The organism is Laspinema olomoucense D3b (genome assembly GCF_025370785.1).
GTDB classification, from domain to species: Bacteria; Cyanobacteriota; Cyanobacteriia; order Cyanobacteriales; family Laspinemataceae; genus Laspinema; species Laspinema olomoucense.
The window spans coordinates 57,672-115,342 of the sequence record NZ_JAMXFA010000009.1; the positions used below are offsets into that span (position 1 = coordinate 57,672).

Here is a 57,671-nt window from a genome sequence, read left to right on the forward strand (position 1 = left end):
TAGCCCGTTCTGTCATTTTCACTCGGGCAGCACCATCTCCATCAATTTTATATTCGATGAATTTGACCCCCTTCCACATCAGGAGAACTTTAGCCCGAATGCAGTAGGGACAGGTTTGCCAAGTGTAGATTTCCACATGGGCTTTGATGTTTTCCGGGTGACGCCCTAACAGGCGATTCAGGAAGTTTAGCATTGTTCGCAGGGTTTACAGATGGAAGTGGAACGGTTACAAGTTTAAAGGTATTACATATTATATCATGATTTTTACCCCCTAGGCGAATTTTTATTTTAAATCAGTAAATTTTGGTGATAATTTTTACCTCGGAATCTTGAATAATGCAGATTGTATTGGTGAATAAATAAGAATTGGGGATTAAGATAGTTTTGCCTTCTCCTTGCAGGGTCGTATAACGTAAATCAATATCGATAACGGTTCCTTCAAAGTTGCCCACGGAGATGCGATCGCGACGACGGAAGGGACGATAAATTAAAATCAAAGCCCCAGACACTAGATTAGAGAGGATATCCTTTAGGGCTAATCCCACGGCAAATCCAGTGAGACCCAACCCAGCAATTAACGCCGAAACATCAATACCCAGGGTTCCCAGGGCAGTAACAATACCCACAATCCAAACCGTACTAATAAAGGTTTGTTCCAGCAATTTTAGCGCATCCAGGCTCAACTTACTGGTGGTAGTGAGGCGGTGAATTAGCTTTCGCAACAAGGCAGCGGCAATCCAAAAACTGATGATAATCACCAGACTGCCAGCGACGCGGGGTGCGCCGATAATAATCACGGTTAATAACTGGTTTAGCATCCTTGTGAGTTCCACTCGGGAGAGTCTTGGCATTTGGAGGGGTGAGTTCGGGGGTGCCAACCTGCCCTTAACTATTGACCTGTTTAACCGAGTCAACCCTCCTGTAGGACGTCGGTACAGTCGGGTTGGTAAACCCGGTTATTCACCCAAATTTCTGATTATGAGCAACCTATTTGGAATAAAAACTGGGTTGGTTGTCCTCTTGATTTAATACTCTACCTACCCTTTAGTTTACAGCCAATTGCCCACTAAAACATAAGCTGCCCAATAAATAGGATGTTGATAATCGGGATTCTTCAACAGGTTGATTTGAGCTTGGCGCAAAGCTTCTGATTTAGTGAGATTACCTTCGTTTAAGGATTTGTAAAAGTCTATCATCACGGGGACCGTTGCGGCATCATCAATGTACCATAGAGTTGCCAGGGTACTGCGTGCACCGGCGCGAACAGCCATTCCTGCCAATCCCAAGGCGGCGCGATTGTCCCCCGTTGCAGTTTGACAGGCACTCAGAACCAGTAGTTCTAGGGCTTCGTTATTGTTACTGCGATTTCTCACGCGGAGTAAACTATCTAGTTCATTAACATTAATGCGATCGTCCCAAGCGAGAATAAATGTATCTTCTGCACTAGAACTAAATTGACCGTGAGTGGCAATATGAACCACGGGAAAGGGAGTTTCTAAAAGCTGTTGTTGTAAAGTCTCACGGGTAAATCCATTATCCATGAGGACGATGCCGGAAAGGGCAGCATTGATTTGTTCAACTTCCAGCGCCACATTCGGCAGTTGTGCGAAGCCAAATCGTTCTTCACTTAAACCGGCAGTTAAGGCTTTTAGCGCTTGTCGCTTCAGGGGTTGAAGGGCGGTGAGTTTGAGTCCGGGACTAACGGCAACGCTGTATTTTTCTAACAAAAATTGTTCCCCGTCATACAAGGCAGCCATTGGAATATTTCTAAACAGTCCATCGGGAACAAAGACTAACGTTTTAATCCCACTGGCGGCTAAAGTGTCTTGAATGGGGGTAATTAACCAGTTGTAAACGGTGTTGGCATGAACCCGATATTGTCGAGAAGTGCGAGTTACCAGGGTTCTTCTTAGGCTGATGAGAGTTTGTTCGATTTCTTCTTTGGGTAAGGGGGTGGAATAATGCTTTAACGGTTGATTGGGGAGAGAAACAATGACTTCTAAGCGATCGCCTAAGACGATGGGATAGATAATCGCCGCTGTGAGGTCAACCTGTTGTTTATCCAGTTCTACAGCATTGCTATCCACACAAGCATCGCGAAAAAAGTTATCCAGTTCGGCTAATTTCAGAGATTCGATCGCCTGTAATGCTTTTTGTAGATTTTCCTGGGAAATGCCCTGACTGGATGTGCGATTAGCAGGAGTTGAGGGGGCGTCTAACAGTAACGCCACTAACTCTCGGTAAACAGGTTCGACACTATCCCGAAAAGAAAACTGCACTTCCCGATTGGTAGTGACTAAATCTAGGCGCAACGACTCCAGAGAGTTAACCGCTTGAGAATAGGCTATCACAGCCCCCGGGCGATCGCCGATCGCGAGGAGTAACCGCCCCAGTTGCCATTGCCAGCGATAAGCAATATCCACCGCATTGATATATTCCGCCAACTCTAGCGCCTGTTGCGTGAGACTTTGGGCTTGCTGCCACTGGCGATTGCGTTCGTATAATTCCCCCAAATTCCCTAACGCATAAGATTCAGCGCGGCGATCGCCTATACTTTTGGCCTGTTGGACCGCTGTTCCTAAGAGTTTAGCCGCCTCCGGCAGGACCGAGTTCAGGGATGACTTCCCTTCATGCCACTGTAACCAACTTTGTGCGAACTTAATTCGCGCATACACTGCCATCCGACTCGGAGGCAATGCCTCGATTTGGGCTTGGATTTGCGGAATCCAGCTTTGGATGAGGGATTCAGAGGGCGAATTACTCAGAATTAGGGGATTTTCAACTAACAGAGAGAGGGCATTGAGACGGGCTTGGACCTGGGTATCGGCTGATTCTGCGTTAGCGGCGGCTTGTTGATACAACGCCAAAGCTGAGTCTCCATCTTGACGGGCGCGAACCGTATTCCCTAACGCGATCGCACTTTCACTCATGGCCGATGGGGACTGTAATCGCTGGGCGGTCTGTAAACTATCCCATAAGACCTCCTCAGACTGTTCTAAATCCCCCACCAGGCGTAAGGCATTTCCCAAGGCGAGTAAAGCCGTTACTTTGGTATCAGGATCAGTTTCCTCACCTAACCGGGCTTGGAGTTGTTCTAAGCGAGTCACCGATCGCCGGTATAATCCTAATGCCTGTAAAGCCCGGGCTTGATTAATCATCGCCCGATATTCCCCGGACTTTTCCCCCGCTTGGCGGTAGGCATCTGCCGCCTGTTCCCAAGTGGTTACTGCCGCTTCAGTTTGTCCCAGGGTAAATTCCAATCCGCCACGGGTATTCAGGGCTTGGGCGAGGACCCGAACGGATGAGGGAGAGTCCGTCTCACGTTCAACCAAAGCTAGACTTTCAGCGATCGCCGCTTTTGCCCTCTCCCACTCTCCCAATTCCTGCAACGCTGCGGACAGATTACTCAAGGCAACCGCTTGTTGCAATCGATTCCCTTCCCCATCACTGCGACTGGCAGCCGTTTCCCAAATCGCCACCGCTGCGGAAAATTCCCCAGATTGGTAAAGTTGACGCCCTTGTTCAACTAATTCCTCAGTGGTTTGGGCGATCGCACCCAGGGGTAAAGCTAACCAAAACAGACCAACAGATAACAGCAATCCCTGTTTAACGTGAGATAAAGGCTTATGTTGAGGGTGTCGCATTTTCATAAATAAATCTGGAGAACTGGACCGTGAAAAGTTCTGTGAAATCATTAATTAGGGGCCTTCAACTATCCAGTTCGTCTGTGTATGACTTGATGCCTGAATGACTCTTTGGCGTGAAGGAATTTTGTCAAACGTAAGCTGGGTGGACTTCGCAACTCAAATAAAAGGGTCAGCATACTCTGATAAGCGTCACAGAAGAGGGATAGCTTTCAACCCGGGCTAGAGGGGGAACAACGATCAGGGAACAACTGATAGCGGTTTGTCGGTGTAGCGGTTAACACCAGATTGCCGCGCTCGTCGATCGCCCATCCGGTTGTTTCCACCAGTGGTGGAGCCTCCATTGCCACCGGCGACTGCTGGGCGGGCTGGCGGCTGTGCGATTCTCCATTGAGGGCGACCGGACGCAAATCGTGCAAAACCGACCATCCCATCAAGGGTTGATTCGGATTTTCTGGCAAACCCCCTCGTCCCGTAATCACAAAGCGATTTCCTTTTTGTGCGCGACAGCCGCTGACGATGCGATCTCTGGGATCGGTAGGATTATCTTCTAACTCTACCAATCCTGAAGCTGGATCGAGAGCCGGTTCTTGGACGTTGATCGTGCCATCCAGACCCAACTGAGAACTAGCGGTAATCTGACTGTCAGGAGAGAGAAATAAACCTTGGGTGACAATATTGATGTTCCCCCCATTGCCACTGACGGCATTAGCGCGAACTAAACTATTTTCCAGGGCTACAATCGTACTGGCCGCGATCGCCAAGTTCCCGCCATCGCCCCGATCACCCAGTGCTTCTACACTAATGCCACCGTTATTGCTTAAAATCAAACCATTCTGGACGTTCAACTCCACATTTCCCCCCCGTCCAGAGGCCGTAGTTGCCGCAATCGAACCCTGGCGATCGACAGAGATGGATGAGGCATTAATTTGTAACGTTCCGGCATTTCCCGTACCTGCATGAGTTACGGTAATCGTGCCGCCATCGCTGAGTCTGATGCGATCGGCATTGATCGTCACTGCTCCCGTATTTCCCGTAGGAACCGGCGGGCTAAAAAATGCTTGCTGCAACTCTAGTGGTGCTTGGAAAGCACTCGCCCCCATTTGAGATTCAAAAAACCCGCCACTGGAAACCCCAACGATTTCAATTTCCGAAGCACTCACCGTAATCCGACCAGCATTTCCCGTCCCACTGGTAAATGCACCCATCGCCCCCCCATCTTTGAGGATAATCCTAGGGCTCGTCACCTGTAGTTCTCCCACATTTCCCGATCCAAAGGTTTGCAACCCCACCAAACTCGGCGATCCGATAAATGGATTTGCCCCCACCACCTTGATTTCTTCGCTCGCCTGAATCGTCAGATTGCCCCCATTCCCGGTTCCCGAACCGGGAATTGGTTCTCCCAATACCGACAGGGAAGGAAGCAGGGAGGAAAAGAGGGTCGCACCTGCTTCCACCTGTAATCTGCGCGTCGAAATTGACACATCCCCGGCATTTCCCGCTCCAAAGGTAATACTTCCCATCTGGGTGAGATTTTCTGGATTTAACGGCGTTACGCCACTCACGAGAATAGTATCGGCATTGACTCTGACATCTCCTCCATTTCCCTGTCCCGCATTGGGCAAAGGCTCTCCGAGAAGCTTGGTCAAGACCAGAGAACTCAAACCTGCTCCTTCTGTGAGGGTTAAACGCGGCGTGGAAACGCTCATGTTACCTCCTTCTCCTGTCTGGCTCGTCGAGACAAATAGTCCAGAGGCCAACACCGGGACGCGGGGATTCACTTTTTGCAGCAAAATCGACTCTGAGGCAGTAACGCTGAGATCTCCCCCACGTCCCGTTCCTTCATTCGAGCTTCCCATCTGTGCGCCATTGGTCATCGTGACTTCCACCGCAGAAATATTGACATTGCCGCCTTGGCCTGCACCCACTAAGTAACTAGAAATACCACTAAAGAGTAAGGGATTATAGGCAACGGCATTATCTCCCGTGATAGAATTTGCAGTCACGGTCATATTTGCACCCTTTCCTGTCGAGGTGGAACCGGCAAGGCTATTAATTTGTGCGCCATCGGTTAAGTTGATTTCTGTGGCATTGACGGTAATTTCTCCACCGGATCCGCTGGCAAAATTTTCACTGGTTACGCGACTGTTGAGATTGCGGTCTAATAGAGTGGGGCGGTCAATTTCGCTGATATCTGGAATGCCCGTAGGAGGAATGGCAAACCCCGCGATCGCCAGTTTTTCTGCATTGACGGTGACGTTTCCAGCGTTCCCCGCCCCTAAACTTACGGTTTGAATCCGAGAACCGTCGGTGAGGGTCGTTACTGGGGCATTCACAATTACTTCGCCACTATTTCCGGTAGCGGTTTGCAGCACTTGGTTGACAATCCAGGAACTAAAAGGAAAAATTAAATCAACGCCGGATAAGCTGAGAGATTCGCTGGCATTTATGGCAATATTGCCGCTGTTAAAAGTTCCGGGAGTCACTGCCACAATTTGCGATCGCTCTAAGCCAATATTTTTCCCGACCACTTGAATTCCGGCAATCGGATTGTCTACTACGGCTGGATTGAATAAGGAACTGCGATCGCTCAATTGAATGTTGCCAAATTCCGCCACGCGATCGTATCCCAACACGATGCCTCCGGGAGTGGGTATCACATCCACTCCCCCATTCGTCACGCTACCGATTTCAATCCGTCCCGACGGAACCGTTACCACTGCGCCATTGAGAGAAATATTTCCCCCTACCAAGGCAAATGTCTGTCCGGGGGCTACCCCCATTCCTTGAGGATTACTCGGAACAATATCGGGATTTCCAGTGCCTTGAACTTGGATATTACCGCCATTAGAATTAAATTGCAATCCCACTGGAACGCTCATGGTTAATAAAGGGGGTGCGTTGGGTTCACTGGCACTAAACGTGCTGCCATCGGGAAATTGCAAGCTGTTGGCGGTACTGCCAATAAATGAACCCCCAATATTGATCCTCGCATTGGGACCGAAGGCAATGCCATTAGGATTGAGTACAAATAAATTTGCCAACCCATTGGCGCGAATTAATCCATCGATTTCGGAAAGATTGCTGCCGGTAATCCGAGTAAAAATATTTTGAATGGTGGGGGAATTGTTAAAAAAGGCTTCGGTGTTGGTGGGGACTGAAAATTCTGAAAAACTGTGAAATAAATTGACGCCGCTTTCGGTCCCGCCTTCAATGGTGATGCTGTTGTCATTGGGAAGCAACACAGAATTGTTCGGTAAGGTGCTGTCGGGGAGAATTTGGGCAGTAGCAGGCGAAAGGCGGGCAAAACACCCCATTGACAGTGCTGTAAAACACCAAAGTGCGATCGCTTTAACAGAATGCTGCGATCGCGATCGGGATTGAAGTCGCCCCGGCATAGTTTTTTCCTCCAACGCAAGATAAATTAATCGGCTTATAACCTTGTCCCTGGTTCTTCACTGAGTCTGACGGCATTCAAATAACGGGTGATGGCGGGGGCCCGGTTGCATAACAGGATGCCCTAGACCTTTTTTTGAGGCCCCCATGAGTGACACAGGAGGGGTTATACAGAACTTTTCACTGTCCCGTTTGGAGAAGTAAAACAAGGGAAATCCCTTCATCCTGTTTCCAGCCAGCCACACCCTCCTCGGCTGTGAGTTTTTCTGATTAAAACGGGGTCGAGACAATGGAAAAATAAAAGCCATTTTCTTGCCAGGTGCGATCGCCAGACGGGCTATCTATCAAAGGATACCCCCAATCTAAGCGGGCTCGTAGGCGATCGCCGAAATCTAGCTGTAAACCCAGTCCTGCCGAAGCTAGGGTATTAGGGTCTGGATTGTCTCCATCTCCACTATTCCAAGCGGTTCCCACATCCACAAAGGGGATGACTTGTACCCCAAACCAATTTTGGCGATACACTGGGATGCGAAGTTCGGCAGATGCGATCGCCCCATTATCCGTCAAAAGCGCATCTTGGCGATAGCCCCGCACACTTTCTAAACCCCCTAACCCAAACTGTTCCAGAGGTAGCAACGAACCCGATGACAATTGGATATCCCCCCGGACTAACAGCGTCGGGGACCGTTGGGGGTCGCTGGTTTCCGAACCCAGAACCCGCAACCACTGTCCCTGTCCCCGCCAACTCAAAAAGCGACTATCCGGGGCGGAAGAATTTACTGTAGCATCAAACCAACCCACCCCGACATTAAACTGCGATCGCGCCGCTAAGACTTCCCGAGAACTGCGCGCCGTCCATTCTTGAAAGAACCGGAAAGCAGAAATCCGCGTTTCCCCATCGTCATTCGCCCCCGGAGAAAGGGGAAAATTTACCCCTAAAATGGAGGTTTCGCTAGAACGACGGGCGAAAGTCAATCCCATCGCGAATTCTCGGGTGGGACTTTGGATTAAGGGTTGCCGTAAGGTGAATTCAGTATTGCGCGATTTCGCTTCAATATCTACCCGATCGAAGGGCGGTTCGATAATTTCGCTTTCAGTGCGACCGTGAGACACACTAAAGGTACCATTGCGGGCATTAATCGGGAGGGTGTAACCCACATCCCACTGATTACTCCCTTCGGTGTTGGTGTAAGAGAGATTCAGGGTATCCCCAAACCCGAATAAGTTGCGATGGTAAACACTTGCTTTCTGGCGGAAGCTGCCAACACTGGGCGATCGCCCATTATCTAAGACGAACTCGCTGCCAAATGCCGATGCTTCCGTAATCCGCACATCTAGGACATTTTGGCCGGGACGAGACCCTGCCGCGAGTTCTGCGGAGATATTTTCAATTCGGGGGTCCAGTTGTAACAGGCGCAAGGCATCGAGGAGTTTATCAATATTGACGGGTTTTTCCGTGGCGATCGCCAATCGAGAACTAACATAATCGGGACTCAAGCGCTCATTCCCCGTCACATTAATTTCTTCTAATCCCCCTTCCACCACCTGAATCCTCACCACCCCATCTTCTAGGGTTTGGGGGGGAATTAACGCCCCAGAGGTAATATATCCCGCCTCGGTGTACCATTGAGTCACCGCCGTTCGCGCTTGCAACAGTTCCGCAAAGGACAGGGGGCGGTCCGTAAATGGGGCTAAAATCTCCGCCCAGATTTCGTTACTGAAAACGGTACTATCGAACACCTCAAACCGTTGTACCTCAATAGCCCCAGGAATTTCTCCCGTGGGGTCTACTTGCAATGGAGGGGCAGCCGGATCCGTAGTCGGGGGTTGCAGGAGTTCTTCCGGTGGGGGTAGCAAGGGAGGGCGTTCCGGTAGCTGGGGGCTACTCGGTGGCAGAGGATTGGGAATGCGCGAGGGATCCGTGAGCGTTCCCGGATTGGTTGTCTGTGCCAAAACTGCGCCCCCATTCCCCCCGAGGAGTAATAACCAGGTTAGGGTTAACTGAATTAAGGGGGTAGTTTTGCGGGACTCATAAGTCCTTTCCCCGGGTTCCCGGGCAAACCCAGATCCGGTGAAAGACGAGGGAGTGTTCTGACTTTGGTCGGATCGCGGATGTTGAGGCAGGTTAATGGTTGGCATCGCTAATGAGCTGATGAAATCCAGGTGGATCGAGTTGAGCTTAATGTATCGCAAGATCCGCGTTTGTACTTGATGACATAAGCAGGCGGATCGAAAAGAGGGGTTTTCAGTGATGACAACTCGGACAAATACCCTATCAGTTTCGAGAAAAGGCTGACCGGATGAGTCATGGCGAATCAGGAGAATCGTCAAAGCTAGGATGGAAATTGTTCCAGTTTTAGCATGGCGTTTGTGCTTATGAGATTCTCCCCGCTTTCCGATGCACCCGCCTTTTACTCTAACTGCTCTGAGGTCTTCTGCCAAGGGATTGGCTCTTCGATCCAGACTAATTATTGTGTTTTCTGATCTGATTACTGCTATTTCTATTCCATTTAAGCAAATCTGCTATCTGCTACCCGAGCGATCGCCGAGACAGGGATAACTTTCTCAATACCCCTTATTCTCAATTTCCCCTAAAAATTTATCCCTAAAAACAGTAAGGGCCTAGTCACAAGACTAGACCCTATTTACGGAATGACTGATTCTTCAAAATATATAGCAAAAAAGACGAAAGGTTTTAGACGATTGACAATTGCTTACTAGGGTTTACAATTTCCGCAGCTTCACCCTTGTGGGCCTCGCCGCACATCGGTTCTCAAGACAGGAGACACGCGGTCAGGTGAACCAAGGAATCTTTAAATCTTTCTTCTCCTTAACTTCTTTCTTTTCCGTGTCTAGTATTAAAGTAACATAGCCTTTTAAAATTTCCAAGTAGATTTTACAAAAGTTTACAAAAAAGGACTTGATCGCGGATCAAAGCTTTGACAACTGTGTAAAAATCTCTGGGGAATCTGCCACTGTCCCCCCCAATGAAGATGAATGTAAGAGGCATGAACAGTAGGAGTGGTAGACAAAGGAGAAGATCCCCATCCTTCCGGGGTGATTCCCGAGTGGCGATGGAATGCCTGGAGTTGGTAGAGGGGGGAAGAGGGTTCAGCAGTCAAATGCGATCGGTGGAACTCATGACCCCATACCCGGTCCCCAGTTTGGAATAAGGGGGTATCTTGCACAGTGGTGGCAAGGCGATATCCCAAACTGAGGCGGGAACCCATAACTGCATTCGCGGGTAAAATTCCCACCATTGCCCAAGATTTGCTGTCAAAATCAACTAAGTGCTGACATAAATACATCAAACCGCCACATTCGGCATAGGTTGGCATCCCCGAGGTGACTGCCTGATAAACCGATCGCAATGCAGGGGTGTTTGCCCCTAGGGTTTCAGCAAAGATTTCTGGGAAACCTCCGCCTAAATATAATCCTTGCACTCCCTCGGGTAAAACTGCATCCTTGAGAGGACTCCAGGGGACCAATTCTGCACCAAGGGATTCGAGACTGTCGAGATTATCTGGATAATAGAAATTAAAGGCAGCATCTTGGGCGATCGCCACTGGAATTTTTGATTTAACTCCTTGGCAATTGGGGATGTCTAGGGATTTGACAGCAGTTGCCGGAGTGGATTTCAGCAGGGGGAATAGCTGTTCCCAATCAAAGCAAGTTTCAGCCAAATGTGCAAGGCGATCGATTAAGGCATCCAGTTGGGGGAGTTCCGCCGTGGGAATTAAGCCCAGATGGCGATCGGGAATGGTAATGTTATCCTGTCGCCGCCAAACGCCTAAAATTGGAAATTGAATGGTTTCTAAGGCATCTTGTAGCAGTTCTAAATGGCGATCGCTGCCCACTCGGTTGAGAATAGCCCCAGCAATGTTTACCCTCGGATCCAGTGTTCGATATCCTTGGGCGATCGCAGCGATCGAACTCGATAACCGACTGCAATCCAAAACTAATATCACCGGCAATTGTAACAATCGGGCAATATGAGCGCTACTGGCAAAATCCCCCAGAGAAAATCCCGGAGATTCCTCCATCAGCAAAGGGGCTGGTTGCACCCCATCAAACAATCCCATCACCCCTTCAATTAGAGCAAATTCCACCGATTGCCAGTGGCGATTAAAACAATCTTGAACATAGTCCGGGGAAGTTAGAACCGGATCTAAATTGCGACAAGGGCGACCCGTGACATAGTGATGAAACATGGGGTCAATATAATCGGGTCCAACCTTAAAAGATTGAACTTTCAGACCTTGGCGTTGTAGATAGGCTAAAATTGCTAAAGTTATCGTTGTTTTGCCAACGCCGCTTCTTTCTCCGGCAATTATTGGGGTCATTTGTCATTGGTCGTTTGTCATTGGTCATTTGTCATTGGTCATTGGATAAAATTTACTTTAGGCTCCTTTGCGCTTAATGCTGAGGCGATTTGTCCTTGGTCATTTGTCCTTAGTCATTGGTCCTTGGATAAAATTTACTATAGCCTACTTTGCGCTTAACGCTACAATAAATTTAGCAATTCAGTGGAGTAGAGTGCCATGTCTGCCGAGGCGATCGCAGAAACCATAAACCCCGTCCCAGAGGCAGTTGAGTGGGAACCCCCCATGCCTCCTACGGACCTAATTTTTGATGACGGAGAACCCTTGGAAAGTAATCGACACCGCATAGCAATGAATGCCCTGATTGACTCAGTGCCTGCCCTATTCCCGGACCGCCATGATTATTTTATGGGCGGGAATATGTTTATTTATTACAGCAGTAAACAAGCGAAAAATCGAGATTTCAGAGGACCGGATTTCTTTGCGGTTTTGGATGTAGAACCGGGCGATCGCCTCGGATGGGTCGTTTGGGAGGAAGAGGGGCGTTACCCCGATGTGATTGTAGAATTGACCTCCCCCAGTACCCGAAAAATTGACCTGGGACCGAAAAAAGACCTCTATGAACGGGTATTCCGAACTCGGGATTATTTCGTTTATGACCCCTATAATCCCAATTCTTTGCAAGGTTGGCACTTGGACGCCAATCACAAGTATCAACCCCTTGAACCCGATGAACGGGGATGGTTGTGGTGCGAAACTCTCGGGGCATGGCTGGGAAATTGGGAGGGAACTCTAACGCAAGTTTCTATCACTTGGTTACGCTTTTATCATCCCGATGGAACTCTAGCTTTGTTACCCCACGAAGCAGCACAACAGCAAGCTGAATTGGCAAAACAAGAAGCTGAATCGGCTCAACAGCAAGCTGAATTGGCTCAACAGCAAGCTGAATTGGCTCAATCTAAGGCCGATCGCCTTGCTGCAAAATTACGAGAAATGGGAGTTGATCCCGATCAGTTGTAGGGGAAAAATAGAGGGGCGATCGCCTTCTTACAAACTGGCGATCGCCCCACAACATCCGATTACTGGCGTAACTTGAGAATCTCGGTCGTCACCGCCAGACTTTCTTCATAAAGCATATCGCGACCCCAGCGCTGAAGTTGTTGCCCCAGGAGGTATTCAGCCTTTTGGTCTGTTAACGGGGTCACCTGTTCGGTGCGGCAGTTTTGAGCGCTACCGCCGGACTCCATCCGCATACAGCCGGTGGTTTCCGAACAGAGAATCGTGCAGCAATTGGCCTCACTATTGGTAGAAGTGAGACGCAAGCCCACCATATCCCCCGTAATCTCACCCCAATCTGCTGTAGGAATGGCGGCTAACTCCGCTTCTACGGTGCGATCGCCTGGACCTTTGAAGGAGACCCGGCGAATATCATAATCGCCGCCCTCGTCCTCGTAAGACAACGGTTGCCAATTGAGGCGAGAAGCGAGCCAACCCAGGAACATCAGCGCTTGAGAGGCATTTCCCTTTTCATAGTCAATCGTCACGCGATCAAGTTCCACCAAGGAAGCGCGACGTTCCGGGGGGTCAAAAGCCGCAGCAGCCAACTCTTGCCAGGAGGTGAGGCGATGCCAATTCAAGTCCGCCATATAGGTTTCGGCATCGATGAGCTTTTGCATCTTCAGAAACTCGGACTCGGGGTCACTAAAGTAAGACGAGTCCATAATCATGCAATTGCAGGATTCCGAGAGCTTTTGGAACAACTCCTGTTCGGGATTAGGGGTTGCCTTCCACCAGACAAATTTCGGCAAGGACGGAATCATCAGAGACACCACCAAGTCCCCGACTCGTTGCAGTGCTTGCTTCGTACCGCGTAAGGTGATGTACTCACAGCAAATTAACCGGCTGGAGTTGCTTTTTTGCAGGGGACAATAGGCGGAAACCTGAGCGGTGACCCCTTCATCTTCACCGAGGACGGGACAGAGGGTGATAATGCGGCAGGGATTTTGAGCGGCGATCGCCTCGCTGATGCTGAACCCTCGGGCATTGGGATTGGTGACTTTCTGGAGCTCGGGCGGCATCTTATCATACTCTTCCCGCAGCCTGATCAAGGTTTCTGGGTCAATGCGCCCTGTAACTCTGATTCCGTAAGCGATTTGAGCTTCCTGAACCGCTTCCTTGGTCAGTGCTCCGTAAATGCCATCAATTGGCCCTTCGTAAAAGCCTAAAGCCCCCAGCAATTGCTGGAATTCTTCGGGCTCATACACCACCATACTAAAGGTTGCGGCGCGGGTGGCAATACTAGCAGCCCTGCCGCCATTTTCCGAGAGCCAGATTCGACCCAGTTCTGACTCAATCTCATCGAGGGAAATATCTTTCGGTTGTTGGAGCGCAACAATTGGAGTAGCCATATTAATTTAATTGTTGAGTGTTGAGTAGTGATTGTGGATGAGAAGGATGAAGGATGAGGGTTTTGAGTCCTGTGTTTTCTGATCTGTTCCGGGCTCCCTCTTGCTGATTCGCCCTCATCCTTGCATCCTTCAAACGTTACAACCTGCGCCAGCGGTGATTGTGACGATTGAGTAGCATCTCTGCTTCCACAGGACCCCAAGTCCCGGCTTCATAAAGGGCGATCGCCTTGGGATCCGAAGGAGCATCCCAAACTTGCAGCAAGGGAGTTAGGACACGCCAAGACTCCTCCACTTCATCCCCTCGGGTAAACAGAGTTTGGTCCCCTAACATACAGTCTATCAATAACCGACTGTAGGCATCCGTGTTGGCCTGACCGAAGGTGGTATCGTAGCGAAAATCCATATCCACCGATCGCGTCCGCAAAGAGTTCCCCGGCGTTTTTACCTCAAAACGCATCGAAATCCCCTCATTCGGTTGAATCCGCATCGCCAACACATTGGGATTCGCCTGTTTTGCAGCAGACTGGAACATCAAAAATGGCACTTCCCGGAACTGAATCGCAATTTCGGTCACCTTTTTCGGCATCCGTTTGCCGGTTCTCATGTAGAATGGCACGCCTTTCCAGCGCCAGTTATCGATATAAAGCTTGAGCCCGGCATAAGTCGGCGTCGTCGAGTTCTCGTTAACCCCTTCCTCTTCGCGATAGCCTGGAACCTGCTTCCCTTTCATCCATCCGGAAGTGTACTGACCCCGAGTGGCAGACAGGTTCAAATTTTCAATATCCGCCAGGTGAGTCGCTTGTAGGACTTTTACCTTTTCATTACGGATACTATCGGCATCCAGGGAGTTTGGCGCTTCCATTGCGGTCAGGGTAAACAGTTGCATCAGGTGGTTTTGCACCATATCCCGCAGCGCGCCTGATGATTCATAATACCCAGCCCGTCCTTCTAAACCGACGGTTTCGGCGACGGTGATTTGAACACAATCGACAAACTGCCGATTCCACAGGGGTTCAAAAATGGCATTGGCAAAGCGAAACACGAGCAGATTCTGGACCGTTTCCTTGCCTAAGTAGTGGTCAATCCGGTAAACCTGCTTTTCTGAGCAGACTTTTTGGACCACTTGGTTGAGGATCTGTGCCGTACCCAGATCGTGACCAAAGGGCTTTTCAATGACTAGGCGTTGTTTGTCGCGATCGCCTAGCATTCCCGCACCCCCAAGTTGCTCGATCGCTTCAGCGAAAAAGCGCGGTGCCACACTCAGGTAAAACACGCGGTTCCCCCGAGTGCCGCGTTTTTCATCGAGTTCACCCAGAAAGGCTTTGAGTTTCTGGTAACTTTCTGATTTATCGATGTCGCCTGGACAATAGAACAGTCCATTGGCAAAGTCGTCCCAGAGCGCTTCAGAACCAATCCCGTTGCCAAATTCTTCAACTCCTTGGCGGCAATGATCTCGGAAAAACTCATGACTCCATTGACTGCGGGAGACCCCGACAATCGTTAGTTGCGAAGGGAGTTTACGTTCCAGTTTCATTTGATAGATTGCCGGAACGAGCTTTCTCTGGGTCAGGTCCCCGGAGGCACCGAAGATAATCAAAATCTGTGGTTCGGGAATCCGATCTTGTTGGAGTCCCACGCGCAGGGGGTTTTCTAATAGCGTTACCATCTGGTTTGATGCATAGGTTAGAGGTTAGTACAGAGAAATTAAGAACGATCGCAATATGGACATATCCATCTTTGATCTCTTGCTCTGGGTCGAAAAAGGAGCTGGAGGGGCAGAAAAATGGGTAACGGAGTGATGCCGTACCCATTTTCCCCTCCTGACTAGGCGGGAGCCAGTTGTTTGACTTTGCTTTCCAGGGAACTCATCAGAGACTCGAAGGGTTGAATGAATTTATCAATGCCTTCGTCTAACAGTTCTGCCATGATTTGATCCAAGTCGATGCCCAACTCAGCCAAGTTTTCGATCAGGTGGTAGGCTTGATCAACATCGGTTTCGATGCGGCTGGCGACATCGCAATGATCGGCACAGGCTTCAATGGTTGCTGGGGGTAGGGTGTTGACCGTATCGGGTCCAATCAGTTCATCAACGTAGATGACGTCACTGTAGTTGGGATTTTTGCTGCTGGTGGAGGCCCAGAGTAACCGTTGGGGGTTGGCTCCTTTGGCGGCGAGGGCTTGCCAGCGATCGCTGTTGATGATTTCTTTGTATTTTTGATAGGCAATCTTGGCATTGGCGATCGCCACCTTCCCTTTGATTTGCTCCAGTCGGGCCTTTTCTTGCAGCTCCGTTATGTGCTTGAGTTTTTCATCAATTGCCTCATCAATTTTCACATCAATTCGGCTGATAAAGAAACTGGCAACTGAAGAAATCTTGCTCACATCTTCACCCGCCTGCACTCGTGCTTCTAGCCCGCGAATGTAAGCCCAGGCCGTCTCTACATAACTGTCTACGGAAAATAGCAACGTCACATTAACGTTGATCCCTTCAGCAATGACTTTTTCAACCGCCTCTAACCCCTGGGAAGTCCCGGGAATCTTCACCATCACATTTTCCCGTTCAATTTCCTTGTAGTAGCGCTTGGCTTCTGCAAGAGTTTTTTCAGCATCCAAAGCGAGGTTCGGCGGCACTTCAATACTGACATAGCCATCTAACCCCTCAGTTTCATCATAAATCGCCCGAAAATGATCGCAGGCATTGCGAATATCTTCAAACACTAAAGATTCATAAATTTTCTCCACCGATTGGTTAGCTTTGATGCCAGCTTCGATATCTGAATCGTAAATTGCATTTCCGACAATGGCTTTTTCAAAAATTGACGGATTAGAGGTCAGTCCCCGCAATCCTCGGGTTTCAATCAGGGTTTTCAGTTCCCCGGACTTGATGAGATCACGGTTCAAATTATCCATCCAGATACTTTGACCATATTCTTGTTCAATTTTTTGGAGTAAGGGATTAATTGCCATAAGTTTTATCTCGTTGGGTTTAGACTAGACTACAGGGTATCATTGTGAATGTTTTTAAAGCGGATGATGACTATCCGTGGTATGAAAGTCCCTCATTTCACGCTTAGGTTTTAGCTTATCTTTGAATTGGGGTAAAAGGTAAGGGTTGATCGCCGAACTGTGTCATCAAATCATCATGAATGAGTAGCGATCGCGGGGTTCTTCTCATGCTTGCGATCGTCAATGAAGGATTTGACGAGTGCCACATCATCTTTACTGCCAATAATCACCGGGGTACGGGTATGAAGTTGATCCGGCACCACATCTAAGATATCCTGAGTTCCGGTACTGGCTTGTCCCCCAGCTTGCTCTATCAAAAAAGCTAGGGGTGCGGTTTCATAAAGCAGGCGCAATTTACCCTCGGGTTTTTTAATGGTTCCAGGATACATGAACACGCCCCCTTCATGCAGGATCCGGTGAAAGTCCCCCACTAAAGCCCCACTATAACGAGCGGTATAGCCTTCGTGCCGATGAACATAGCGGATATAGTCGCGGATCGATTCATCCCACTGCCAGAAGTTGCCTTCATTCACACTGTAAACCGCACCATGCTCAGGGACCTGAATATTTTGATTCGACAGGATAAACTCTCCCAGACTGGGATCCAGAGTGAAGGAATGAACCCCCGTCCCAATGGAATATACCAGCATGGTACTGGGTCCATAGAGGATATAGCCTGCAGCGAGTTGCTTGCGTCCACTTTGCAGCAAATCTAGGGCTTCCCCATTTTCATCATTTCCTTCTTGTTGGCGAATCGAGAAGATAGACCCGATATTCAGGTTGCTATCGATATTGGAGGAGCCGTCAATCGGGTCATAAAGCAGGGTATAACGCCCAATGGGGCAGTTTTCCGGGATGTAGTAGGGTTTCTCCATTTCCTCCGATGCCAAGCGACAAACTAAGCCACTTTGCTTGAAAACGGAGATAAACACCTCATTGGCATAGACATCCATGCGTTTGACGCTTTCTCCCTGAACATTAATGTCGCCACTAAACCCCAGAACCCCTTCCACTAACCCAGCGCGACTCAACCGGCGGGAAATTAGCTTTGCTGCTAGAGCGATCCGGCTCATCAACGCGCTGAGGTCCTGAGCATCGGCAGAAAAGCTCTGCAGTTGCTGCAAAACGTGCCTGGATAGGGTTGTACAGTCGCGATCGAGCAATTGAGTCGGCTCAAGCGGATTTTTTGTTATTTCATCCTTCATCGTTGTTGTCTACCTTTGAAGTGGTTTTACTGGAACGACTGGATCGGTTAGCGGGTTGGTTTTGCCCAGTCGCCCTTTCCTTTCCATCTTAAAGAAGCATTTTCAGCAACGCAGGTTAACTGTAGGGGAACTATAGAAAACGCAACATTTTCTTAAGCATTTGTACTGTTTTCCCCGGAAAAGTCGGAATCCAGCATAAAATTGACTCTAAGTCAGTTAACCCAGCTACAAACTCAATTAAAATTTTAGCTGGGGTCATGATTGGGTCATTACCCATCCCAGGTACAAGCCTCAAAACTGTCATTCCCCTGTCGATAACCAATTTAGCGACAAAAATATAGAATTTTCTTCACTATAAAAAGGGAGCGAGACTCCCATTTTTTCGGATAATTCTAATAGTTATAAAATTAATATAATCCAGCTTTTCAAATTAATTAATGTTCTTTAAAACTTCAAAAAAATCTAAATCAAGGGAAACATTTTTAATAAAAAAAAGGGACTGCTCAAAGCTGATGCAGTCCCAGACCAACAAAATCGGCTAGTCAATGGAAATAGATTGAGGACGATTGTTGTAACCGCCACTGCCATTATTATTCCCGGTAGAAGAACCTGTGGGGGAGGCTCCTTGTTGTTCCAGCCAGCTTTTCACCGGGTCATCGGAGAGATTGAGTTGGAACACCCCGGAGAAAAACCCGCCTAAAAAGGCAACAGGATGTTCGGTTATTTCTTTAAAAATTGGACTCAGTTCATCTAAAAACATGGATGTCTCCTTTGGCGGCCAATGCAGTCAGAGGTAGGATCCCCCCAGGATTGCACTATCCTGGGGAGATTGCCTACTGCTGGTATCCTAGCGCGTTTGACACTGGAGTAGGCGTCGGCATCCCGAACCCCGGGATTAACCTGGGGGACCAGAAAGGGGGTTTCTAACGGAGAGTTTACGCTAGTTGCGCTTGTTTTCAGCTAGAAACCCCGTTTCTAATCGTTACCGACTCCGAGGGCCTAGGAGGGATTTTTTTCCGGTAATAGGCACTTATCGGAATCGCAACCGGCAGGTCCAGCTTCTGCTAATTCACCGAGGTCATAGCGCTGGAGTGCGTTTTTGAAATCATCGGTTTTGCGACGAACTAAGACCTCTGCACTGAGGCGATCGTACTCAGCTTTATCAATGGGTTCAAAGGGGAGACGGGGGAATGATTGGCGATCGTCAAATCGAGCGAGTAGGGCGGCAGAAATGTAGCCTTCATCGTTTTGAATGGCCTCATAAATCCGCGTACCTAATAGCTCAATTTCTGATTCTCGAACTTCCACTGTTGCCGAGGTGTTATGGGTAACATAGTGGCTTTGAACGTTCATGTAGAAGTCCATTTGAGCTAAGGCACTAAATTGACTAATATCAATTTCATCGGCACCGGGTAAATCGGCCCAACTGACAGCGATGGGAATTTCCACCAACCATTCTGAACAACGCGGGTCAAAGGGATCATTGAGTAGATTCCCGTTTTCATCCTTGTCCGATTGTCCGGGAATTACACTGTAACCGTAGTCGATACAAGCCAAGGCTACGGGGTCGTTTTTTCCGAAGGTAATTCGGCGAATAAACCGCTGGGCTTTGGGGGGATGCCAACCGGGAGATGCGCCGGTTAGTAAAGATTTTGTCCCGGAAGGTTGCACGGTGGTGCAACGATTGGGACGGCGCAATCCGTGGCGATCGCAATAATCCCACACCTGAGCATGAACAATATCACGCCAGCGCGTCAAATAGGCTTCTTCTTGACGCTTAAATTCGATTCCTTCTGGAGTTGCCGGACGACCTTGTTCCCACCAGCGCAACCAATCCACACCAAAGGCATGAACGAAGAAATCAAACAATCCGGTAAAGGAAACGCCGACAATGGGGTCGATTTCCCGGCTGTATTGATAGCGGGGTTCGAGGAATTTATGATTCAACAAGGTGGCCACGGATAAAGCACCAGCGGCAAAAGCATCTGCTTGCTCGCGATCGTTTTGGGGGTCAATTTGATTGAGATGGACCTCAGAAAGGTTACAGTGAAAGTCTGCACCAATAATTTCCAGGGTTGTTATCCTAAAGGCTTTTTATCCTTTAGTTCTTATCCTTGAATTCGGATAAGCTCGGCGTACATTTTCAGCAGTGAACTCTAGTGGAACTGCTGTCAGGCACTCTTGGGATGATTATAGTCTCTTAGGCGAGTTTCACATCCTACGCTCTACGGTGGCAGATGCTTTTAAACTATCTGCTTACCTCGGTATTCCCTTCTCAGGGTTTACCGATTTTGCCCGATTTTTAACGTGAGGCAAAATTACTTACCACACGGGTTTAATCCAACGCGGGATAACCGATGTTCTAACTCTGGTTGAGAGATTTCGGGATAGCGATCGCCTATCCATTGCTTCCCTTTGCCTTGGTTATAGGCTTTCAGAAAATCCCGTTTACTCTCGCGATCGAGCATTAAATCGCAACTGGCTCGGGCAACAGCTTCACCGGCCCATTGAATAGCTCCTTCCCCAGAATAATATTGTTGACGCACCGCCTCAATACATTCCTTGACGGTGGGTTTATGATGAAAAACCCTGGTGTGATTTGCCATTCTTAAAGCATCTCTTTCTGGGTCGATTCGCCAGTTTCCGGCCTCATCTTGTTGCCATAAATTCATCTTGGCATTGGCAAACAATTCATCATCGCTGGCGCTTTGGCGCATCCCGGCACTGTTAGAAACCAGAATGCCCTCACAGACAAACTCATGAACTGTCGCTACCTCAATGTCATAAGTAGGACAACAGCGAACATCAAAATCAACCTGTTCAACTTTGATAGGAACGAGGTCGGTTGCTTCTGGAATGTAACGTTTTAACGTTAGCGGAACCATTTGCTTTTGATTCCCGCCCCAATGATACTGGTAAGTATTGACCAATGGGCGAACCATGTTAACGGGGAAGCCGTGTTCCTTAAATGACTTCGGACGGTTCTTTTTCTGGGTAGCAAATTGAATTGAATAATTAGAGAAGGTAGATTGAACAGCGCTAAACGCTTTTTCTCCTACCGTGACTAATTCACCTTCCCATTTTCCGGTTCGTTTGCGAATGGCACTACACATCCGAACAGTAATGCCTAGAGAGGCATAAAGGGCCTGGACCTGCTGTAGAAATTTCTGCTGGGAGGAAGCGACGAGCACCCCTTGGCTATGACAACCATCCGCATCGGCGAGTCCTGCTAAAAAGGAAGCGCGAATATCAATAGTTCCTAAGAGAATGCAGTCCGGAATAACCAAGGGTTGGAAAGGTTGCTTAAACTGCTTGAGATACAGGTTTAAGGCAGAGGAGTTAAATTGCAGTTCATACGCCTTGATCTGGCATTGCTCAGGGGTTCGGAGAGTGTAGGTATCTAAGCCAAACTCCCGAGCAACAGCAGTTAATCGGTCCAAGATAGCCGGACTATCTTCGTGAACTCGGAACCGGACTCGTGAACCATCCGAAGCAACAGAACCATCCCCCTGTAAATATCCCAAAAAGTAGGCTACATCAGTAGTCAAAGCTGGGATTTGGATGGGCTTTGCTGCTTTGTGAATTTGCCCTCGAAACTCGGGGAGTTCGGTTGCAGTACCCGGAATAGCTTGAGGTACAAAGATGAGGCGATCGCCTTCTTTCAAATCCTTAGCCTTGACCATCTTGTAATTGCCGTAGATATCAGTCAGTACGGCTACTTTATGGTCAGGGGTACAGTCTAAGATGCCATCCTGGGTCCGAATGCGGCAGAGGGATTGCTCTCCTTGTACAAAAAAGTTGGTGACTGGGTAAAACCCTTTACTGGTTAAAACGCGATCGCCAATCCGCACTTTAGCAATCGGAACTAAGCCTGATTCTGTATGTACTAAAGCATCTTCAGGCAAACATCGGCGGATATTTCCTGCCACAATCGTAGACGCCGCTTCATCAATCAATAAGCAGCATTCGACTGAATTTAATTGACGTCCAATTGCTTTATTTAAAATTAAAGCAACTCGCTTATAAAGGTCAGTTAATTTAACTGGATTAGCAACGCCTCCAAACCCTTTGAGCGGTTCTCCGGCTGGACGAATATCGCACAGATCCACGATGACTTCAACGGTTGAATCAAAGCGCTCATCGGTGGAGAGTTCTAGGAGGGTTTGATAAGATTGGACCCAACCAATCCGGGAGTCTCCGACATTCAGGAGGACCCGATCGCCATCGTAAGTTACCTCCGTTTCTTGGCGACGGCGATCGCGCGGGGTCGTGCCAATTTCACCTTGGAGGGTGATCTGAAGTCGGTTGCGAATCTTCGGCAACTGATTGATATATTGAGGTTCGAGGACTGCGCCGGTGCCACATCCCATCATCGCAAGGCCCATTAATAATCCAAAGGCTCGCCAATCGTGGATATTTGTCGAGGAACAGTTATAGGCCCCAGAAAAGTTTTCCGGGCGTTCGATCCAGTCCGTGCCCCCCACCCACAACCAGCGACCCGAGGAGAGGGTTTTGAGTTGTTTCTGCATCTGGGTGAGGAGTGCCACCTCGTCGGAGTTGAGATTGCCGAGTTTCTCTAATCCAGCAATGGTGCGATCGCAGACTTGATCCCAAGTTTCCCGTCCGTCATCCTGGCGGCGGCTGTAAGTCCTAAAAAACACCGGATTCGCTGCCGGTGCGGTTTCGGGAAAATCGCTGTGGTGGCGCGTGCGTTCCAATTCTCGAACCATAAGTCAATCTCTTCTCGTATCCGCGTATAGCTGTAGATCAAGACTATACGCCATCTTAGATTTAGTGGTCAAAGGTTGTTAATTTTTAATATTTGCGCTATGCCTAGGGTCTTATGTCTTATGTCTTTGGTCCTTGGTCCTTGGTCCTTGGTTGATGGGGGAGATGGGGGAGTTGTAGGGTGGGCAATGCCCACCTAGATTTGGTGGGCATTGCCCACCCTACAATTGCTGGTCCCTTGACAAATGACCAATGACAAATGACCAATGACAAATGACCAATGACAAAAAAGGAGAAATATTAACCTAAATGCGGAATGTGGATAGAATAAACCAAAGCCAGATTTCTGCGAGGGATTCTCCTGTTCCCGAAGGGGAGGCTTAATCCAGGGAGAGGCTACGCGGAGGACTGGTTCAATCTACATAAGGGGCATCACCGCCGAGAATCGCCATGATGTTTCAATCTGCTACGACGCACCAAAGCGCTGCCACGGGTTACGATACCCTCCTTGACGTTGAACTTCGCAAAGTTTTTAAGGTGTTTGAGGGGGAAACTGCGGTCCGGGGTGTCGATCTTGACATTAATCGAGGAGAATTTTTTAGTATCCTCGGTCCTTCTGGCTGTGGGAAAACGACGACCCTAAGATTGATCGGGGGCTTTGAGACGCCTTCTGCGGGAGAGGTCCTGATTCGGGGTAAGTCCATGAATCAGGTTCCAGCTTATCAGCGCCCAGTGAATACGGTGTTTCAGAGTTATGCGCTGTTCAATCATCAGTCTATTGCTGAAAATATTGCGTTTGGGTTGCGAATCAAACGCTGTGGAAAAAGTGAAATTGAGGAACGGGTCAAAGAAGCGCTGAAATTGGTCAAAATGGAGTCTTACGCTAATCGCTATCCCTCTCAGCTCTCGGGAGGTCAACAGCAACGGGTGGCTCTGGCACGGGCGCTGGTGAATCGTCCAGCGGTTGTGTTGTTGGATGAACCGTTAGGGGCGTTGGACCTGAAGTTGAGGAAACAGATGCAGGTTGAATTATCAACGTTGCATCGGGATTTGGGGTTGACTTTTGTGATGGTGACTCATGACCAGGAGGAGGCCCTATCTTTGTCGGACCGGATTGCTGTGATGCATGAGGGCCGAATTGAGCAAATCGGGACCCCGAGTGAAATTTATGAGCGTCCCCGATCGCCGTTTGTGGCGGATTTTATTGGAGAAACCAATTTACTGCCCGGACGGATTGAAGGGAGCGATCGCACCTCTCTGGCGATTCGTACAGGGACGGGATTAAAAATTGTGGTGGAACCAACGGAACCCTGGAGTGGTAACGCATCAGGGGCGATCGTCAGTGTTCGACCGGAAAAAATTAATTTGAGTCTCTATCCGCCAGAGGTGGAGGTAAACTGCTTTGAGGGACGGCTCAAAACAGTCATGTATTTGGGAACCCATGTTCAGTATGTGGTGGAACTGCTCTCGGGGGATGAAATGGCGGTCTTGCAACCGAATACGGGAACGAGCTTACCAGATCCTGAGACGCCGATCTATACCTACTGGCTGCCTACAGATTGTATTGCCTTGGCTGCGGCTTAGGCGACAATTGCCGGGGTGCGCTACGCTTTCACCTGTGGATGCGAGCGCTTGTTTGTACCATGTGGACGGACATCTATATGAATCTAGCGAGTGTAAATCAATTTTTAGAGGAGATAGAATCCCACTGTCCCAAGAATGCCATTCTTACCTTTCTCGGAAGTGATGGCGAATCGTTCGTGGTTGACCTCCAGCGCCAGGGCGATCTCGTCAATTATGGGTATCAATGGGGACTCAAGGAATTGCTGATTAGCAAGTTGCTGTTTAAAACTCAGCCCGTGGCTTCCCTGATTCTCCGGTCATTTTTACCTGAAATTGACGAACTGACCCACCTTCCCATTAAAGAACTTCGGGGTTATGTCCTGAAATGGCAGGGTTCTGAACTGGAATATGAAAAACTCTCCCCCGAATTAATGTTTGCTTGTCAAAATACTGATGCGGAAACGGGAAATCCTCTCCCTTTAGAAACGTCGCTTCGGTATTGTTAATTAATCTGAATCTTGGTCATCACACCACTTTGTCAAAATAGTGCGGATTCCGAAACCCCAAAAATATAGAATGAGCAGTGCTACACCGACCCGACGTCAGTTTTTAAAACAGTCTGCGGCGGCACTTTCTGGTCTGGCGCTATCGAGTTGTGGCTGGACTCTAGGCGGCCAACCGAGTCCGGAGATAGATGAAGATACTCCCACTTTGGCGGTGGACTCAACTGCTGCTAATGAACTGTTTATCTACACTTGGGCTGACTATACCGATGGAGATTTGCTCAGAAGTTTTACAGAGCAAACGGGTATCCGAGTGATTGTCGATATTTATGACTCTAATGAGGCGATGTTGGCAAAGATGCAGGCGGGCGGAGGGAGTTCTTACAGTATCATCTATCCCTCAGATTATATGGTGGGACGGATGGTCGAACTTCAACTGCTTAGACCCTTGGAGCGATCGCAGATTCAAGGGCTAGATAATTTGTTTGAGAAGTTCCAAGACCCGGAATATGACCGGGGAAATCGCTACAGTGTCCCGTTTACCTGGGGGACAACTGGACTGATTTATAATTCGGCTAAACTCTCGACGCCTCCCGATGATTGGGAGTATCTCTGGACTCATCAGAGGGACCTCTCTCGACGGTTAACTTTAATGAATGATGTGCGGGAGGTGTTGGGTGCGGGACTGCGATCGCTCGGTTATTCCTACAATTCTACGGATCCTGCCCAACTTCATGCCGCCTATGAACACTTGGTCAATCTGAAGCCAGCGATCGCTAATTTTACTACCGATGGCTGGCGGGATTTGATTTTGGCTGGGGATTTGGAAATGGCAATGGGTTTTTCTTTTGATGCACTCTCCGTCTCGGACGAAAATCCAGATTTGGAATATGTAGTCCCCATGAGTGGCAGTTCATTATGGACCGATACGATGGTCATTCCCAGAAATGCACCCAATGTTCAAGGCGCTTATGCTTGGATTAATTTTATGTTCCAACCCCAAGTGACAGCGGATTTAATTGAACGACTCTATTTTGCTACTCCGAATCGCGCCGCTTATAATTTGCTGTCCCAGGAACTCCGAGAAAATCCGACTTTATTTCCTTCGGAGTCGGTTTTAGAACGGTGTCAAGGTATTCTCCCCCTCGGCACTGACAAGGAAAAAGAATATGCTCGCTATTGGATTAGATTAAAGAGTGTTTAAATAAGCCATGAATTCCCCATTAGAAAAAGGGAATAAAAATGCTTAGTATTCATCGAAATTGGGGTCAAAATGTTCTTATTTGTTCTGATTTTTTAACTTAACCCCTCCATCTATTCAAAACGAACTGAGTTTTTAAGTTAGCTTAGTTTTCCTGACCCTGTATCCGAAAAAGCTCTAACCGATCGCGATTTAAATTCTGGTCTGTCCCCCTATTACTCTTCCCATGACTGTATCGCCCAGTAAGCCGAAAAACGAATCTAAAATCGGAAAACGCACCCTACCGGAGTGGCTGGGACCCCTGGCTTTACTCGGTCCTGCCGGAGTCTGGTTATTCCTGTTGTTGGTCCTGCCAACGGTGGTGATTTTTCAACTGAGTTTAGTACCGGGAATTCAACCGGGCGATCGCGTGATTCCCTCGGGACTGGATAATTTCTGTCTCGTTTTGGGATTTGAAAATTGCCGATTCGCGGACTTTGACCCGGTATTTCTCCAAACCATCGGGCGATCGCTCTTTTTTGCCACCGGCACTACAGTGATTTGTCTCCTATTAGGATTTCCCGTTGCCTATTGGTTAGCGGTAGATACCCCAAAACGCTGGCGAACTTTACTCTTACTCGCCTTCGTTTTGCCCCTTTGGACCTCATCCCTGCTGCGTTCCTACGCCTGGAAAACGATTTTGCGTCCCACAGGTGTCCTCAACTCACTGTTAGGAGTTGTAGGAATCCCTCCCTTAGATTTACTGCATCAAAGTTCTGCTGTATTCATCGGCATGAGTTACAGTTTCCTTCCCTACATGGTGTTAATTCTTTACGCATCATTAGAAAAGCTGGATAAACGTTTATTAGAAGCCGCCGCCGATTTGGGGGCCAATCCCATTGAAGTGTTTTGGAAAGTGACAGTCCCTCAAACCTTATCGGGAATTGCTGCTGGTTCTTTGCTTGTTTTTATTAGCGGTTTAGGGGATTTCGTGAATCCTGAATTGCTGGGGGGGGCTTCCAGTATGACCGTTTCTCGGTTAATTTATGATCAATTCTTAGGAGTGGCACGAGACTGGGGATTTGGTTCAGCCCTGAGTATGGTATTAATTCTAGCGGTGAGTTTGGCGATCGCCGCCTTAATTCGTTTTGGCGAAGCCACCCCTAAAAAATAAGAGTTTAACCCATCTAAAGGGTGCATTATCAAGTCTAAGTAATGCTTGCGTGGTGAAATTGCATGACAGAAACAAGGCTCAAACAGGAGGATATTCCGGTAGATATGTTAAAAAGCCAGAGTCGAATTAATATCTCTTGGCAGATAGCATTTGCCGGATCAATGTTTTTTTTCATGTACCTCCCCATTTTGGTACTGGCCTTTTACAGTTTTAATGAGTCTCGCTATAGTGCGAGTTGGGAAGGATTTACCTTAAAATGGTATTTCACCCTATTTCAGGATGAAGCCATTTTAAAAGCCCTAAAAAATAGTTTAATTGTGGGGTTTTCAGCAATTATTGTGGCAGCGATTGTCGGGACCTTAATGGCGGTTGGGCTATCCCGATATCGATTTCGGGGGAAGAGTTTGTATTTGGGCGTATCCTATTTACCGTTAATCATCCCGGATATTGCGATCGCCGTGGCTACTCTCGTCTTTTTAGCCGCCGTCCAAATTAACCTCAGCATTTGGACCATTATCGCCGCCCATATTGTCTTCTGTCTTGCCTATATTGGGTTAGTCGTCTCTACTCGCCTCAGTGACTTAGACCCCCACCTAGAAGAAGCTGCCCTAGATTTGGGGGCGACTCCCGTTCAGTCTTTTTTACAAGTATTACTGCCGCAATTGATGCCGGGAATCGTCTCCGGTTGTCTGTTAGCCTTTGTCCTGAGTTTAGATGATTTATTAATTGCTTCATTCACCTCCGGGGGTGGCGCAGTGACGCTCCCGATGGAAATTTTTGGACGGATTAGAACCGGGGTGAAGCCGGATATTAATGCCTTGAGTGTCGTGTTAATTTTGACCTCCGGGGCGATCGCTTTTCTAGGAGAATTCATCCGCTCTCGCAGTGAAAAGAAGTAACCTATCCTGGTTACTTGGCTTCAGCCAAGTAATGCCCCCTTGGAGGCTCTGCCTCCAGTCCAATCTCCTCGTCCCTCGTTACTTGTTGCTGTGCAGGCGCTTAAGCCGCAAAATGCCCGTGTCACGGCAGAGCCATAACACGAGAAATAATTTCCCTTAACCTGAGCTTCAATCTGATGAGTGACTCTCCAGACCCTGCTAATTCTGAACCCAGTCCCCTCCCTGGCAAGACTCCCACAGTACCAGAGCCGGTGCTGGATACACCCTCCTGGGTAGACTTACGCCGCTATGATCAGTCATGGTTCGATCGCGGTAAGTCCAGCGGTTTTATCTTGCTCTGGTGGTTGGTGCAAGGGGTCGCTTTCCCCTTAAGTCCTCATTTTGCCCACGGATTTCGCCGCTGGTTGTTGCGGCGATTTGGTGCAGAAATTGGGACTGGGGTGCTGATTCGTCCCACAGCGCGATTTACCTACCCTTGGAAAATCGCGATCGGGGATTACTCCTGGATTGGGGATGATGTGGTTTTATATAGTCTCGATCGCATTTGGATCGGGCAGCATTGCGTAATTTCCCAAAGAAGCTACCTCTGTACCGGCAGTCATCGTCTCGACGACCCTACCTTTAACCTAGAAACTGCTCCTGTAGAAATTGGTAACGGGGTATGGGTTGCCGCAGACTGTTTTATCGCCCCTGGGGTGAAAATTGGCTCCAATGCGGCGATCGGTGCGCGCAGTAGTGTGTTTAGCAATATGCCAGAGGGTCAAATTTGCTTTGGCAGTCCCTGCCGTCCCCACTATTCCCGGAAGGTTGAGGAACAACCGACTCAGGAGTGAGAAACCGGGTTTTTTTCCCAATCTTGGCAAATTGAACTAAATCTTGCCATCAACCCGGTTTCTGGTCCTGGGTAAATCCTTGTAGAAACCGGGTTTATGGTTTACTCATTCATATTTCGATAAGTGGCAACCGCAGAGGGGGAAATGCGGTTCAGATACCGGAAAATCCAGTATTTAAAAACCGTATCCAGGATGACTGGGAAGGTGGCAATAAATAGATAAATAAAGCCCCGACTTTCCGGGAGTCCCAGATGGCGAGAAATCCCTTCCAGGACGATTTCCCAGCCATGAGGGGAGTGAAATCCCACGAAAATATCAGTAAATAAGATAATGATGAAAGCTTTGGCACTGTCGCTCAAGCCATAAACGATATCATCAATAAATGATTTCAGGCTTTCAATTTCCCGTTCGCTCTTATAGATGACTAAGCCAAAGGCAACGAAGGAAAATAAATCAGAAAAAATATTTTTTATCGCATCACTACTGCGATAGGTGTAGCGTTTGGCGACTTCTAAGGCTTTGAGTTTGGTTTGCTGTTCCACATCTTCTTTTGATAAATGCTCGGGAATTTTGCCGATAAATTTGAGTTGTTCTTTCTCCGGTCCTTCTAAACTTTCGAGTTGGGTCGCTAGGAGTTCTTCAAATTCCAGCATTTCATGGAATTGAGTTAATTCCCTTAAGGCTTCTTCTTTCATATCGACATTGAGAAAAATTTCGGCTCGGTTTCCAATGAGCCGGTCACAAATTGGACCTACAACAAAGTTTTTGGCAACTTGTTGGGTGAGCAAGGGAATTAAAATTAACAGTAAAATAAATTTGATGGAAACAATGGTTTTGGTTTTAGACTGACGAAATTCTTGGACGACTTCATCTTCCGCTTTGGGGTCCAATTCTCGCTTGAGGCGATCGAGGGTTCTTAAAATTGAGCGGGGTAAGAAGCTGGTTTGTCCGGCAAGAGAGCCGATATCTTTGGGTTCGGCTGGGGAGTTGGGAATCGTCTCTTCGAGGATGGGGGAGGGCTGTTTTTTGCCCTTTAAACGGCCTGATTGGGGAACTTCTAAGGGGTAGGAAGGGGCGGCTTCCCCTAAAGTGCGAGTCGTACTCAACTCAGAGGCAGTGGGTTGCACTGGCTTACGGGTATATTTGGCGGTGACTTCATCAATAAAACTGAGTTTATCTAGAATCAAAGATTGAGAGGGTTGAGATAAACTGAACTCTGGGGGTGAGATTCGATTATCTTCGGAAGATACGACCCGCACCGGGATGGAGCCATCAAAAGGCCGATCGCCTAATTTGGATTGTTTGTAAATCTCTACAAATGACCGGCTATTCCTAAATTCTCTTAATCGGAGTTTGATAATGCTTAAATTGCGTTTTAAATCCGATTCATAAGCCAAAAACACCGCTTCCCCATAGTTAGCGTTTTGTCGGAAAATCGGCTGACTATTAAAATATTTTTTTTCAATTTCTTCAATATTAAGGGCTGCTTGATAGGCGAGTTCCAGAGAACGCTCGGGGGTTGCGAGCAGCCATTGTTTCGCGGAGGTAAAAAACCCGGATTGATTAGAAGAATATTTATGTTTTTTCATAACCCTCCTTTACTCGAACCAATGGATCACGATTGGACAAGGACTGACTCGAACTATTCCGGTGTAAACCCTTTTTCTGACTCCAGTTGAGGCAGATTTCCCCGGAATGCACCGGGAGTTTACATCAGGCACGATGCTGTTGTAGACCCGAGAGTTTACCGATTCTTTTGCCAAGAGGCAAGGCGATCGCCCCACTATCCGCAACCCTTGAGGTACTATCCCCTCGGGCAAAACGCAATAATGAAACTATACACCTCACACAAGCAACTTACAGTGGTCGTATGTTAACAAATTTGGTGGAGGATTAGGAGTGGGTACAGCATCAATTTGGATCGTCGGATCGACTGGCAGTGGCAAGACGGGTCGTCTGGTTCAGGAGTTGTGCAACTGGGTTGACTCGAATCGCGACCCAAACACCCCTCCCCTGAATCACAACTGGACTGCTGCTGCTGAGTCCAACGCCGGGACCGGGCGACGGGGAGGCAGGCAGAAACCAGATATTTTAATCTCTCAAACAATAGCGCGATCGCTCCGGTTGGGACAAGATGAACCCCCCTTGCTCGTCTTTGCTGCAACCGGAGACGATCGCATTCCCTTAACCGATCGCATCATCCATGCCACCTCCGGACGCTATCCCCTTGATTCCTCTACCCCCCTCGCCTTTTTCCAGCGGGAAGTCCTGCTGTTTTGGCCCCTCCTAATTCAACAACTCCATCTCAGGGCCGAGTTTCCCCTGCGAGTGCGCCCAGAAACTGAGCAGGAGTTAGCAACCCGCCTATGGAGAGATGAGTTAGACTCTGGACGCTTGCGCCAAGAGGGAGTCAGCGAATATCGCCTAGTCCGCAGGACCTTGGACTTGTTGCAACTGGCGGCCTCCAGTGGCAGACGCCTGGAAGATATTCCGGTAATTTTACAGGAAGGAATTGACGATCCGTCAGGGGATCTAGACCTCTGGGACTGCATGGGGGAAGTGTTGCTCAAGTGGCGCAGGTGGTGTCTACAACGAGGGTTACTCACCTATGGGATTATCACCGAATTGTATTGGCGGCATTTACTCCCGAATCCCACCTACCGCAGTCATTTAATCCGGCGCTATCCCGCAGTCTTTGCCGATGATGTGGATGAGTATCCCAAAATTGTCCGAGATTTGTTTGAGGTCCTGCTGGATGCGGGAATTCCTGGCGTTTTTACCTACAATCCCAAGGGGTCTGTACGTCAGGGATTAGGGGCAGATCCCGATTATTTGGCCCGGTTAGCATTCCGTTGTGAACAACAGCAGTTGCGGGTCACTAGCGGATTGGCGGGGACGTTGGGGAAAATGGCCCTACAGGTGATGGAAGACCCGACGGTGTATTTAGAGGAAATGGAGGAGAGTGGATTGTCCCTGCCGGTGGGGTCGATTCAAACCACTGCCCGATCGCAACTGTTGCGCGAAACCGGGGAGGCGATCGCCCATGCAGTCCATACCGGCAAGGTTAAACCGTCGGAAATTGCCGTAATTGCTCCCGGTTTAGATGCGATCGCCCGCTATAGTCTCCAGTCCATCCTCACCAGCAAAGGAATCCCAGTCCAATCCCTCAACGAACAACGTCCCCTCGCCACCGTCCCCGTGATTCGCGCCTTACTCACCCTCTTAGCCCTCGTGTATCCCGGCCTCGGACGCCTCGTAGACCGGGATAGCGTCGCTGAAATGCTCGTTGTCCTCAGTCGTCGTCCCAACTGGGAATCCCTGAAAGAGACGGAGGAAGGTACGAACCTCCTCCATCCGGCATCTTTTTTGATTGACCCCGTACGCGCTGGGTTATTGGTGGATCATTGCTATTCTCCCGCCACGGAACAGCCGAAATTGTTACCCGTGACGGCATTTCCCCGCTGGGACCGTTTGGGATATCGGGCAACCACGGTTTATCAGGAGATTTTGGACTGGATTGACAAGAGGCGATCGCAGCTAACCAGTCCCATCGCCTTACTCAACTCGGCAATTCAAGAATTTTTAGGCCGTTCCAGCAGTTTACCTGGAGACCAAATTGCCGCCCTTCGCGAGTTAATGGAAACCGCCCAACATTATTGGGAGGTGGATGGACGGTTGCGCCGTTGTGGGGAACAGGATGCGCCGGATTATGTAACTGTGGGTCAATTTATCCAACTGCTTCGCAAAGGCACAATTACCGCAAATCCTTTCCCGGTGAGTGCCTTGGGTGCAAAACCCAATTCGGTCACCCTGGCGACGATTTTCCAATATCGGGCGGCGCGACAGTTTCACCGTTGGCATTTTTGGTTAGATATTGGTTCACCGTTATGGTCTCGCGGAGGTGCAGCGAGTTTGTTTGCAGCGCCGCTATTCTTACAAAGTTGGTCCGGTGACCCTTGGACGCAGGAGGAGGAAATTCGCAATGATGAGGACCGATTGCAGCGGATTGTTCTGGATTTATTAGGGAGAGTAGGCGATCGCGTCATTCTCTGTCACAGTGATTTAGCCACCAATGGTCAAGAACAAACCGGGCCTTTATTATCGGTCTTAAATGCTTGGGTTCCTTTGGAAGAGTAGATTTCTCCATTCCCCGTTCAACGTCCCCCCTTCAGGGGTTTCCGGGTTTCTGGGCGGAAAGATAACGCCTGAAGGCGTTATACCAAATCCGGTTGGTAAAAGTCGATTTTCTCTTTTAGCCCGCGCAGGCGGGCTTCGTCCCTGTAGACCCACCCTTGAGGGTGTGGGTTTTTACAGACCTATCCCAACCGGATTCCGTATTACTACGAACTAAGAGAAGATAACGCCTGAAGGCGTTACTACGAACAAAAGAAAAAAATACTTTTCCCTGTTTGTAGTAACGCCTTCAGGCGTTTCTTGATTTCCTGCGTCAACGGATTAATAAAACAATCCCGGACCTAAAGCATGGACAATTCCCCTAAAACATCGAGACGCTTATAGGGATTGAGGGTGATATGGGTTTCCGAGAGGGTCTCGGCGATCGCGGGATCAATCCAACCCAATTGCTTCAGCAGGTGAATCGCCACGGCGTGTTTGGCCCGTTTGCTGCCATCCATGACTTTGATGGCTAAACCCATGCCTTCTCCTTCTCGTCCGATGCACAGAACGCCTTCGGCACCGCCTTTGCTGACCAGTTCCCCTTCGCTTAAGCGCATCAGTTCGGTATCGAACTCGCCAGGTCCCGAAATCAAGGCGGGATGATGGGTCATGGCCCGCACGATGCGCTCCATATCGACGTTATTCCCCGAACACAAATGGGCGTAAAGGGAGGCCATCTGCCCTAATTCCATCAGATAGGTGGGTGCGCCACAGTCATCCCTTGCACTGATGAACTCTTCGGCAGGCATTCGCAGCAATTCAGCGATTTTGCTGATAATCAAGCGCTGCACCGGGTGATTTTTCTGGGTATAGGTTTCCAGGGGAAAATTGCGCTGCTTGCAGACGGCTAACATTCCGGCGTGTTTACCAGAACAGTTATGGCTCAGGGGGCTGTCTTTGCCTGGGGGGGTGGGACAGTGCAGGGCGGTGGTATCGACGTCACACCGCCAGAGGACGTTAAAGGCTTGCCGCGCCTGTTCGATGGTTCCTTTGTGGGAACTGCAAATAATGGCGAGGTCGCGATCGTTAAGACCGAAGCGTTCTAGGGTGCCGGTGGTGGTCACTGCTAGGGCTTGAAAGGGTTTGAGGGCGCTGCGGACGAAGGCGGTGGTTTCTGAGTTACCGGCAACGGACAGAACCCGCCCTCGGTTGTCACAAACGACGGCCTGGACGTGATGGACTGATTCAATAATTCCTTCGCGCAGCAAGCGGACTTCCAGGGCTGCGGCTGCGGTACGTTTTCCCATTGTCATGGGTTAAATATTATGCCTTTATATTGGATAGAATGGGTCACTGTTCAGGGTCAGGCGGTTCTAGGTCTTGGGTAGGACGCGGAACGAACTGCCCTGGTACTGCCTTGTTTATACCAAATTCCACACGATCGCACCGCTGAGGACCAATAAACCGAGGATGGCAAAGGTTCGATGCAGGCGATCGAGGATGGGTTGGATTTGATGGCGGACGACGAGGCGATCGCGAGTTAAGATCTCCGGGGTTTTGGGCCAGGTTTGACCATCGTACCAGCCGGACTCTTCATAGAAGATGGTGGCATTGAAGAGGCGATCGCGCACATACCGCCACCCAAAGTAGAGTCTCAAGAGCACCAAGGTCAAAATCAATCCGCCACCCCCGGTACTCCCGAGGATAAACTGACCCAACTCCTTGGCGGGCGGAAAACTTGCGGCTGCCACGGGAGCACAGACTGCGACTGACAGTCCCAGAATCCAGGCCATTTTACTCAGATAGCCTTTGATATCACGGGTCGCCCAGCTAAAAAAACAGGACTCCTGAAGCTCTTGATATTCATTGAGCGGTTGCCAATCGGGAGGTACTGGGCAGGCAGACACAGACGGAACCCTCATCTCTAAGCTCGTTAATTATTGTGCACCGTTGAGTTCGGCACTCAGGTCTAGGCGTTCGCCATGTCCCCAAAATGCCTCTAAATTGTAATATTCTCGTTCGGTGGGCATCAAGATATGTACGATCACGTCGCCATAGTCTTGAACTAGCCAACTGCCATGATACTGGCCTTCGACTCGCCGGGGAACCCGTTGACATTCTTGTTCGGCTTGATGGGTCATCGCATCGGAAATGGCCCGGACCTGCACTCGGGAATAGCCGGTGACGATAATAAAATAGTCGGCGAGATAGGAGACTTCCGACACGCGCAACACGATGAGATCCCCGCCTTTGCGGTCATCTGCGGCCCTGGCGATGGCAACGGCTAAACGGTAGCTTTCAGAGTCGGTGGCGGTTTGAGCGTTTTCTCGGGTTAAAGCGGTAGTCGATTGAACCGGGGAAGAATCTGTCATTCACTCTCCATTAGTTGTAGAAGTTTTGGGCGGGTTTAGTTGTTTATCTGGGAATTTTTACTCAATTTTTTCTCAAAAGGCCGATCATCTCAAGGCTGAGAGTCTATATCGGATTTAATGAGATTTTTGAGTTCATGCTAACAAATTTTAGGCGCTAATGCGATCGCTTGCAGATGCACTTGGGGTCCCATGCTGTTCTTTGCTCTGTTGCATCGCCCAATTGCGGGTTAATATCGTCCGGGGATGAATCATCCGTTGATGTTCAACGAGGTGGCGGATGCAGTAGTCCCCCGTCCGCCACACTGCTGCTACAAGATTTTCAAAGCACATTTGCCGCAACCCTACGAGTTCGGCGCTAGTCCCTCGTCCTGGTTCTAAGGTATCGGCCACATAAACCACACAACTGAGTGGGCTCATTTGTGGATTGCCTAGGGTATGATTGCGAATTGCCTCTAAAATTTCTTCGTCTTTTACTCCAAACTCATCTCTAGCAACAATCGCACTCACATCGGCGTGTAACAAATGGGGTTCCCCGGCTAAGATTTCATCTAGTTCTAAGCCTTCAGTTTGAGCCATTTGCAACAATCGCTGGGGTTTGAAATATTTGGCTAAATCATGCATTAACCCGGCTTGTTTTGCTTTTTCAACATCCAGTTGATGATGTTCTGCCAGTTCGCTACAGAATTGTTCAACTCGCAAAATATGTTGCAGTCGCGGCGGAGTCACGTGATGTTCTAACCAGGTTAAGATGCGATCGCGCATCATGCTTTAAATCTCCTGTCTATGCGCTGAGTGTTTATGCTTTCCTTTGCGACAGGCGATCGCCTCTTCAAACAAAGCTTCGTATTTATTTAAAGTCTCCTCAAAAGCATAATGGGCGATCGCATACTCTCGGCCTTGCCGACCCAAAGCCTCCGTTTTTTCGGGGTTTTTATACAGATCTAAAATTGCATTTGCCAGAGCTTCCGGGTCTTCCGGGGCCACAACAATTCCCCCTTCACTATTTTTAATCGCTTTTGCAGCAGTCCCCGTAGCTGGCACTGAACCAATAATCGCCCGCCCACTTGCCAGCAAAACCGGAATTTTTGAAGGCATATTAAACCCAATGACATTATGCTTTTGCAGCACTAACCCCACATCAATCCCCCCTAACATATCCGGTAGGGTTTCCCTGGATTGAAACGGCAATAAAGTGACATTATCCGCCCCAAACATTTCACAATATTCTCTTACCCGCCCTATGGCTTTCTGTTCCCCCACCACCACAAAGGCAATGTCCGGAATATGGGTCAGTTTCCCCGCTGCTTTGATAGCCGTGGGCAAATCCTGGGTTAGGGCAATATTTCCCGAATACAGCACCACAAACTTACCCTTCAATTGATGCTGATTCCGAAACTTATTATCCTCTTTCGGTAACGGCTTAATGAAATTTGTATCCACCCAATTTGGAATTAAAGCAATTTTCTCCGAGGGTACGGATTTCCCTAACAAATTCTCCACAAAACCCTCAGCAATCACGCTGATTTTATCCGCACTGTGACAGGCAAATTTTTCTAATTCCGTAAACGCCCGAATCACCTTTTGATTTTTCAGCAACCCCACATGAACCGCCGCTTCATGTTGAATATCCTGAATATTTAAAACCACCGGACAGCCCGTAATTCGCCCTAACAAAGTCGCTGGAATGCAGACCGGCAAGGGGGGAACCGTTGCCAAAATGACATCAGGACGCCAACCGATTAACGCCTGCGGAAAACTATTCACGACAAAACTGCCATCAAGTAACACCCGATCTAATAACGACGGTTCCGGGCGAATATACACCAAACTGCGTTGAATTTTTACGCCGTTTCTATCTTCATTCACATACCATTTGCCCTCATATTCTGGGTAAATGCGGCGTTCAGGATAATTAGGCATCGCCGTGACGACGCGGACTTCATGGCCTCGATTCACCAGTCCTTCTGCCAATTCGGTCATTAAAGGAGCGATACCGATCGGTTCAGGATGGTAGTTGTAGGAATAAATTAGAATCCGCATAAAATCAGTGGTAATCAAGGAGTGCTGTTTTAATCATTGGGGAAAATGCCCATCACTCGGAAATTTTGGCGTCTTTAAGATTCCCCCCTCTTAAGACACTTTACTCAGACCCTGGAACAAGCGAACAAGATAGACCTGGAATGCGCTTGCTCCAGGAACAACCTGTGAGGGTAATTGGACTCACAATTCTAATTTCAGCCTCGTCAAGGATTCTTTAGTGGACTCCCTCCCCAGGGTTGGGCAGGAGGGCCGCTAAAACATCACTTGTTATTGCCGCACTCATCTCCCCGAAAGATTGAGTTCCATTCAGTTTTTTCCCGCTTATCGGACTGCTCCTGTGGTTGGCCTCTTTTCGCTCGCCTCGTTCGTAGTTGCACAGCTCGGTGATTCTGCCCCATCGCAGAACTCGTTTTCTTTACCTTACAGGTTATTTTATTCTATTATAGTCAAAAAAATAAACCAGCAGCACCCACCCAGTCCTCTAGCCGCATCCGGGCCTATCCTTAAGATGATCCCCCTTCCAAAGCGGAAAATTTGTTTAAATTTCTCTTCACTCCCTCTGGCCTGGGCCTTTTTTTTAGCTTCCCCAAATCACCGCACTGCTTTTGGCCCTCAATCCTCCATCCCGACCCAGAATCCCTGACTCCTGACCTAACCTGTCCCTCAATGGGTCTAACTTCTCTTGACTTGTAATTTACCAATTTTAAAGTTGACTAGGGTGGAAAAAACCGAAACGATGAAATAAAACAAGCGAATTACCCAACCTCGACCGGCGTATAAATAACCAACCAATTCAGGACTTAATCTAGTAATTCGAGCAAATCTAGCTTTGCTTTTTCTCTCTAGTTCTTCTAATTCTATCATTTCTTTTTCTCGAACGGGCAGAGAGGGGGATTTAGCGGTGTAAATATAATATCCAATAAATCCCTCTTGCTCAGGGGTGGATTCTCTCAAAAATGTATTAGTAATCAACTCGGCTTGATTATAAGAAATGTTTTCTTCAGCCGCAAATAATTGAACCCATTTATAATATCTAAAAATAGTGCCCGCACTAAAAATTAAGGGAACTAATACCGCTAAAGTTAGCCCACTGACTCGGGAGGCAAAATAACGGGGTAACAGAATGGTGGCTACGCCAAATCCCATCCCTAAAATCCCAAATACAATGATATTCAGAAGTTCCATAATTTCTAGGCTTAAAAGGGCGTCGCCTATGAGGGGAATTTGATAGACGAGGGCATCCCCCAGCAGAATGGATATAAATTTGATTACTAATGCAATCAGTACGACTGCACAAGTTACTAAAAGATACAACAAGGTGCGGCCCAAAAGTTTTAGGTAAAGCATTGGCTCTCCGTGGGAGTCAGAAATACAGGCTGATAATAACACTTTGCACCTTTCAGATTGTTGGGGGCCTCTTAAAGGCATGGCCCTCTCTCGGTTTACCCCTGGACTCCGTATCCCCTTCACTGCAATCTAGGACCACCTTGGAGCCAGGGTGGAGCCTTGCCCCGGGTCGAGATGATATTTGGTTATAGCAGGTTTACGGGAGATTTCTCTTATTTTTTTATATCCTTTATTACCAATCGGTAATTTGTTTGACCTTTGTCAGGATTTTGTAACGAAATGTTGCAGTTTTCAAAACTATGCGTTAAGTTATATTACAGAGACTTGACTAACTAGGAGTTTTCTGAATCATGGATGATACAAAAGCCAAATTCGGATTTACAGAGTTTGCGGAAACCTGGAATGGTCGTCTGGCAATGCTAGGTTTTGTGATTGGTGTAGCAACTGAGTTGCTGACGGGACATGGCATTCTGTCTCAGATCGGACTCATGTAACTTTTAAAAATATTTTTCTTTCCTTCCTTCTGAGAGAATCAAGCGAACAACCCAATGCCTGAAAGTATCAAGATTACTTTCAGGCACTTTTTTTGTAATGGGAAGGGACAACTGTGAATCAAATCGGGGTTTTTTGAGGGCGATCGCGCGGATTTGGTATCAATCACCGTGCGGGTTATCAGTCCCGGGGTCCTCAGATTCAAAAATTGCGCCTAGCTTGAGCAAATCCTGTTTTAGGGATTCGGAAATACCCACTGTGTGAGCAAATCGCGCCCGATCGCAGATGACACCAGTCCACTCAACCCGACTGACATCGGCACCCGTTAAGTCAGCATCCGTTAAGTTTGCCCGACTCAAATCCGCATTTTTAAGAACCGCATCCACCAAACAGATCCCCGAGAGATTTGCCCCTCGCAGATAAGCGGCACTAAAATTAGTCCGACGGGCGATCGCATTCGTCAGATTAGCCCGATTTAAGTTCGTGCGTAAATCAGCATCACTCAAATTAGCCCCACAGAGGTTAGTTCGGTTAAGATTGGCATTAGTTAACTGAGCCTGTGATAAATTAGCCCGGGCCAAATTTGCACCGGATAGATCCGCCAGTTCCAGATATGCATTGCTAAAATCCGCATTTTCCAAGTCGGCATGACTCAAGTCTGCATAATGTAAGTCAAGATTGCTCAGATTACCCCCAGCAAAATCCTGTAGGGGATTGAGTCCTAGACTATGGGCGATCGCGATAAAATCATCGCTTTTGGTTTCAAAAAACAACTCCCGGGCGATCGCCAGGAGACGGTCCTGGCACTGCCGCACCCGATCGCCCTCACCGAGGTGCTGATAACCAATTTTTAACTGATAGAGGAGGTGACCCTCTAAGGCTGTATCTGCCATTTCAATAGCGATCGCCATCCGGCGTTGTTGATAGGCGATCGCCCGTTCATACTCTCCCAGAGTCGAATAAGCCGTGCCTAAATTTAACAGCGCATTCCCCTGTCCTTGGAGGTCCTCCAGATCTTGAGCGATCGCCAGATGTTGCTCATAACAGCCCACTGCCGCTGTTAAATCTCCTAGGGCCTGATACGCCGCCCCCATATTCCCCAGGGACGCCCCTTCCCGACCTCGTTCCGCCGCTTCCCGATAAATCGCCACCGCCTGCCGCCAAGACTCAAGGGCCGCCTCGAACTCCCCCTGCTGATATTGGGCAATCCCTTGTTTTAGCAGTAAATCTCCTTCAATCGTCATGTTCATCACTTAAGCATCAGGTTAACGGGGGACCAATTCACTGTGGACTCAAACCGTTCAACGATGTTCGGGCAGCGTTAAGGCTCAAAAATAGCACCCCTTGCCTTGAGGTCCTGTTCCATCTGTGCAGATAAACCCGAATCCAGCTTGAAACGCGCCTGCTCCACATTGGCCCCACTCAGGTTGGTATTGGTGAGATTGGTCATGACTAACCCCGCCTGATGCAAATCCGCCCCGGCTAAATTGGCGCCAGACAAGTCCGCATCACTGAGATTAGCATTACTCAAAGAAGCCTCTTGCAGATTGGCATTTTTCAGCGAGGCACCGCTCAAAGAAGCTAGGGCCAAACTACAGCGATGGAGATCGGCACCGGATAGGTTCGCATCGCTCAATAGTGCGCCACTGGCATCAGCCCCGGCTAATTTGGCCCCAGCCAAGTTTGCTTCACTCAAATCAACGTCACTGAGGTCAGCACCCCGCAATTTTACCCCAGGCAGTTCGGCCCCGCTGAGGTCCAGTCCGCGCAGGTTACAACCCCAGAGTTTGGCCCCGGCAAAATCCCGGGCGGGGTCTAGACCGGCCAGTTTGGCCAGTTCGATAAAGTTATCAGTAGTTGCTTCTAGAATTGGGGCGATCGCCTCTGCAATGGGTGACAAGTCCCGATGGGGGGGAACCTCTTCCACCTCCGTTGGTGCCGATGGTGGGCCAGCATAGTGCAGTTCGGTCCGGGTGAGGTGTGGATGGAATTGACGATCCACGAGCGATCGCGTTAGCAGTCGCTCTAAAATGCCATGTTGATTGGGATTGATATCGTGGGGCCACAATCCTTCCGACTCTACCATGAGGATATTAGCAGCACTCACCTGAAATGTGGCCTGTACCCGCACAGGAGTTCCCTTGACTTGCAACCGGGCGAGTTTCAGAAGTCCCAGACTGCCTTTGAGAATAGAGCCATCCCCAGTAATATCTAAAATCCAATGGGAAGGGACTGGAGTCCCGGTTGTAACTTGACAGGAAATGGCTTGGGATGGCGAAGAGGCGATGTCTGCTAATTCCGTGACCAAACCGACTCCCTCGGGGAGGGTCGCATTTTCCAGGTTTAGCATCAGCTTGCCACCCGTCAACCCAAACTTAAAACGACCACCCAGGACCTCTTGCCAGACCTCCTGAAAGTTTAGGGTCAAGTTCAAATCAAGGAATGCGGTGTCATTGGGCGACTCTAAGATAGGGGTGCCCGTCAATTCAATAGACAAGCAATGGAACTGTGGACGATCAGAAGATGGTTGTTGCATAACCCAGGCGCGAACGATCTGCTTCGGAATTTGCCTAAGCTTTTACCGTATCACGAGCTAGGGCATCCCATCTCAATTTGCCTGAAAACGACTCCCGGGCGATCGCGGATCCGGTTTAACCCCCCCCAAAAAAATTAAAGGCGCTGCTTTAGTTCAAAAGCAGGCCCTAATTGGAGGTTGATACAATTTAATAATTCAATTCAACTGGCGAATATTAGAGAGAATCAGAGGCTCTCAGTATTTTGGTCACCATCGTCTGCACAAAATTGGATTGACTTCGCGATTCAGACCGACTGTTTGGGATTAGCTCATTGAGGCGCCCTTGCTGTTATAAGGCTGACAGCCATTAGATTTGCACTGGTCCGCATTGCTGTTCCAGCAGTCGCTGTCCTCTAAACCAATTTCTTCCGCAGTTCTTGTCAACATCGATTGCTGACGGTTTTTGGCGAGATGTTGATGACGAGTCATTCTGACGCGAGCTAGATCTTCAGACATTGGATTATTCTCCTTTTTTTTATTAGTGAAAATGCACAAAAAAAATGATTGATGGGAATGAAAAGGCGAGTGACTTAGCTCATCGTGGATTGAGAGCGGTCATAAGACTGACGGAAGTCAGAAGGGGGTTTGCCTTGAATGGTACTGGAATAGTCGTCGGGATCCAGACCGATTTCAGCCGCGCTCCGGAATAACATGGATTGCTGACGGTTTTTGACAACTTGATGGTGACGCATCATTAAGGCACGAGCTTGATCTTGAGCAGACATTTGAGTAGCCTCCTGGTTTTTTTCGCGGGTATTTTTTCGGGGGAGTTTTTTCTCCTGTTTTCACTATAAAGGTAAATTCTGTAAAAAATGCTACAAAATAGCCGAATTTTACAAAAATTTACATAAATCTTTGGGATCACTGGAAAGTCTTGCCATCAGAGCGATTCCAGTGGGACAAGGGGAGGAATGAGGGCTGTGGGTGAACTTTTCCTGTGATTCTGAGAAGATTTTGGGAGATGGGGAGGATGGGGAGGATGGGGAGGATGGGGAGGATGGGGAGAGGGGGAGGATGGGGAGGATGGGGAGGATGGGGAGGATGGGGAGGATGGGGAGATGGGGAGGATGGGGAGGACAGTAGGGTTTGTTGAGGAACTTTGTGGTAATTCTTCAAAAATCTTGGACAGGAAACTGGGTTCTTGTCCTTGGGATCTCATCCTGTAGCGACCCTGGCCCTACGGCGAGAGTTGGCTGACTCGTTCTTGAGCGTAGAGGAGATTCGTCTGGTATTCTTGAGCTTTTTGCTGGGCGGTGGAATAGTCTGGACTATCGGAGGGGACAGATTTCATCAGACCGATCGCCTGTTGCCACTCCTGAGTAACCCTTATCCAGTCTTCCGGGGTTTCGGCCCATTGGGTCAAACTGGCGGCACTCATGGCCTGATTGACGGCGTAGCGGAATATTTCGTCGGGTTGGGGAGGGGGAGAAGGGGCTTGGGCTGGAGGTGGCGGGGGTTCTAAGGGCGAGTTCGTGACGGGCATCGGGAAGAGTGGAGGCGGTGGCGGGGGTGCGTAAGCGATTTGGGTGATTTGCTGTTGAGCGTAGGACCAATTGGTTTTGTACTCGACTGCCTTTTGTTGGGCAACCGGGCGATCGGGACTTTGATCAGGGACCGCTTCCATAAGGGCGATCGCCTCGGACCACCAGGACTCTACCGTTTGCCATTGCGCCTGAGTCCGTGCAGATTGAGTCAGGGTCGCTGCGGTCATCGCGGCATTGACCCCTTGGCGAAAGGCGTCTTCCGGGGGAATAGCTGCAACTTCATCCCCTGGGGAAGGTGGAGAAAACATCACCGAGGGAGCAAAATGGGGAATGAGTCCCCCGAAGAGATTAATAGCGGCTAGGGTGACTGTAGCGATCGCCACCGTAGTCAGGAAAATCGAAATTTTGGAGCGATGAAGCGCGATCGGCCCAGGGGTTTGCGCCGATGGCGTAGAAGACTGACAAAGCCAAACCGGGAGTACCCCGGGGTCACTCCCTTGGGGGGAAAATCTGCCAGACACTTGAGGATTTGAAGGTTCCTTCACCTTACAGGTAGACACCTTTGTTGCCATAGACGATTGGGAACCCATAGGTTCACAGGTTTGAAACAGTGAATCTTGCCATTCACAATTAGGACAATTAAATTGGTGGGCGCGAGGCTTCCATTGGACCGAAGCGCCACAGTGCGGACAGGGAAAATAGTTAAACAGAGGATTAGAATCAGACATTGATTCGAGGCGATCGCCGCAGGCAACTCGCTCTTTTTTAGCACAATTTTCTCCTATTGGCCGAGCAAACCCAGGTCAACCCGTCGAAAAAAACCGGGTTTCTTAGGAGGAAATAGAGCATTTAATCTACCCTTAATACCCAGAAACCCGGTTTCTATCCGAGAGAAAATCAATTTACAATGCATTGAACTCAAGACAGATTACAAGGGACGATAAACCCGATAATTAATCTCCGGGAAAATATTATCAATCGCCTCTACCTTGGATAACCAACCGGAATCAATCTTGCCGATATTGATATCCTCATAAAGTTTGTGGAGACGCATCAAATGCGATCGCGTCCGCCGGACCGCATAAGGAACCATCGTCCCCGTCCGCATGATAAACGCCCAATCCGAAGACTGTGCCAGGAGCAATTCTCGGGCCGCTTGGTTGAGCGCCCGCCACTCCAGCTCATCTGCCGGGTCCCGATGACTCAACTCGATCATGCGTTCAGCCGCCTTATGTAAATGAGGGTAAACCCACGTATTCGTTTCATTGAGCCAATACTCGTGGAAACCTTTATAACCCCAGCTAGACTGAGAAGGACGACAAACCTGCTGAGTCGGATTGTTGCGTAAGTAATCCGCCAGGTGGGTCATCTCATAAGTGCCTTGGTCATACCAAGACTTGCGGAAGAGGTAATCAATGAACCAAGGGCCTTCATACCACCAGTGACCGAACAATTCCGCATCATAGGGAGAGACAATAATCGGGGGGCGTTGCATGATGCCGTGGAGGTGTTCCACTTGACGCGCTCGGTTAAACATGAAATTGCCTGCATTTTCAGCAGACTTTTCTCGGGCCCAATAGGGGTCATAAAGGGCTTTATCCCCTAAACCGAGACCGCGACCCGTGATTTTGTGATATTTAATCCCCACATTTTTGCGCTGACCGTTCGGCATGATATACGGTTTGATATAATCGTATTCAGCTTCCCAGCCCAAATCCTTGTAAAATTCGCGATATTCCGGGTCACCGGGATAGCCGACCTCCGAAGACCAAACCTGTTGAGACGATTCGTGATCGCGACCGAAGACCGCTACCCCAGACTCGGTAAAAATGGGGGCATAGGTGCCAAATCGGGGACGGGGACGAGCGTAGAGAATGCCATGACCGTCCGTGAGGAAATAGCGCAAACCGGCATCGGCCAACATTCGCTCCAAGCCTTCATAGTAGGCACATTCCGGGAGCCAAATGCCTTTGGGGGGACGACCGAAATTTTGTTCATAATGTTCGCAGGCGACCTGGATTTGAGCCCAGACTGCTTGCGGGTACATTTTCATCAAGGGTAGGTAGCCGTGAGTGGCACCACAGGTGATGATTTCCAGATTGTTGGAGTCTTGGAATTGTTTAAAGGCAGACACCAAGTCGCGATCGTAGCGTTCCCAGATTTGGCGTGTGTCGTTAAACTCATTGGCATAATGTTCCGCTAGATAGCGAATGTGACCATTGTGCTTGTTATGCTCGATTTCTAGTTCAGCAAGTTCTTCGAGTTTAGCGAGGTGTTCCTCGTAACGGTCTTGGAGCAGGGGGTCCCGGAGCATCGACACCAAAGGAGGCGTCATACTCATGGTAATTTTAAAATCGATCCCATCCCGCTTTAAGCCTTCAAATACTCGCAGTAAGGGGATGTAGGTTTCTGTAATGGCTTCATAGAGCCATTCTTCTTCTAAAACATAATCACTTTCGGGATGTCGCACGAAAGGAAGATGGGCGTGGAGGACGAGAGCAACGTAACCGATAGCCATAGTGTATTGTTTCTAGTGTAAGAGATAAAACTGACGGCAGCTTCAGGCAAGTTTTCTGTATGTGTAAGATTTTAGGATGAAAGAGGAAGCTATCAACCAATGGATTGAGGCAGATGAGAGAAAATTGTGCTCTAAGTCGGGGTCAGACAACCCGAGTTAGGTCCAATCCGGGGAAGATTGTTCCTCATCGTAGGCACAGTTACCCGTTACTCTCTCGTCTCTTGCATCAAGAATAACGGAATCACAGGGGGTTCCCTGGTAGAATTCAATCCCATTACATTTCCCCGGAAGGGACAAGGAAGTTGGACAAATGATCGAAAAAATAGCTTTGGGACTCCTAGGTTTGGCCGTCGGTGTGCTGCCTACAATGGTGTTACTGACAACTCCCGTCCTAGCTCAATCTGTAGTGGAGGAGAAGGGGACACTAGAGAGTGTGATCTTGGCACAGGCTGGGGCATTGGCTAATGTCACCTTGAGATTGGAGGATCTGCCACCGGGCTTTACGGCCATGCCTCCGGCTGAGATAGCGGCCCTCAAAGAAGAACTGAGTCAAGAGCAGCTTAATGTTGAGAATGTTTTTGCCTTTACTAGACTGCAAAGGTTTCAACTGATTATGGGGATAACGACCAGACTGGAAACGGCTCAACAACAGGCGGAATTTGACGAATTACTGGGGGATCCGGAAAAGTTGAAGTCGTTGTTAGCAGAAAACCTCGAACAGACAAACGTGCCTGCGCAAGCCTTAAATAATATCAATAATATCGGCGATGCGGCGGCGGGTGTTAGCTTTCAGGTGGATTTGGGTAACTTGTTAGGCCAGTTGGAAATTTTGGGGTTGCGCAGAAACCAGATGGGGGCGTTTGTGTTCGTGTTATATCCTGATGGTGACAGACCCTTATATCCGATCGCTCAAGTCGGACGCCTACTGGATCGTCGGATTCAAGAAGTACGCACTGGGGGTAATTAGTGGCAGTCCCTTTGGGCAATTGTTAGTTTGAATACAGACCAGATAACTGTGAGCCAGCTAAAGCGATTTCCACTTAAATGAAGCAGTGAAGTTCGAGGGCGATCGCCAGGGGAATAACGGATCAATTAATCAGGTCGTCAGGTTCAGAGGTTACGGTTTCAGATGGCCTAAAGCATCGGCACAGGAGGGTGAAGATACCCGGGGTTTTTCAGAAAACTGCTAGGAATTAGCAACAAATTCGATGGCAGAAACCCGGTTTCTTGTCCTGTATATCGAAATCCTCTGGGGACCTTCGAGAATGAGTGACAGCTAACCCATACCGTGGCTGAGGAACTATCGAACCAGGCGCGATCCCCTGAAAATTGCCGCAATTCCCCCAGCAATGGTAGATTTTAAAACAACTTTAGCCATCACATCCCGAATGATGACCGTAATAGAGTGCAACCGGAATCAAATATTGAAAAAATTGTCGAACGGATCTTCCTCACACACCGCATCACGCGGGCGGATCAAAGAATCTTTATGATGACCCTGTTATCTAAGGATTCCCTGACCTCGAAAGAGCAAATTTTGATAGACCGAGTATTTGAGGCCCTACGCCAGGGATTGTTAAGGGTTGTCGATTAGACCCCGGGCAAAATCTGGAGCAGACGCCCCAGCCCTGTTCCATCGGGTTCCCAAACATCACGGAACCCTGACAAGACCGGGGGCAGTTGGGGAATCATCCCAGCAGTCGAGGGGATAAGTCTAGGTCAAGGGAGGCGATGGTGGAGTTCCCCCGTGGCGATCGCCCGTTAGGGGTTGATACCCTGAACCCAGGACGGGCAGACATCCAACTCGGTTTGGAGAGTTTTGAGCACAAGGCGATCGCCAGGGTGACCCACCCCCGCCCCGATCTTCCGCCCTTTCCACACCTGCCCCACCGGGGAGTTCAGTATAGTAGAGGGATAAAAAACCAGGGTTCTGGAGAAAATTGCTACTCAGCCGCCCCAAAATAGGGGCCGAAAGCCAGTTACTTGCCCGTTTTATCTGAGCGCGGAACTGATGTACTAGAGAAAGTCAAAGTTTGAGGTAAAATCCAATCTACCGACTAAGCTAAAGTTTCCCGTGGGTATTCTCGACAGTAAGATGATTTCAGAATCTACCTACCTCCTCCCATGCCCTTATTTAATGCACCGAAAGACCAAAAAGAACTCGCCAGAAAGGGCCAACCCGAGGCGATCGCTGCCGTAGTCAATCACGCGATTCAATCTCAAGGGATAACTGCAAAAGCCGTACTCAAAGACGGTTCTTTGCTACTGTTGCTTGAATCGGCAACAGTCCCCGATCCCACGGCCTTAGTTCCTTTCATTAAGAATGGTCTAACCGAGTTGGGGATTGAGTCAGTTCCGACCTTGAAGATTTACGGACGCAAAATCGGCGATCGCCTTCCGGCGTGGCAAGAAGAAATAGACATCGAACCCCCCGAAGAAGCATTCGCCCCTGATGAGGATATGTTCGCCACCGACGAGGATATGTTCGCCCCCGATGAGGATATGCTCGCCGAAGATGAGGATATGCTCGCCGAAGATGAGGACCTCCTCCCGGACGACGAAGATCTGATGCCCAACGATGATTTAGAGGGGTCTGAGGAAGACGAGGAAGGGGAATACCTCGACGACGAGGACGAGGAAGAACAAATCGCCTCGGTCAAACCCCCGGGCAAAAAATGGTATCAGAATAAAGTCCTGCTGCTCGTTCCGCTGGTCATTTTAATCGTAGGTCTAGGCGGGGGTGCGGCCTACTGGTTCCTGATGAAAGGTCAACAGAACCCAACTCCCGCCTCTGACTCTGCGGACCCCGCAGCCGAAGCTCCGGCCCCCGCAACAGCACCAGCGGCAGCCCCCACACCGGCTCCTGCAACAGCACCAGCGGCAGCCCCCACACCGGCTCCTGCAACAGCACCAGCGGCAAATTCCTTTGCGGAAGCAGTGAGACGAGCAAGTCAGGCCGCAGAGCAATCCCTAACGGCTCAAACCCAGGCAGAATGGAATCAGATCGCAGTTTTGTGGCAGGAAGCCAGCGATTTGATGAGCCAAGTGCCAGAAAACAGCCCCAATTACTCAGCGGCTCAACCCCGAGTGGGGCAGTATCAGCAAAACGCTGATTCGGCTCGCCAACGGGCTGCCAATGCTTTGGAGTAAAGGGAAGTAAGTTTTAAGCTCATGGAAAAAAGTGGGGTGATTGAACAGAGCAAACACCCCATACAACCCGAGGCGTCGAGACTTTGCCCTCATAGATTGCTGTGGGACCGAGCAGGAGGGGTGCTCCCGCTTTTATCGGCAAAACTGACCCGTTCCTTTATCCTTATGGTTATCGGTATTCGCGCTTTTTCCTAATCATCCCCTGGTGGCCAGCTATGACACAGACTGAGCTTTTGGAACTTGCTAAACAGGGACGCCCCACTGCGATCGCCGCCCTGATCAATCGGTCCCTAGAACCTAAAGGGATTACGGCGAAAGCTGCCCTTAAGGGTCGGTGCTTGCAGATTACCCTTGCAGCCCCCAAGGTTCCCAATCAAAAAGTTTTAGCTGGGTTTATTTATCAAGGGGTGATGAAATTGGCTCCCGAGGCGATCGCCTCCCTGAAAGTTTTAGCTCTTCAGACCGGACAGACGACCCCCGCCTGGTCCCAGGAGTTTAAGCTCTCTCCCCAGGCTGAATTTTCCGAGGAACTCTGGGCCAGCACTCCCGTAGAGGCTCCGATTTCGCGGACTGGAGGCTCCCGCAAGTCCTTAAATTCCACCCCACCCCCCTCAGCTAATGAGGGAAAAAAATCGGGCCGAAGCCCCCAATCCCGGAACGGCGATCGCCTCCAAAAATTCCCCCAATCCGTCGATAATTCGGCCTCAGTTACTGACAGTTCAGAACAACTGGCTGAAGGGCGATCGCCTCTCACCGCCCTTGACTATGAGGACTTACTCCGAGAGATCGGTCATTTTCCCCAAAAAGGAAAATTTAGCGTGGATTACTACTACGCCATTCCTAAAATCGCTCAGGCTCTAGCCGACTTGATGCCCTCAACCAGTCAAATTCTTGACGTCGTTGGGGTCCGATATCAAGGTCAATTAGCCTGTCTTGTGCTGACTGAAAGGGGTTTAGCTTGTTTTTCTTGTCCGGATTTTTCCCGAAAAGCAATTAAAAGTTTCGGGGTTAATTTGAATAAAATTACTCACCTCAGTGCTGGAAAACGAGGGCTGAGTATTTATCAGCCCAAAGGTATCAAAAATCATTTCTATTTTTATAATAAAAAATTAGGCAAAAATTTTATAGAAGGAAAAATTTCCGAGTTTATTCCCGTGGAAAAAACTCGATTTATTCCCGATGATCGCCATGAAATTACGCTAACCCTGTTTGGGTATTTTTCCTTGTTTTTATCCCTCCTGGTCAATCTGGCCGGATTGGGAGTGGGGGTCTGGTTTTTAGTTCAACGAATGATAGATTTTCCATTTTAATCTTCTCCGGTTCATTCCCCAAATTGCTGGGATTTACCGCCCCAGTCCACCCTTAACGCAGTAAAGATTCTCTAGTGACCAGTGAGCTTAAATGAAACCTGAAATTCCTACTAGGCGGTTTAGCTCAACGGTTGTTCGTCACCCATTGCAATTTAGGCGATCGCCTTGCCAAAAAGTTATGTGAAAGATAACAATCCCTTAAAAGATGAGGATTGCGGGTGGATGAAGAAATTGAAGGGGAAGAAAACCCGGTGATTTGGATTCGCAAGCGGTTAAATACCCTATTTGGAATTTAATGGGAATTTAAACCGCCAGAAATCGAGAGCCGATTAGCTCGACATCAGAGCCTAGAGACAAGGGGAATTTTCCAGGTAAAACCCTCCCGCTGAGAACGTCAGCTAGGCTAGGTTGTTTCAGATCACTGGACTTGAATTCCCCAGTCCATACGGTAAATTAGAGCTTTTCTCGACGCAGGCGATCGCCTTGAGTTTGGGCATCCTCGCTGTAACTGCGATAAAGTTCCGTGCGGTTTTGAGCGACTTTGTATCGGGGATGATCCACCGGGACTGAAGCCATCAACACCGAAGCCTGTTGCCACTTGGCCGCAATCACCAACCATTCTGCCGAGGTTTGAGCCACTTTCCCCCCAGCAGAGGCTTGTTCAGCTAATCGCACAGCTTCGGCAAAGGCATCGCGATCAAAGACTGCCTCCGATGACTCGTCAGAATTGCCCGAAGTCAGGGAAAACTGACCTGAATTCAATCCCGCCTGAATTTGGGGCCAATTATAAATCAGTAAACCCAGAGTCACCAGTAACAGACTAACCCCAAGGCCATTGAGGATCCCCCGGCGAAATTGGCGTTCTTCTCGGACTTGCCGGGAATAGGGGGATTTGGGGAAAGCTGGGTCAGTCCGGAGTTTTGGACGGGTGAAATCTTGGCCGATTTGTTTGAAGATATTGGGTTTTTTCAGGGTAATCAGTTGGGACCAGAGCAATTGATTTTCGGGGTCCCGGTTAATTTCCTCCAACCACAACAACTGCTGTTCTCGCACCAGGCGGCTGTTGATATGGACTCGCCCAATATTGCGCGGTGCCAAAGATTCTAAAATCTGTCGAATGCGATCGACCAAAGTAGATTGGTCCAGGAGTTCGGGACTCCCCGCCTCGCATAGCAGTTGCAACACGCCATCAGCAAACACGGCGCGGGTTCTGACGCCGGAAGGAGCCAGTTTTTCATTCAGGACTTGAATAATCGCCGATACGCTGCCCTGGCGAGCTTGATTGGCGATATCATCCATCGGATGTACCATGCTTGGGTTTAGCAATTGATTGTTTGTCAACTCTATAAAAGCGGTAGTAGTTTGCATTTAGAGATATAGCCTATCAGTTTTTTTAGCGGGTCAGCCTTCATTGACCTGGGAAAACAGAAAGCCGTCGATGTTGGCTCCAATTTTAGGACCAAAGGCATCCCTTGCCCAAGAAGGCTTTCGCTCAACTGAACTGACGTGCCAAAGCCGGGATGTCATCTGATAGAACAGCTACCTTTCATCTCCAGCCCCTATTATCTACACCCTATGTTTTGTAAGTCCTGAGCAAGTTTGAGAAAAACGAGCAGGTCCTAATCTGGGGGTAGAGGATGGGGAAGATAAGGGGGTTTATGGGAGAAAATCTTGACCAATAAGCAGTAAATCAGGGCCAGCAACCCAGTTTCTTGAGCCTTTAGGGGATTCCAAAAAATAAATCATCCAAATATCTTTACTCTTGTAGCCTGCAGAGGCAGGCTTTGTCCGTGTAGCCTCCGGGCTGGACGCTGCGGGGTTTTTGCATATTTTATTTTATGGAGTTCCCTTAATTAATTTGAATAGAGTATCGGCGTCCGAGGAGATTGGCATTAACGACTGTTGGAGTCAATTCGGCCCTTTGCTCAAAGGGATTACTCTAAAATTGATGGAGGCACGACAGAGGGGACGGTTGATTGGCGATCGCTTTAGTCGTGCCGCCACTATATTATCCCCTGGGAGAATAAAAAAACACGATGCCTACCTATACTGGAATTTCTAGCGAAGCCTTTCGCCATCCCTTGGATCGGGAAGCGGAGGAAACCTTACGCCGGGTCCCTGGATTTGATTTAGTGGCCCGGAAGTTTGTAGAATTTCTCGTGGAGCGTCCCCAGTATGTCTATATGATGGGCAATAGCATCGCTGTGGGTCCTCGGCAATATTCAACCCTGTATGGAATCTTCCGAGAATGTATTCGGGATTTAGATATTTATCCTGAACCGACTTTATTTGTCTCTCAAGCCCCCGTGGTCAATGCCTACGCCCTCGGACAAGATCTGCCCTACATTGTCTTAAATACGGGGTTAATTGACTTGATGAATGAGGACGAAATTCGTTCGGTTCTCGCCCATGAACTGGGACATATCAAATGTGGTCACACCACCTTGATTCAGATGGCGAGTTGGGCGATTATGGCGGTTTTCAGTCTGGCAGATTTGACGATGGGATTTAGCCGCATCCTCAGTACGGGCTTGATTCTGGCCTTTTATGAATGGTTGCGAAAAGCTGAACTCTCGGCAGATCGCGCGGCAATGTTGGTTATGGATGATACAAAGCCGGTGATGCAGACGATGATGAAAATGGCCGGGGGGTCTACACGCTATGCCCATGAATGCAGCTTAGAGGAGTTTACCCGCCAAGCCCAGCGCTATCAAGAACTAGATGAGGATAGTCTCAATCAAGTTTATAAATTTTTTCTCTATAACAACGTTTCCCAAGGGGTTTTTCTGACCCATCCCTTTACGGTGGAACGAGTCAGCTATTTACAAGCTTGGGCTTCTTCGACGGAGTATGGGGAGATTAAGCGGGGAAATTATCCACGAGGGGGCGCTCAAGGGGCGGTGGAGGTGAAACCGGAGTCTCCCGCAGAACAGGAAGCCGATCGCCTGCGGCGTCAAATTGAGGAGTTGCAGCAGGAAATTAATCGGATCAAGGGGGAGTAGGCACACCGGGGGCGATCGCCAGCGGTTGAGATTGGGGAATATCTATTATAGAAATGGCTTTCTCATCCGATTTTGCGCGATCGCTCACTCAGCTACTCCCGCCCTCTGGATCGAACTTTTACATCGAATTCATGCCTAGATTTCAGTTTTTTCTAAGGTTTATTCCGGCAGTCTGGCTGCTGGCACTCATGGGGGGCTGTGCCCAAAGGGTCACACCAAATTCTACAGCGTCTTTGGGTTCACCCTCAGCGGTTGCCCAGGTCCCAGTCGCCCAAGGGGCCGTCGAGCCGTTTGCGGAGGGGATTAAATACGCCACGAGTGCAGCCAACCTCGCACAAACTGCCCGTTCTCCGGCGCAGTGGGATGAAGTGTCAAAACAGTGGCTGCAAGCGATTTACTGGATGCAGTCCGTTCCCCCCACAAATCCCCGCAGGGCGTTTGCTCAGAAAAAGGTCGCGGAATATATGCGCTATCTGATATACGCGCAGCAACAAGCTACGGTGAGTTCTCGCCTGAACTATCCCACGTTTAATAGTGATATCCTCGATGAGCAATTGGGACTGTATCTGTCCTACATTGAGGCGATGGGGCGGCCTGATATTTTGATTGTCGGCAGTTCTCGGGCGGTACAGGGAGTTGACCCGCGTATCCTGCGCCAAGCGTTGGGTTCTCGCGGGTTATCCGGACTGAGGGTGTTTAATTTTGGGATTCACGGGGCGACGGCACAAGTGGTGCGGTTTCAGTTACAGGAACTGTTGGGTCCAGAGCATTTGCCCCGAATGATTTTATGGGCGGATGGGGTCCGGGCGTTTAATAGTGGACGGTTTGATCGCACCTATAACGAAATTGTTCAGTCTCCGGGATACCAGCGGTTAGGATCTGGGGTGCGTCCTCAGTTGAGTTCCGAAACTCCCCCACAGGAGGCGATCGCCTCGGACTCACCGGGAGAATATCAGGTTCAACCTATGAGTTTTCACCCTTTCTCTGATTCTAGGGGGGTGAAGGATTTATCCTCTAAGGTCCTAGGACAGGACTCGGCTGGGAATAGAATGCCCTTGTGCACCGACTCCCTACAATGTCTCACGGGGTCTGGAGATAGGACCTCATCACGGATTGCTACGGGGGTCCGTCGATTGAGTGCCCTGGGTCTAGCGATTGATGCCTACGGTTTCCTGCCGGTGGCGACTCGCTTCAATCCCAGTCGCTACTACCGACAACGGTCTCGGGTTGAGGGTCGCTATGATGGAGATTATGCAAATTTTCAGGTAGGCAGCATTCAGGGTGCGGCGTTGCAATCTGTAGCAGCGTTTGCGCGATCGCGTCAAATTCCCTTAGTGATTGTTAATCTACCCGTGACTGATGATTATTTAGATGCCACCCGCAGCGCCCGGGAGGTCGAGTTTCGCCAGTATATGCGCCGCCTGAGCGCTCAGGCGTTTCTCTGGCGCGATCTTTCCACGGTCCGGGGGCTGAATCGGAATGACTATTTTGAGGATCCTAGTCATTTGAATCAGTTCGGGGCGGCTGCGGTGGCTCGTTCCCTGGCAGCGGATCCGAATATTCCCTGGCCGAGAGGTCGCTAGGGTGGGGATGGGGGATGGGGAAGATGGGGGGATGGGGAGGATGGGGAGGATGGGGAGATGGGAGGATGGGGAGGATGGGGAGGAGGGGGGGATGGGGAGGATGGGGGGGATGGGGAGGATGGGGGGGATGGGGAGGATGGGGAGGATGGGGAGGATGGGGAGAAGTGAGACGGTGTTCACGCTCAAGTGAGGTGAGTGGGATGGGAGTGAAGGGGAGTGTTATGGCTGAAAGGGTTTTTAATAAAAAGTGATGCCCTTTGGTCAAAAGGACATCACTTATGTTTACTGTTTTAGTTGAACCGTTCTAGCTTATAAGATTCACCACTAATTTTACTTACCAAAGCGCGCGCACAGGTTGCTGAATGTTGGAGACCATGTTGCGATCGTCAATGTCGAATTCAATGCGACGACCGGGAGTGATCACAGCTTGACTACAAACATCTGGACCTACCATATAAGTGCGGATTCCGCCATCGGGAAGCCGAACCTGTAAGCTGGTGTCTTCACAAGAGACGATATCACCGGCAACCCGGATGGTGCGGGCGGTGGTCGTCGTGGTGGTGGTCGTCGTCGGGGCGGTGGTTGTGGTTGTCGAGGTGCTGGTGGTGGTTACGCGATCATTGGGATTGAGGACGGTAACTTCTGTTCCCATCATCCCAGTATCATCTAAGACCACTTCGATTTCCATTCCGGGGAGCAACCCCAGGCGGTTTCTTTCATCTTCGGAAATCTCGACGATCTGAGTTTCGCCATTCGGGAGGCGAATGCTCACTTGATTGTTACGAATGCTTTGAATGGTCCCTCGGACCATAGCGGGGTTAGTTTGGCTAATAAACTGGCTCTCCCCGACTGGAGCAACTGGCCGAGACAATGCTGGAGAGACCGATACTCCAGAGAGTATCAGGGTCAACATTGTACCCGTTAAGACTTTCATGTTTTTCATCCGCATGACATCCTCACTTCAACACGATTTAATTAACGAGATTTTGATGGAGACCTCGCGATCGGATCTACACACCAGTTGTTGCTATGACCGGAACCCTGGCATGATTCTACCCGTCCGGTGCTGAAGCTGTCATCTACCAATAGGTAGAGGTCGGCTCCCTAGCATCAATACAGATGGGTTTTTTCAGAGCCGAGGAATTGAGGCTTGAACTCGAATCAAGTCAAGCTATAGAATAAAATAATATCAGTTTTTCGGGAAATGTGTAGTCAGGGTTTGTTAGGAATTAAAGATAAAGGAATGGTGCAAGGAGAAGTTGTATTGTTAAAGTTTATGCGCCTTACCGTCAGTGCCGCAGTTTTACTCCTGTCGATGCCATCCCTGGCGTGGGGAACGGGTGTCCCGGCAGAAATTTCGGTGGGAAATCGGTTAATTCCTGATTTAGAATGGTTGCCTGTTCTAGACCCTGAGTTACCTCCGTTAGGAGAATATTCTAAATTTATTCCTTTTGAGCAGGAACTGTATCCTGAACAGGTGACTGAGGGAGTTCGTTTAGTGATTCGCTTGAGTGAACGTCGCGTTTATGTCTATCGCAACGATCGCATCCAAACGAGTTATCCGATCGCCGTTGGCAAGGAAGGGTGGGAAACACCAACCGGCCAATATGAAGTCATGCAAATGCAACGAAATCCAATTTGGGAGCACCCTTGGACGGGTGAGTTAGTTTATCCAGGGCCGGATAATCCTTTAGGACCAAGATGGATTGGGTTCTGGACAGACGGAAAGGATTTAATTGGGTTTCATGGTACTCCCAATGAGGAACTCATTGGAGAGGCTGTTTCCCACGGTTGTGTGCGAATGCGAAATCAAGATATTTTATCGTTATATGCCCAGGTAGAACTCGGAACCCCAGTGATGGTAGAACCGTAATCTCTTCTGAGAAGAACATAGATGAGAAAACGAGTCAAGATGGGCAACCTCTCAAAAATCGAAACAGGAAGTGCGAAAAGACCGTCTTCGCACTTCCTCTGGGTTCAAGCCGAGTCTACTTCCAAGGGGGATAGAACACTAGAAACGGGATAGAAAATGGATTGAACGGAGCCACTATTCCAGCGATCGCTGATACTCTTCTAACAACTGAAAAATATGATCGTATCCATCGACTCCGATCGCCGGTATAATTCGGGGACGATGTTGTTCTAGTAAACCCTGAAAGGCTTCTACACCCATTTGACCTTGGATAATCGAGAGTAATCCGGCACTTTGACGCCATTCCTGGGCCTCAATTTGCTCTAGGAGATACATTCCCAACCCGCCAAAATAGAGGGTCGCTTCTAGGTTTTGCTGACGATAGTGAGCTTGGGCTAAATAGGCTAAATTCAATCCTTGAAGGTAAAGATCCCCGGACATTTGGGCAGATTCCCATCCCTTCAATAAGTTAGCGATCGCCTTGGGATAGTCGCCGATCGCCACATAAGCAATCCCCAAACTACTCCGACATAAGGCTTGACTTTGGCGATCGGCTAACTTGTCCGAAAGCTGTAATCCTTGTTCCAAATAATGAATCGCCCCCTCATAAACCTCCGGTTCCAATTCTCCCTGTTCCCGGGCTTGAAACACCTCGCTAAACCCCAGATTCGCTAAAGCATTAGCTTCTCCTAGCCGTTCCCCTTCTTGCCGAGACCCGATTAAGGCACGCTGACTACAATCAATCGCCAAGGCGTAATTTTTCTGCCCCACATAACTGCGGCTGATATGATTAAGATTGGCAATTTCACAGCGGCGATCGCCAGCTTCCCGGGCAATATCTAGGGCTTGTTGATGAAAGGCGATCGACCGCTCAAAATTTCCCATTGCTCGCATAGAATAACCCAGCAA

The 57,671-nt window shown here is 49.1% G+C and carries 47 protein-coding genes (2 of these 47 cut by a window edge); 16 read left to right on the forward strand and 31 right to left on the reverse strand.

Annotated features, from left to right (window positions below; genetic code table 11):
• The 6 genes from grxC to NG792_RS08825 all read right to left on the reverse strand — a co-directional run.
• Window positions 1-193, reverse strand: partial view of a glutaredoxin 3 gene (gene grxC / locus NG792_RS08800; protein ID WP_261235222.1) — the 5' portion only. 122 nt of this gene lie to the left of the window's left edge; 193 of the gene's 315 nt are visible here — the first part of the coding sequence; the start codon lies at window positions 191-193; its stop codon lies off the left edge, out of view.
• A 100-nt stretch (window positions 194-293) separates the two neighbouring features.
• The gene (locus tag NG792_RS08805) at window positions 294-818 is read right to left on the reverse strand and encodes a mechanosensitive ion channel family protein (RefSeq protein ID WP_261235223.1); all 525 of its coding nucleotides are present in this window, start codon (window positions 816-818) and stop codon (window positions 294-296) included.
• Window positions 819-1,049: 231 nt separating this feature from the next.
• On the reverse strand, window positions 1,050-3,650 hold the full coding sequence (locus NG792_RS08810) for a CHAT domain-containing protein (protein ID WP_261235224.1): 2,601 nt from the start codon (window positions 3,648-3,650) through the stop codon (window positions 1,050-1,052).
• A 206-nt stretch (window positions 3,651-3,856) separates the two neighbouring features.
• Window positions 3,857-7,042: an S-layer family protein gene (locus NG792_RS08815; protein ID WP_261235225.1), complete on the reverse strand. Its 3,186-nt coding sequence runs from the start codon at window positions 7,040-7,042 to the stop codon at window positions 3,857-3,859.
• A gap of 268 nt (window positions 7,043-7,310) precedes the next feature.
• Window positions 7,311-9,179, reverse strand: coding sequence for a ShlB/FhaC/HecB family hemolysin secretion/activation protein (locus tag NG792_RS08820; RefSeq protein ID WP_261235226.1), 1,869 nt, complete (start codon window positions 9,177-9,179; stop codon window positions 7,311-7,313).
• 767 nt (window positions 9,180-9,946) lie between these two features.
• Complete coding sequence (locus NG792_RS08825) at window positions 9,947-11,383, reverse strand: cobyrinic acid a,c-diamide synthase CobB (RefSeq protein ID WP_261235227.1); 1,437 nt, start codon at window positions 11,381-11,383, stop codon at window positions 9,947-9,949.
• Between the two features lie 198 nt (window positions 11,384-11,581).
• On the opposite strand from NG792_RS08825, the gene NG792_RS08830 reads away from it, so the two are divergent.
• Window positions 11,582-12,382 carry a Uma2 family endonuclease gene (locus NG792_RS08830; protein WP_261199729.1) on the forward strand — a complete coding sequence of 267 codons (801 nt, stop codon included), beginning with the start codon at window positions 11,582-11,584 and terminating at the stop codon, window positions 12,380-12,382.
• A 59-nt stretch (window positions 12,383-12,441) separates the two neighbouring features.
• On the opposite strand, the gene opcA is transcribed toward NG792_RS08830, so the two are convergent.
• The 7 genes from opcA to NG792_RS08865 form a co-directional block, all read right to left on the reverse strand.
• Window positions 12,442-13,770: a glucose-6-phosphate dehydrogenase assembly protein OpcA gene (opcA, locus tag NG792_RS08835; protein ID WP_261199728.1), complete on the reverse strand. Its 1,329-nt coding sequence runs from the start codon at window positions 13,768-13,770 to the stop codon at window positions 12,442-12,444.
• Window positions 13,771-13,906: 136 nt separating this feature from the next.
• Entirely contained in the window at window positions 13,907-15,436 is a 1,530-nt protein-coding gene (gene zwf / locus NG792_RS08840) for a glucose-6-phosphate dehydrogenase (protein ID WP_261235228.1), read from the reverse strand.
• 158 nt (window positions 15,437-15,594) lie between these two features.
• Complete coding sequence (tal, locus tag NG792_RS08845) at window positions 15,595-16,737, reverse strand: transaldolase (RefSeq protein ID WP_261235229.1); 1,143 nt, start codon at window positions 16,735-16,737, stop codon at window positions 15,595-15,597.
• Window positions 16,738-16,910: 173 nt separating this feature from the next.
• Window positions 16,911-17,981 (reverse strand): class 1 fructose-bisphosphatase, encoded by a 1,071-nt coding sequence (gene fbp / locus NG792_RS08850; RefSeq protein WP_261199725.1) that lies wholly within the window; start codon window positions 17,979-17,981, stop codon window positions 16,911-16,913.
• A 538-nt stretch (window positions 17,982-18,519) separates the two neighbouring features.
• Entirely contained in the window at window positions 18,520-18,741 is a 222-nt protein-coding gene (locus NG792_RS08855) for a ssl0294 family protein (RefSeq protein WP_261199724.1), read from the reverse strand.
• A gap of 239 nt (window positions 18,742-18,980) precedes the next feature.
• On the reverse strand, window positions 18,981-20,063 hold the full coding sequence (gene nrdJ, locus NG792_RS08860; RefSeq protein ID WP_317618879.1) for a ribonucleoside-triphosphate reductase, adenosylcobalamin-dependent: 1,083 nt from the start codon (window positions 20,061-20,063) through the stop codon (window positions 18,981-18,983).
• Window positions 20,064-20,299: 236 nt separating this feature from the next.
• Entirely contained in the window at window positions 20,300-22,711 is a 2,412-nt protein-coding gene (locus NG792_RS08865) for an LAGLIDADG family homing endonuclease (RefSeq protein ID WP_261199723.1), read from the reverse strand.
• 451 nt (window positions 22,712-23,162) lie between these two features.
• Here NG792_RS08865 and NG792_RS08870 point away from each other — a divergent pair, with 451 nt between their 5' ends.
• From NG792_RS08870 to hpsU, 6 genes are all read left to right on the forward strand, one after another.
• On the forward strand, window positions 23,163-24,293 hold the full coding sequence (locus NG792_RS08870) for an ABC transporter ATP-binding protein (RefSeq protein ID WP_261199789.1): 1,131 nt from the start codon (window positions 23,163-23,165) through the stop codon (window positions 24,291-24,293).
• Window positions 24,294-24,370: 77 nt separating this feature from the next.
• On the forward strand, window positions 24,371-24,778 hold the full coding sequence (locus NG792_RS08875; protein WP_261235230.1) for a hypothetical protein: 408 nt from the start codon (window positions 24,371-24,373) through the stop codon (window positions 24,776-24,778).
• A 70-nt stretch (window positions 24,779-24,848) separates the two neighbouring features.
• A complete protein-coding gene (locus NG792_RS08880; protein ID WP_261199721.1) occupies window positions 24,849-25,979 on the forward strand; it encodes an ABC transporter substrate-binding protein in 1,131 nt (376 codons plus the stop codon).
• A 223-nt stretch (window positions 25,980-26,202) separates the two neighbouring features.
• Window positions 26,203-27,129: an ABC transporter permease gene (locus NG792_RS08885; protein ID WP_261199720.1), complete on the forward strand. Its 927-nt coding sequence runs from the start codon at window positions 26,203-26,205 to the stop codon at window positions 27,127-27,129.
• A 62-nt stretch (window positions 27,130-27,191) separates the two neighbouring features.
• On the forward strand, window positions 27,192-28,028 hold the full coding sequence (locus NG792_RS08890) for an ABC transporter permease (protein ID WP_261199719.1): 837 nt from the start codon (window positions 27,192-27,194) through the stop codon (window positions 28,026-28,028).
• A gap of 176 nt (window positions 28,029-28,204) precedes the next feature.
• The gene (gene hpsU / locus NG792_RS08895) at window positions 28,205-28,861 is read left to right on the forward strand and encodes a hormogonium polysaccharide biosynthesis acetyltransferase HpsU (protein ID WP_261235231.1); all 657 of its coding nucleotides are present in this window, start codon (window positions 28,205-28,207) and stop codon (window positions 28,859-28,861) included.
• A 101-nt stretch (window positions 28,862-28,962) separates the two neighbouring features.
• Here hpsU and NG792_RS08900 read toward each other — a convergent pair whose 3' ends face one another.
• The gene (locus NG792_RS08900) at window positions 28,963-30,450 is read right to left on the reverse strand and encodes a proton extrusion protein PcxA (protein ID WP_261199717.1); all 1,488 of its coding nucleotides are present in this window, start codon (window positions 30,448-30,450) and stop codon (window positions 28,963-28,965) included.
• Between the two features lie 310 nt (window positions 30,451-30,760).
• Between NG792_RS08900 and NG792_RS08905 the strand changes: the two genes are divergently transcribed.
• Window positions 30,761-32,998, forward strand: a complete 2,238-nt coding sequence (locus NG792_RS08905; protein ID WP_261199716.1) for a recombinase family protein — start codon at window positions 30,761-30,763, stop codon at window positions 32,996-32,998.
• Between the two features lie 338 nt (window positions 32,999-33,336).
• Here the strand turns inward: NG792_RS08905 and NG792_RS08910 are convergent, their stop codons facing one another.
• From NG792_RS08910 to NG792_RS08935, 6 genes are all read right to left on the reverse strand, one after another.
• Window positions 33,337-34,290 (reverse strand): asparaginase, encoded by a 954-nt coding sequence (locus tag NG792_RS08910; RefSeq protein WP_261199715.1) that lies wholly within the window; start codon window positions 34,288-34,290, stop codon window positions 33,337-33,339.
• A gap of 108 nt (window positions 34,291-34,398) precedes the next feature.
• Window positions 34,399-34,899 carry a CGLD27 family protein gene (locus NG792_RS08915; RefSeq protein WP_261199714.1) on the reverse strand — a complete coding sequence of 167 codons (501 nt, stop codon included), beginning with the start codon at window positions 34,897-34,899 and terminating at the stop codon, window positions 34,399-34,401.
• 15 nt (window positions 34,900-34,914) lie between these two features.
• A complete protein-coding gene (gene rsfS / locus NG792_RS08920; protein WP_261199713.1) occupies window positions 34,915-35,349 on the reverse strand; it encodes a ribosome silencing factor in 435 nt (144 codons plus the stop codon).
• Window positions 35,350-35,496: 147 nt separating this feature from the next.
• Complete coding sequence (gene yqeK, locus NG792_RS08925; RefSeq protein WP_317619498.1) at window positions 35,497-36,114, reverse strand: bis(5'-nucleosyl)-tetraphosphatase (symmetrical) YqeK; 618 nt, start codon at window positions 36,112-36,114, stop codon at window positions 35,497-35,499.
• A 3-nt stretch (window positions 36,115-36,117) separates the two neighbouring features.
• Window positions 36,118-37,389: a glycosyltransferase family 4 protein gene (locus tag NG792_RS08930; protein ID WP_261235232.1), complete on the reverse strand. Its 1,272-nt coding sequence runs from the start codon at window positions 37,387-37,389 to the stop codon at window positions 36,118-36,120.
• Between the two features lie 672 nt (window positions 37,390-38,061).
• Window positions 38,062-38,736, reverse strand: a complete 675-nt coding sequence (locus NG792_RS08935) for a hypothetical protein (protein ID WP_261235233.1) — start codon at window positions 38,734-38,736, stop codon at window positions 38,062-38,064.
• Between the two features lie 350 nt (window positions 38,737-39,086).
• Here NG792_RS08935 and NG792_RS08940 point away from each other — a divergent pair, with 350 nt between their 5' ends.
• Window positions 39,087-39,230: a chlorophyll a/b-binding protein gene (locus NG792_RS08940; RefSeq protein WP_015147362.1), complete on the forward strand. Its 144-nt coding sequence runs from the start codon at window positions 39,087-39,089 to the stop codon at window positions 39,228-39,230.
• A 159-nt stretch (window positions 39,231-39,389) separates the two neighbouring features.
• Here the strand turns inward: NG792_RS08940 and NG792_RS08945 are convergent, their stop codons facing one another.
• From NG792_RS08945 to NG792_RS08975, 7 genes are all read right to left on the reverse strand, one after another.
• Complete coding sequence (locus NG792_RS08945; protein ID WP_261199709.1) at window positions 39,390-40,478, reverse strand: pentapeptide repeat-containing protein; 1,089 nt, start codon at window positions 40,476-40,478, stop codon at window positions 39,390-39,392.
• A 71-nt stretch (window positions 40,479-40,549) separates the two neighbouring features.
• Window positions 40,550-41,725, reverse strand: a complete 1,176-nt coding sequence (locus NG792_RS08950; RefSeq protein ID WP_317619192.1) for a pentapeptide repeat-containing protein — start codon at window positions 41,723-41,725, stop codon at window positions 40,550-40,552.
• Between the two features lie 342 nt (window positions 41,726-42,067).
• Window positions 42,068-42,259 carry a hypothetical protein gene (locus tag NG792_RS08955; protein ID WP_261199708.1) on the reverse strand — a complete coding sequence of 64 codons (192 nt, stop codon included), beginning with the start codon at window positions 42,257-42,259 and terminating at the stop codon, window positions 42,068-42,070.
• 74 nt (window positions 42,260-42,333) lie between these two features.
• Window positions 42,334-42,528, reverse strand: coding sequence for a glutamine synthetase inactivation factor IF7A (gene gifA, locus NG792_RS08960; protein WP_261199707.1), 195 nt, complete (start codon window positions 42,526-42,528; stop codon window positions 42,334-42,336).
• Window positions 42,529-42,980: 452 nt separating this feature from the next.
• Window positions 42,981-43,832 (reverse strand): hypothetical protein, encoded by an 852-nt coding sequence (locus NG792_RS08965; RefSeq protein WP_261199706.1) that lies wholly within the window; start codon window positions 43,830-43,832, stop codon window positions 42,981-42,983.
• Window positions 43,829-44,059, reverse strand: a complete 231-nt coding sequence (locus tag NG792_RS08970; RefSeq protein WP_261199705.1) for a hypothetical protein — start codon at window positions 44,057-44,059, stop codon at window positions 43,829-43,831. Before NG792_RS08970 ends, NG792_RS08965 begins: the two co-directional genes overlap by 4 nt.
• 156 nt (window positions 44,060-44,215) lie before the next feature.
• On the reverse strand, window positions 44,216-45,805 hold the full coding sequence (locus NG792_RS08975) for a glycoside hydrolase family 57 protein (RefSeq protein WP_261199704.1): 1,590 nt from the start codon (window positions 45,803-45,805) through the stop codon (window positions 44,216-44,218).
• A 310-nt stretch (window positions 45,806-46,115) separates the two neighbouring features.
• On the opposite strand from NG792_RS08975, the gene NG792_RS08980 reads away from it, so the two are divergent.
• A complete protein-coding gene (locus NG792_RS08980; protein WP_261235234.1) occupies window positions 46,116-46,772 on the forward strand; it encodes a hypothetical protein in 657 nt (218 codons plus the stop codon).
• A gap of 747 nt (window positions 46,773-47,519) precedes the next feature.
• Here the strand turns inward: NG792_RS08980 and NG792_RS08990 are convergent.
• Complete coding sequence (locus NG792_RS08990; protein ID WP_261235235.1) at window positions 47,520-47,684, reverse strand: hypothetical protein; 165 nt, start codon at window positions 47,682-47,684, stop codon at window positions 47,520-47,522.
• A 245-nt stretch (window positions 47,685-47,929) separates the two neighbouring features.
• Between NG792_RS08990 and NG792_RS08995 the strand changes: the two genes are divergently transcribed.
• Complete coding sequence (locus NG792_RS08995; RefSeq protein WP_261235236.1) at window positions 47,930-48,955, forward strand: hypothetical protein; 1,026 nt, start codon at window positions 47,930-47,932, stop codon at window positions 48,953-48,955.
• Between the two features lie 215 nt (window positions 48,956-49,170).
• Window positions 49,171-50,265: a hypothetical protein gene (locus NG792_RS09000; RefSeq protein WP_261200507.1), complete on the forward strand. Its 1,095-nt coding sequence runs from the start codon at window positions 49,171-49,173 to the stop codon at window positions 50,263-50,265.
• 453 nt (window positions 50,266-50,718) lie between these two features.
• Here the strand turns inward: NG792_RS09000 and NG792_RS09005 are convergent, their stop codons facing one another.
• On the reverse strand, window positions 50,719-51,633 hold the full coding sequence (locus NG792_RS09005; protein WP_261200506.1) for a hypothetical protein: 915 nt from the start codon (window positions 51,631-51,633) through the stop codon (window positions 50,719-50,721).
• 490 nt (window positions 51,634-52,123) lie between these two features.
• On the opposite strand from NG792_RS09005, the gene NG792_RS09010 reads away from it, so the two are divergent.
• The 3 genes from NG792_RS09010 (at window position 52,124) to NG792_RS09020 (ending at window position 54,850) form a co-directional block, all read left to right on the forward strand.
• Window positions 52,124-52,327 carry a hypothetical protein gene (locus tag NG792_RS09010; protein ID WP_261200505.1) on the forward strand — a complete coding sequence of 68 codons (204 nt, stop codon included), beginning with the start codon at window positions 52,124-52,126 and terminating at the stop codon, window positions 52,325-52,327.
• The gene (locus NG792_RS09015) at window positions 52,302-53,267 is read left to right on the forward strand and encodes a M48 family metallopeptidase (protein ID WP_261200504.1); all 966 of its coding nucleotides are present in this window, start codon (window positions 52,302-52,304) and stop codon (window positions 53,265-53,267) included. The genes NG792_RS09010 and NG792_RS09015 overlap by 26 nt, the downstream gene beginning before the upstream one ends.
• Before the next feature lie 131 nt (window positions 53,268-53,398).
• Window positions 53,399-54,850 (forward strand): hypothetical protein, encoded by a 1,452-nt coding sequence (locus NG792_RS09020; protein WP_261235237.1) that lies wholly within the window; start codon window positions 53,399-53,401, stop codon window positions 54,848-54,850.
• 334 nt (window positions 54,851-55,184) lie between these two features.
• On the opposite strand, the gene NG792_RS09025 is transcribed toward NG792_RS09020, so the two are convergent.
• Window positions 55,185-55,793, reverse strand: a complete 609-nt coding sequence (locus tag NG792_RS09025; RefSeq protein WP_261200501.1) for a hypothetical protein — start codon at window positions 55,791-55,793, stop codon at window positions 55,185-55,187.
• Between the two features lie 261 nt (window positions 55,794-56,054).
• Between NG792_RS09025 and NG792_RS09030 the strand changes: the two genes are divergently transcribed.
• The gene (locus tag NG792_RS09030) at window positions 56,055-56,723 is read left to right on the forward strand and encodes a L,D-transpeptidase (protein ID WP_261235238.1); all 669 of its coding nucleotides are present in this window, start codon (window positions 56,055-56,057) and stop codon (window positions 56,721-56,723) included.
• Between the two features lie 174 nt (window positions 56,724-56,897).
• On the opposite strand, the gene NG792_RS09035 is transcribed toward NG792_RS09030, so the two are convergent.
• A protein-coding gene (locus NG792_RS09035) for a tetratricopeptide repeat protein (protein WP_261235239.1) crosses the window boundary here: on the reverse strand, window positions 56,898-57,671 show its end. The gene runs 1,116 nt beyond the window's last position; only the last 774 of its 1,890 coding nucleotides appear in the window; its start codon lies off the right edge, out of view; the stop codon is at window positions 56,898-56,900.

Coding starts and splice junctions, on each gene's coding strand:
- NG792_RS08805 (WP_261235223.1), bottom strand. CDS start 818: ATGCTAAACCAGTTATTAACCGTGATTATTATCGGCGCACCCCGCGTC.
- NG792_RS08810 (WP_261235224.1), bottom strand. CDS start 3,650: ATGAAAATGCGACACCCTCAACATAAGCCTTTATCTCACGTTAAACAG.
- NG792_RS08815 (WP_261235225.1), bottom strand. CDS start 7,042: ATGCCGGGGCGACTTCAATCCCGATCGCGATCGCAGCATTCTGTTAAA.
- NG792_RS08820 (WP_261235226.1), bottom strand. CDS start 9,179: ATGCCAACCATTAACCTGCCTCAACATCCGCGATCCGACCAAAGTCAG.
- NG792_RS08825 (WP_261235227.1), bottom strand. CDS start 11,383: ATGACCCCAATAATTGCCGGAGAAAGAAGCGGCGTTGGCAAAACAACG.
- NG792_RS08830 (WP_261199729.1), top strand. CDS start 11,582: ATGTCTGCCGAGGCGATCGCAGAAACCATAAACCCCGTCCCAGAGGCA.
- opcA (WP_261199728.1), bottom strand. CDS start 13,770: ATGGCTACTCCAATTGTTGCGCTCCAACAACCGAAAGATATTTCCCTC.
- zwf (WP_261235228.1), bottom strand. CDS start 15,436: ATGGTAACGCTATTAGAAAACCCCCTGCGCGTGGGACTCCAACAAGAT.
- tal (WP_261235229.1), bottom strand. CDS start 16,737: ATGGCAATTAATCCCTTACTCCAAAAAATTGAACAAGAATATGGTCAA.
- fbp (WP_261199725.1), bottom strand. CDS start 17,981: ATGAAGGATGAAATAACAAAAAATCCGCTTGAGCCGACTCAATTGCTC.
- NG792_RS08855 (WP_261199724.1), bottom strand. CDS start 18,741: ATGTTTTTAGATGAACTGAGTCCAATTTTTAAAGAAATAACCGAACAT.
- NG792_RS08865 (WP_261199723.1), bottom strand. CDS start 22,711: ATGGTTCGAGAATTGGAACGCACGCGCCACCACAGCGATTTTCCCGAA.
- NG792_RS08870 (WP_261199789.1), top strand. CDS start 23,163: ATGTTTCAATCTGCTACGACGCACCAAAGCGCTGCCACGGGTTACGAT.
- NG792_RS08875 (WP_261235230.1), top strand. CDS start 24,371: ATGAATCTAGCGAGTGTAAATCAATTTTTAGAGGAGATAGAATCCCAC.
- NG792_RS08880 (WP_261199721.1), top strand. CDS start 24,849: ATGAGCAGTGCTACACCGACCCGACGTCAGTTTTTAAAACAGTCTGCG.
- NG792_RS08885 (WP_261199720.1), top strand. CDS start 26,203: ATGACTGTATCGCCCAGTAAGCCGAAAAACGAATCTAAAATCGGAAAA.
- NG792_RS08890 (WP_261199719.1), top strand. CDS start 27,192: ATGACAGAAACAAGGCTCAAACAGGAGGATATTCCGGTAGATATGTTA.
- hpsU (WP_261235231.1), top strand. CDS start 28,205: ATGAGTGACTCTCCAGACCCTGCTAATTCTGAACCCAGTCCCCTCCCT.
- NG792_RS08900 (WP_261199717.1), bottom strand. CDS start 30,450: ATGAAAAAACATAAATATTCTTCTAATCAATCCGGGTTTTTTACCTCC.
- NG792_RS08910 (WP_261199715.1), bottom strand. CDS start 34,290: ATGACAATGGGAAAACGTACCGCAGCCGCAGCCCTGGAAGTCCGCTTG.
- NG792_RS08915 (WP_261199714.1), bottom strand. CDS start 34,899: ATGAGGGTTCCGTCTGTGTCTGCCTGCCCAGTACCTCCCGATTGGCAA.
- rsfS (WP_261199713.1), bottom strand. CDS start 35,349: ATGACAGATTCTTCCCCGGTTCAATCGACTACCGCTTTAACCCGAGAA.
- yqeK (WP_317619498.1), bottom strand. CDS start 36,114: ATGATGCGCGATCGCATCTTAACCTGGTTAGAACATCACGTGACTCCG.
- NG792_RS08930 (WP_261235232.1), bottom strand. CDS start 37,389: ATGCGGATTCTAATTTATTCCTACAACTACCATCCTGAACCGATCGGT.
- NG792_RS08935 (WP_261235233.1), bottom strand. CDS start 38,736: ATGCTTTACCTAAAACTTTTGGGCCGCACCTTGTTGTATCTTTTAGTA.
- NG792_RS08940 (WP_015147362.1), top strand. CDS start 39,087: ATGGATGATACAAAAGCCAAATTCGGATTTACAGAGTTTGCGGAAACC.
- NG792_RS08945 (WP_261199709.1), bottom strand. CDS start 40,478: ATGAACATGACGATTGAAGGAGATTTACTGCTAAAACAAGGGATTGCC.
- NG792_RS08955 (WP_261199708.1), bottom strand. CDS start 42,259: ATGTCTGAAGATCTAGCTCGCGTCAGAATGACTCGTCATCAACATCTC.
- gifA (WP_261199707.1), bottom strand. CDS start 42,528: ATGTCTGCTCAAGATCAAGCTCGTGCCTTAATGATGCGTCACCATCAA.
- NG792_RS08975 (WP_261199704.1), bottom strand. CDS start 45,805: ATGGCTATCGGTTACGTTGCTCTCGTCCTCCACGCCCATCTTCCTTTC.
- NG792_RS08980 (WP_261235234.1), top strand. CDS start 46,116: ATGATCGAAAAAATAGCTTTGGGACTCCTAGGTTTGGCCGTCGGTGTG.
- NG792_RS08995 (WP_261235236.1), top strand. CDS start 47,930: ATGCCCTTATTTAATGCACCGAAAGACCAAAAAGAACTCGCCAGAAAG.
- NG792_RS09000 (WP_261200507.1), top strand. CDS start 49,171: ATGACACAGACTGAGCTTTTGGAACTTGCTAAACAGGGACGCCCCACT.
- NG792_RS09005 (WP_261200506.1), bottom strand. CDS start 51,633: ATGCAAACTACTACCGCTTTTATAGAGTTGACAAACAATCAATTGCTA.
- NG792_RS09015 (WP_261200504.1), top strand. CDS start 52,302: ATGCCTACCTATACTGGAATTTCTAGCGAAGCCTTTCGCCATCCCTTG.
- NG792_RS09020 (WP_261235237.1), top strand. CDS start 53,399: ATGCCTAGATTTCAGTTTTTTCTAAGGTTTATTCCGGCAGTCTGGCTG.
- NG792_RS09025 (WP_261200501.1), bottom strand. CDS start 55,793: ATGAAAAACATGAAAGTCTTAACGGGTACAATGTTGACCCTGATACTC.
- NG792_RS09030 (WP_261235238.1), top strand. CDS start 56,055: ATGTGTAGTCAGGGTTTGTTAGGAATTAAAGATAAAGGAATGGTGCAA.